The organism is Streptomyces flaveolus, assembly GCF_000716535.1.
Taxonomy (GTDB): Bacteria; Actinomycetota; Actinomycetes; order Streptomycetales; family Streptomycetaceae; genus Streptomyces; species Streptomyces flaveolus_A.
In genome coordinates this window covers 1-57294 of record NZ_JNWV01000017.1, presented here as the reverse complement: position 1 = coordinate 57294, position 57294 = coordinate 1, and the positions used below count along the sequence as shown (strand labels likewise).

The 57294-nt window shown below is 71.2% G+C and carries 54 protein-coding genes, 1 tRNA gene and 2 pseudogenes (1 of these 57 only partly in view); 27 read left to right on the top strand and 30 right to left on the bottom strand.

The window, feature by feature from the left end:
- The 6 genes from OO52_RS19400 to OO52_RS19380 all read left to right on the top strand — a co-directional run.
- Positions 1-1222 carry the 3' end of a glycosyl hydrolase gene (locus OO52_RS19400; protein ID WP_030647740.1) on the top strand. Its footprint begins 1787 nt before the window's first position, so the window shows 1222 of its 3009 coding nt (coding positions 1788-3009); the start codon falls outside the window, past its left edge; it ends in the stop codon at positions 1220-1222.
- A gap of 192 nt (positions 1223-1414) precedes the next feature.
- The gene (locus OO52_RS19395; RefSeq protein WP_030647737.1) at positions 1415-2797 is read left to right on the top strand and encodes an alpha-L-rhamnosidase C-terminal domain-containing protein; all 1383 of its coding nucleotides are present in this window, start codon (positions 1415-1417) and stop codon (positions 2795-2797) included.
- Between the two features lie 137 nt (positions 2798-2934).
- The gene (locus OO52_RS19390; protein ID WP_030647734.1) at positions 2935-3669 is read left to right on the top strand and encodes a DUF6193 family natural product biosynthesis protein; all 735 of its coding nucleotides are present in this window, start codon (positions 2935-2937) and stop codon (positions 3667-3669) included.
- A 355-nt stretch (positions 3670-4024) separates the two neighbouring features.
- Entirely contained in the window at positions 4025-4477 is a 453-nt protein-coding gene (locus OO52_RS19385) for a nuclear transport factor 2 family protein (RefSeq protein WP_030647731.1), read from the top strand.
- A gap of 96 nt (positions 4478-4573) precedes the next feature.
- A complete protein-coding gene (locus OO52_RS50870; protein WP_158712521.1) occupies positions 4574-4717 on the top strand; it encodes a hypothetical protein in 144 nt (47 codons plus the stop codon).
- Between the two features lie 406 nt (positions 4718-5123).
- Positions 5124-6395 carry an MFS transporter gene (locus tag OO52_RS19380; RefSeq protein ID WP_030647728.1) on the top strand — a complete coding sequence of 424 codons (1272 nt, stop codon included), beginning with the start codon at positions 5124-5126 and terminating at the stop codon, positions 6393-6395.
- Positions 6396-6425: 30 nt separating this feature from the next.
- Here OO52_RS19380 and OO52_RS19375 read toward each other — a convergent pair whose 3' ends face one another.
- Positions 6426-7235, bottom strand: coding sequence for an enoyl-CoA hydratase/isomerase family protein (locus OO52_RS19375; protein WP_234339792.1), 810 nt, complete (start codon positions 7233-7235; stop codon positions 6426-6428).
- Positions 7236-7854: 619 nt separating this feature from the next.
- On the opposite strand from OO52_RS19375, the gene OO52_RS19370 reads away from it, so the two are divergent.
- From OO52_RS19370 to OO52_RS19335, 8 genes are all read left to right on the top strand, one after another.
- The gene (locus OO52_RS19370) at positions 7855-8805 is read left to right on the top strand and encodes a bis(hydroxyethyl) terephthalate hydrolase (protein ID WP_030647724.1); all 951 of its coding nucleotides are present in this window, start codon (positions 7855-7857) and stop codon (positions 8803-8805) included.
- 239 nt (positions 8806-9044) lie between these two features.
- Complete coding sequence (locus tag OO52_RS19365; protein WP_078877025.1) at positions 9045-12530, top strand: LuxR C-terminal-related transcriptional regulator; 3486 nt, start codon at positions 9045-9047, stop codon at positions 12528-12530.
- Positions 12531-12596: 66 nt separating this feature from the next.
- The gene (locus OO52_RS19360; RefSeq protein WP_030647718.1) at positions 12597-13859 is read left to right on the top strand and encodes a PucR family transcriptional regulator; all 1263 of its coding nucleotides are present in this window, start codon (positions 12597-12599) and stop codon (positions 13857-13859) included.
- A gap of 644 nt (positions 13860-14503) precedes the next feature.
- Positions 14504-15274, top strand: coding sequence for an ABC transporter ATP-binding protein (locus OO52_RS19355; RefSeq protein WP_030656708.1), 771 nt, complete (start codon positions 14504-14506; stop codon positions 15272-15274).
- Positions 15271-16050 carry an ABC transporter ATP-binding protein gene (locus OO52_RS19350; protein ID WP_030656710.1) on the top strand — a complete coding sequence of 260 codons (780 nt, stop codon included), beginning with the start codon at positions 15271-15273 and terminating at the stop codon, positions 16048-16050. Before OO52_RS19355 ends, OO52_RS19350 begins: the two co-directional genes overlap by 4 nt.
- Positions 16047-16943, top strand: coding sequence for a branched-chain amino acid ABC transporter permease (locus OO52_RS19345; RefSeq protein WP_030656712.1), 897 nt, complete (start codon positions 16047-16049; stop codon positions 16941-16943). The genes OO52_RS19350 and OO52_RS19345 overlap by 4 nt, the downstream gene beginning before the upstream one ends.
- Entirely contained in the window at positions 16936-18105 is a 1170-nt protein-coding gene (locus tag OO52_RS19340; protein WP_031030151.1) for a branched-chain amino acid ABC transporter permease, read from the top strand. The genes OO52_RS19345 and OO52_RS19340 overlap by 8 nt, the downstream gene beginning before the upstream one ends.
- Entirely contained in the window at positions 18102-19397 is a 1296-nt protein-coding gene (locus OO52_RS19335; RefSeq protein WP_030656716.1) for an ABC transporter substrate-binding protein, read from the top strand. Before OO52_RS19340 ends, OO52_RS19335 begins: the two co-directional genes overlap by 4 nt.
- A 362-nt stretch (positions 19398-19759) precedes the next feature.
- On the opposite strand, the gene OO52_RS50865 is transcribed toward OO52_RS19335, so the two are convergent.
- Positions 19760-19924, bottom strand: a complete 165-nt coding sequence (locus tag OO52_RS50865; RefSeq protein WP_158712520.1) for a hypothetical protein — start codon at positions 19922-19924, stop codon at positions 19760-19762.
- Positions 19925-20298: 374 nt separating this feature from the next.
- On the opposite strand from OO52_RS50865, the gene OO52_RS19330 reads away from it, so the two are divergent.
- A complete protein-coding gene (locus OO52_RS19330; RefSeq protein WP_030656718.1) occupies positions 20299-21939 on the top strand; it encodes an alkaline phosphatase D family protein in 1641 nt (546 codons plus the stop codon).
- Positions 21940-22197: 258 nt separating this feature from the next.
- Here the strand turns inward: OO52_RS19330 and OO52_RS19325 are convergent, their stop codons facing one another.
- From OO52_RS19325 to OO52_RS19315, 3 genes are read right to left on the bottom strand one after another with little or no spacing between them, the layout of a single operon-like run.
- On the bottom strand, positions 22198-22524 hold the full coding sequence (locus tag OO52_RS19325; protein WP_030656720.1) for a DUF1048 domain-containing protein: 327 nt from the start codon (positions 22522-22524) through the stop codon (positions 22198-22200).
- Position 22525: 1 nt separating this feature from the next.
- A complete protein-coding gene (locus OO52_RS19320; protein ID WP_030656722.1) occupies positions 22526-22882 on the bottom strand; it encodes a DUF1048 domain-containing protein in 357 nt (118 codons plus the stop codon).
- Complete coding sequence (locus OO52_RS19315; protein WP_030656725.1) at positions 22879-23205, bottom strand: PadR family transcriptional regulator; 327 nt, start codon at positions 23203-23205, stop codon at positions 22879-22881. The genes OO52_RS19320 and OO52_RS19315 overlap by 4 nt, the downstream gene beginning before the upstream one ends.
- A 343-nt stretch (positions 23206-23548) precedes the next feature.
- Here OO52_RS19315 and OO52_RS50860 point away from each other — a divergent pair, with 343 nt between their 5' ends.
- On the top strand, positions 23549-23932 hold the full coding sequence (locus OO52_RS50860; RefSeq protein ID WP_158712519.1) for a hypothetical protein: 384 nt from the start codon (positions 23549-23551) through the stop codon (positions 23930-23932).
- A 132-nt stretch (positions 23933-24064) separates the two neighbouring features.
- Here the strand turns inward: OO52_RS50860 and OO52_RS19305 are convergent, their stop codons facing one another.
- The 8 genes from OO52_RS19305 to OO52_RS19270 form a co-directional block, all read right to left on the bottom strand.
- Entirely contained in the window at positions 24065-24328 is a 264-nt protein-coding gene (locus tag OO52_RS19305) for a hypothetical protein (RefSeq protein ID WP_030656728.1), read from the bottom strand.
- A 307-nt stretch (positions 24329-24635) separates the two neighbouring features.
- On the bottom strand, positions 24636-24881 hold the full coding sequence (locus OO52_RS19300; protein ID WP_030656730.1) for a DUF5133 domain-containing protein: 246 nt from the start codon (positions 24879-24881) through the stop codon (positions 24636-24638).
- Between the two features lie 215 nt (positions 24882-25096).
- Complete coding sequence (locus OO52_RS19295) at positions 25097-25387, bottom strand: hypothetical protein (protein WP_030656732.1); 291 nt, start codon at positions 25385-25387, stop codon at positions 25097-25099.
- 649 nt (positions 25388-26036) lie between these two features.
- Positions 26037-26110 (bottom strand) — tRNA-Met (locus tag OO52_RS19290).
- 45 nt (positions 26111-26155) lie between these two features.
- Positions 26156-26359 (bottom strand): cold-shock protein, encoded by a 204-nt coding sequence (locus tag OO52_RS19285; RefSeq protein ID WP_030656734.1) that lies wholly within the window; start codon positions 26357-26359, stop codon positions 26156-26158.
- Between the two features lie 576 nt (positions 26360-26935).
- Positions 26936-28270, bottom strand: coding sequence for an enolase C-terminal domain-like protein (locus OO52_RS19280; RefSeq protein WP_030656736.1), 1335 nt, complete (start codon positions 28268-28270; stop codon positions 26936-26938).
- Positions 28271-28325: 55 nt separating this feature from the next.
- The gene (locus OO52_RS19275; RefSeq protein WP_030656738.1) at positions 28326-29663 is read right to left on the bottom strand and encodes a gluconate:H+ symporter; all 1338 of its coding nucleotides are present in this window, start codon (positions 29661-29663) and stop codon (positions 28326-28328) included.
- Positions 29664-30146: 483 nt separating this feature from the next.
- Complete coding sequence (locus OO52_RS19270; RefSeq protein WP_030656741.1) at positions 30147-31022, bottom strand: LysR substrate-binding domain-containing protein; 876 nt, start codon at positions 31020-31022, stop codon at positions 30147-30149.
- 155 nt (positions 31023-31177) lie between these two features.
- Between OO52_RS19270 and OO52_RS19265 the strand changes: the two genes are divergently transcribed.
- Positions 31178-32365, top strand: coding sequence for an L-talarate/galactarate dehydratase (locus tag OO52_RS19265; protein ID WP_030656742.1), 1188 nt, complete (start codon positions 31178-31180; stop codon positions 32363-32365).
- A 140-nt stretch (positions 32366-32505) separates the two neighbouring features.
- A complete protein-coding gene (gene kdgD, locus OO52_RS19260) occupies positions 32506-33426 on the top strand; it encodes a 5-dehydro-4-deoxyglucarate dehydratase (RefSeq protein WP_030656746.1) in 921 nt (306 codons plus the stop codon).
- 207 nt (positions 33427-33633) lie between these two features.
- On the opposite strand, the gene OO52_RS19255 is transcribed toward kdgD, so the two are convergent.
- Positions 33634-34074: a glutaredoxin domain-containing protein gene (locus OO52_RS19255; protein ID WP_030656750.1), complete on the bottom strand. Its 441-nt coding sequence runs from the start codon at positions 34072-34074 to the stop codon at positions 33634-33636.
- A gap of 242 nt (positions 34075-34316) precedes the next feature.
- Here OO52_RS19255 and OO52_RS19250 point away from each other — a divergent pair, with 242 nt between their 5' ends.
- Both OO52_RS19250 and OO52_RS19245 read left to right on the top strand, forming a co-directional pair.
- The gene (locus OO52_RS19250) at positions 34317-35138 is read left to right on the top strand and encodes a GNAT family N-acetyltransferase (RefSeq protein ID WP_030656751.1); all 822 of its coding nucleotides are present in this window, start codon (positions 34317-34319) and stop codon (positions 35136-35138) included.
- Between the two features lie 74 nt (positions 35139-35212).
- On the top strand, positions 35213-35755 hold the full coding sequence (locus OO52_RS19245) for a hypothetical protein (RefSeq protein ID WP_030656755.1): 543 nt from the start codon (positions 35213-35215) through the stop codon (positions 35753-35755).
- Between the two features lie 83 nt (positions 35756-35838).
- On the opposite strand, the gene OO52_RS47440 is transcribed toward OO52_RS19245, so the two are convergent.
- The 5 genes and pseudogenes from OO52_RS47440 to OO52_RS54580 all read right to left on the bottom strand — a co-directional run.
- Complete coding sequence (locus tag OO52_RS47440; protein WP_030656758.1) at positions 35839-36372, bottom strand: GNAT family N-acetyltransferase; 534 nt, start codon at positions 36370-36372, stop codon at positions 35839-35841.
- 318 nt (positions 36373-36690) lie between these two features.
- A complete protein-coding gene (locus tag OO52_RS19235) occupies positions 36691-37290 on the bottom strand; it encodes a dihydrofolate reductase family protein (protein WP_030656760.1) in 600 nt (199 codons plus the stop codon).
- Positions 37287-38147, bottom strand: coding sequence for a metalloregulator ArsR/SmtB family transcription factor (locus tag OO52_RS19230; RefSeq protein WP_030656762.1), 861 nt, complete (start codon positions 38145-38147; stop codon positions 37287-37289). The genes OO52_RS19235 and OO52_RS19230 overlap by 4 nt, the downstream gene beginning before the upstream one ends.
- 547 nt (positions 38148-38694) lie before the next feature.
- Positions 38695-39003, bottom strand: coding sequence for a hypothetical protein (locus tag OO52_RS19225; RefSeq protein WP_234339937.1), 309 nt, complete (start codon positions 39001-39003; stop codon positions 38695-38697).
- Between the two features lie 206 nt (positions 39004-39209).
- Positions 39210-39325: pseudogene (locus OO52_RS54580) on the bottom strand (IS5/IS1182 family transposase); the annotation flags it as partial.
- Positions 39326-39432: 107 nt separating this feature from the next.
- Here OO52_RS54580 and OO52_RS19220 point away from each other — a divergent pair.
- The 3 genes from OO52_RS19220 to OO52_RS19210 are packed head-to-tail and all read left to right on the top strand — an operon-like array spanning position 39433 to position 41869.
- Positions 39433-40236 carry an alpha/beta fold hydrolase gene (locus OO52_RS19220; RefSeq protein WP_030656764.1) on the top strand — a complete coding sequence of 268 codons (804 nt, stop codon included), beginning with the start codon at positions 39433-39435 and terminating at the stop codon, positions 40234-40236.
- Positions 40236-41534 (top strand): PP2C family protein-serine/threonine phosphatase, encoded by a 1299-nt coding sequence (locus tag OO52_RS19215; RefSeq protein ID WP_037630842.1) that lies wholly within the window; start codon positions 40236-40238, stop codon positions 41532-41534. Before OO52_RS19220 ends, OO52_RS19215 begins: the two co-directional genes overlap by 1 nt.
- Entirely contained in the window at positions 41531-41869 is a 339-nt protein-coding gene (locus OO52_RS19210) for an STAS domain-containing protein (protein ID WP_030656768.1), read from the top strand. The genes OO52_RS19215 and OO52_RS19210 overlap by 4 nt, the downstream gene beginning before the upstream one ends.
- Positions 41870-42205: 336 nt before the next feature.
- Here the strand turns inward: OO52_RS19210 and OO52_RS46080 are convergent, their stop codons facing one another.
- Positions 42206-42523 carry a hypothetical protein gene (locus OO52_RS46080; RefSeq protein ID WP_158712518.1) on the bottom strand — a complete coding sequence of 106 codons (318 nt, stop codon included), beginning with the start codon at positions 42521-42523 and terminating at the stop codon, positions 42206-42208.
- Between the two features lie 566 nt (positions 42524-43089).
- Between OO52_RS46080 and OO52_RS19200 the strand changes: the two genes are divergently transcribed.
- Positions 43090-43905, top strand: a complete 816-nt coding sequence (locus OO52_RS19200; RefSeq protein ID WP_037630844.1) for a class I SAM-dependent methyltransferase — start codon at positions 43090-43092, stop codon at positions 43903-43905.
- A 240-nt stretch (positions 43906-44145) separates the two neighbouring features.
- Here the strand turns inward: OO52_RS19200 and OO52_RS19195 are convergent, their stop codons facing one another.
- The 8 genes from OO52_RS19195 to OO52_RS19160 form a co-directional block, all read right to left on the bottom strand.
- Positions 44146-45678 carry a long-chain-fatty-acid--CoA ligase gene (locus tag OO52_RS19195; protein ID WP_030656774.1) on the bottom strand — a complete coding sequence of 511 codons (1533 nt, stop codon included), beginning with the start codon at positions 45676-45678 and terminating at the stop codon, positions 44146-44148.
- Between the two features lie 473 nt (positions 45679-46151).
- Entirely contained in the window at positions 46152-47045 is an 894-nt protein-coding gene (locus OO52_RS19190; RefSeq protein ID WP_030656777.1) for an alpha/beta hydrolase family protein, read from the bottom strand.
- Positions 47042-47983 carry a beta-ketoacyl-ACP synthase 3 gene (locus OO52_RS19185; protein WP_030656779.1) on the bottom strand — a complete coding sequence of 314 codons (942 nt, stop codon included), beginning with the start codon at positions 47981-47983 and terminating at the stop codon, positions 47042-47044. The genes OO52_RS19190 and OO52_RS19185 overlap by 4 nt, the downstream gene beginning before the upstream one ends.
- Positions 47980-48789 (bottom strand): enoyl-ACP reductase FabI, encoded by an 810-nt coding sequence (gene fabI / locus OO52_RS19180; protein WP_030656781.1) that lies wholly within the window; start codon positions 48787-48789, stop codon positions 47980-47982. The genes OO52_RS19185 and fabI overlap by 4 nt, the downstream gene beginning before the upstream one ends.
- Positions 48790-48810: 21 nt before the next feature.
- The gene (locus OO52_RS19175) at positions 48811-50025 is read right to left on the bottom strand and encodes a beta-ketoacyl-[acyl-carrier-protein] synthase family protein (RefSeq protein ID WP_030656783.1); all 1215 of its coding nucleotides are present in this window, start codon (positions 50023-50025) and stop codon (positions 48811-48813) included.
- Positions 50018-50263, bottom strand: coding sequence for an acyl carrier protein (locus OO52_RS19170; RefSeq protein WP_030656786.1), 246 nt, complete (start codon positions 50261-50263; stop codon positions 50018-50020). Before OO52_RS19170 ends, OO52_RS19175 begins: the two co-directional genes overlap by 8 nt.
- Positions 50264-50321: 58 nt before the next feature.
- Positions 50322-51434 (bottom strand): radical SAM protein, encoded by a 1113-nt coding sequence (locus OO52_RS19165; RefSeq protein ID WP_030656788.1) that lies wholly within the window; start codon positions 51432-51434, stop codon positions 50322-50324.
- 82 nt (positions 51435-51516) lie between these two features.
- On the bottom strand, positions 51517-52236 hold the full coding sequence (locus OO52_RS19160; RefSeq protein ID WP_030656790.1) for a Phenylacetic acid catabolic protein: 720 nt from the start codon (positions 52234-52236) through the stop codon (positions 51517-51519).
- Positions 52237-52785: 549 nt separating this feature from the next.
- On the opposite strand from OO52_RS19160, the gene OO52_RS19155 reads away from it, so the two are divergent.
- From OO52_RS19155 to OO52_RS50855, 3 genes are all read left to right on the top strand, one after another.
- Positions 52786-53973 (top strand): PLP-dependent aminotransferase family protein, encoded by a 1188-nt coding sequence (locus OO52_RS19155; protein ID WP_030656793.1) that lies wholly within the window; start codon positions 52786-52788, stop codon positions 53971-53973.
- 25 nt (positions 53974-53998) lie between these two features.
- Positions 53999-54493 (top strand): PaaI family thioesterase, encoded by a 495-nt coding sequence (locus tag OO52_RS19150; protein ID WP_030656795.1) that lies wholly within the window; start codon positions 53999-54001, stop codon positions 54491-54493.
- A gap of 107 nt (positions 54494-54600) precedes the next feature.
- Positions 54601-55539: a hypothetical protein gene (locus OO52_RS50855; RefSeq protein WP_051818997.1), complete on the top strand. Its 939-nt coding sequence runs from the start codon at positions 54601-54603 to the stop codon at positions 55537-55539.
- Here OO52_RS50855 and OO52_RS19135 read toward each other — a convergent pair.
- Both OO52_RS19135 and OO52_RS52760 read right to left on the bottom strand, forming a co-directional pair.
- The gene (locus tag OO52_RS19135; RefSeq protein WP_030656800.1) at positions 55490-56701 is read right to left on the bottom strand and encodes an MFS transporter; all 1212 of its coding nucleotides are present in this window, start codon (positions 56699-56701) and stop codon (positions 55490-55492) included. The two genes, OO52_RS50855 and OO52_RS19135, sit on opposite strands and share 50 nt — an antisense overlap.
- 511 nt (positions 56702-57212) lie before the next feature.
- A pseudogene (locus OO52_RS52760) lies at positions 57213-57294 on the bottom strand (alpha/beta hydrolase); the annotation flags it as partial.

The window sequence follows — 57294 nt, the reverse complement described above, 5'->3', positions numbered from 1 at the left end:
CGCCTACAAGGCGCTGTTCGTCGAGGGGGACTTCTTCTACGGCTCCACCCCGACCCTCGCCCTGGCCGACGCCCGCAAGCTGCTCACGCTGGCGCGGGCCGGCCTGCCCATGGTGCTGCTCGGCGCCTTCGACCAGGCGCTCACCCCGGGCGTGCCGGGTGCCGGCGAGACCGATGAACTGCGCGCGGTGCTCACCCGGCTGCTCGCGCTGCCGAACGTCGTCCGCGTCACGGACAAGGCGGCGGTCGGCGACGCCCTCGCCGGCCTCGGCGTCACCGCCGACGTACGGCACGCGACCGCGTCCACCCTTCTCAACGCCCACCGGGTCACCCAGGACGCGGACTTCTACTACTTCTGCAACGGCAAGCACGCCGAGACCGTCAAGCCGCCCGTCGCGGCCATCGACCACGACGTCACCCTGCGCCGCACCGTGGGCGGCCACACGGTGCCGTACCTGCTGGATCCGTGGAGCGGCGAGGTGGTCCGCCTCGCCCGCTACACCGAGGACGGCGACGACGTCACCCTGCGCATCAGCCTCCAGCCGGGCCAGGCGGCGATCGTCGCGCTGGGCCGGCCGGGACTCTTCGGCGACCGGCTCGGCAGCCGCCCGCACGCCGTCGCCACCGATGCCGACCGGGTGTTGTTCACCGAGCGGGGGCTGGCCGTCCGCGCCGGCGCCGCGGGTTCGTACACCACCCGCCTGTCCCAGGGCCGGACGGTCACCACCACGCTCCCGCCGGTGCCCGCCTCCATCGTGCCGGGCCGCTGGGAGCTCGACGTCGAGGACTGGTACCCCGGGTCCTCCCCGGCCCGCACCGAAACCGTGCGGCGCGCGCTGACCCTCGACACCCTGCTGCCCTGGTCGCAGATCCCGGAGCTCGCGGACTCCGCCGGCATCGGCCGGTACCGCACCACGGTCACCCTCCCTGCCGACTGGAGCGACGCCCACGGCGCCGTACTGGAGCTGGGACAGGTCAGCGACACGGTCCGGGTCACGGTCAACGGCACCCGGACCGCGCCCGTCGACCGCGTGCACCCGGTCGTCGACCTCGGGGGGCTGCTGCGGGCGGGTGAGAACACAGTCGAGATCGAGGTGGCCACGCCGCTGATCAACCGTCTCCGGGTGACCCGGCCCGAGGTCTTCGGAACCACCGCCCGGCAGGCCTACGGGCTGACCGGTCCCGTGCGGCTGGTGCCCTACGCCCAGGCCGCCGTCGAGTGACCCCCTCGGGGCGCACCGGCCACCGGTGCGCCCCGCACGGCCCTCGCGGCACGGCCGCCGGAGGGTGCGTCGTCGATCCACCCGCCTTGAACGATTCAACCCGCTCCCGCTCCCCTTCGAGGGTCCTCGTCCCCGCCCAGGCCACCCCCCGTTCCGGAAGTCAGTGCCGCCTGCCCGAAGGGAACCCGTCCTGTGCCCGCACCGCACCACGGATCGAAGCCGTCCCGACGCCACGTCCTGTTCGCCGCCTCGGCCGCGGCGGCCCTCACCGCACTGCCGGTGACTCCGGCGGCCGCCGCCGAGTCGCCGGGCGCGGCGGAGTCCGTGCCGACTCCGCCCCTCACCCCCTCCGCGCCGACGCCGGCCCTCACCCCGTTCCCGCTCTCCGCCGTCCGGCTGCTGGAGAGCCCGTTCCTCGCCAACATGCGCCGCACGTGCGCTTACCTGCTCTTCGTCGACGTCGACCGGCTGCTGCACACCTTCCGGCTGAACGTGGGCCTGCCGTCCGCCGCGGAACCCTGCGGCGGCTGGGAGGCCCCCACCGTCCAGCTCCGCGGCCACACCACCGGGCACCTGCTCAGCGCCCTGGCCCAGGCGACCGGCAGACCCTCCAGACGTACTACCCCGCGGATGCGTGCGTACGCGGCCTTCCTCGAACGGCAGGTCAGCGGGGGCATCCTCGACTACGGGCTGGGCGACTGGTTCACCCCCGACCGCACCTTCCCGCGCGCCGTCGCCGGCACCTACGGCTACTGGCGGGTCGTCGACGCCCTGAGCCGCATCGCCGGTGTCCTCGGCGACGCGGAGGCCGCCGCCACCTACCGGGCCAAGGCCGACGCCGCCACCCGGGCACTGGCCGCCAAGTACTACGACGCCACCACCGGGACCTTCGGCGGGGGCGGTCAGGGTGCCGAGGCGCTCGCCCTCGACATGGGCGCCTACCCGGCGGGCGAACGCGACCGCCTGCTCGGCCACTTCACCTCGTCCGTGCAGAACGCCGGCTACCACCTGCTGCTGGGCGAGATCTCCCTGCCCGCAGCCTTCCGCGTGCTCAGCGCCGCCGGCCGGGACGACATCGTCCACGCCGTCGCCACGCGGACGACCAGCCCCAGCTACGGCTACCAGGTGAGGGCCGGCAACACCACTCTGGGCGAGTCCTGGGACGGCGGCCCCGGCCAGTCGCAGAACCACTTCATGCTCGGCGCGATCGACTCCTGGTTCACCACCCGGGTCGCCGGCCTCTCGCAGACCGCCGACTCCGTCGGCTACGCCGAACTGCTCGTCGACCCGGCCGTGGAGGGCGAGATGACGTCCGCGTCCGCCTCCCACCGCACCCCCTACGGCACCGCCCGCACCGCCTGGCAGCGGGACGCCGACACCTTCCGCCTGACACTCGACGTCCCGGCCGGCAGCACCGCGGAGGTCCACGTCCCCGCGACGGAGGGCTCCGCGCGGGCACCGCAGGGGGCGCGGCTGCTGCGCACGGACAACACGGAGGTGGTGTACCAGATCGGCTCGGGCCACTGGAAGTTCGACTCGACCCTGCCGACAACCGGTTCGACGGCTGTGAACTGACGATCCGTCAGCAACTAGCCCGGCGCGTCCCATCGGGACCGGCCCGGGGGCCCGGTCGCCGTCCGACCGGGCCCCCGGCGGGGCGGAGACTGCACGGGGGCCGTTGGCCGGCGGCAACTGCCGCACAATCATCCTTCATGGCCGTCTCCCGTGATCCAGTCGCCCTGTATCCCGACATCGCAGCCGAAGGCAGCCTCGCCGGGGCGCTCCAGGCAGCGGCGGACAAGGAGGGCCTCGGCGTTTCGTTCCAGGCCTCCGAATCCGATCCACTGCTCCACGCCTCGGTCACGAGCATGGTTCCGCATCGGACGATCCTGGGGATCGGCGCCTGGGCGGTCGAACGTCGTTGGTCGATCCGCGGGTGCGAGGCGTTCCAGGACCTCACACTCGTTCAAGGGAACACACAGGATCTCGCTCAAGTGGCTCGGGCCGCTCAGGCCTGGCACGACGGGGCAGAGCTGGGCGAGATCCACCGCGCCGCGCCGTTTGTGCGCCTCACCGGGCGCTTCGAGGTGCCCGACCACGATCCGGCTGGACTGACCGAGTCCGAGTGGCAGCACCTGCGCACAGAGGCCGGCGAAATGGACTGGCCGGAATACCGCTCGCTCATCGAGGCAGCCTACGCCGAGCCGACGCTGCGGGGGCTCTACCCGTTCACCAGCCACTGGACGCTGCGCTTCTCCACCAGCACGCGCCCGCACCTCACCGTTGTCCCGCTGTGCCTGGACGCCCATCGGGAGAAGCCCTACACCCTCAGCACCCGCAACATCGGCGAGGTCGTCGCCGAGGCCATGACGGCGGAGGAGGCGGTGTCGAAGGCCCTGCGTCATCTGCCCTCAGGTCTTGGCGCCGTCACACTCGGGACGCGTTGAACAGGCCGGGTTCGCGGTGTTCGAGGAGCGGGCCAGGCGGAATGCCGGCTGGATCATTCCGTGGGTCTTCAGCATCGGCGCGTCCTCGATCGCCGCCGACTTTCTACAACGCGCAGCGCGTGATCCTTCGGCCTGAATTCAGCCCTCGTACACCTTCCCGTTGTCTTCGGCACCGGATCGTCGCCTGATGCTCGCTACTACGACTCAGACCTGGTGGTGTGCTGCTGGGATTCGGTGGCGTCCGGGCGGAGTCGTGGACGTCGATGCACGGCGCCCGCGCCGCGGCACCGACCTGGATCCGCTCCCGCCCTTACGCCCGGGGGCAACACCACCCGCACCGAGGAGGACCGGCACCATGCCCGAGAGCAACAACCTGGAACAGCGCATACAGCGACTGGAAGACATCGAGGAGATCAAGAAGCTGACCGCCACTTACTCCGACTACATCAACAAGGGCTGGCTCGGCAAGGAAATGGCGTTCGACAAGCTGCCGCGCGTCTTCACCGCCGACGCCACCTGGGAGAGCGCCGCAATGGGCGTCAAGGTCCAGGGCGTCGACGACATCGTCAGCATGCTCCGTGAGAAGACCGCGGGCCCGAACTTCGCCATGCACAATTTCACCAACCCGATCATCGACGTCGACGGGGACACCGCGACCGCCAACTGGCTCCTGTGGGTCGCCGTCGCCATAGACGGCACGCCCAACGAGATCCACTACAGCGAGGACGTGCGCTACACCCGTACCCCGGAAGGTTGGCGCATCCAGGCCATCAACCTGCACTTCGCGCAGATGCTCCTGAAGCCTTGAAACCGCGCGCCATTTCCTGATGGGTGTGGGCGTTGGGGATGCCAGGGATCGTGAGGGCTCGGGGTGCGGGTGCCGGTGCTGGTCACGGCGTCGGCGATGGCGCAGGTCTTGGTGGAGCGGGACTCGCGCCGGCCGTGGGCGGCGGTGGACGCGGTGTACTGCACCGGGATCGCGTTTCGGGGCAGGGCGGCGAGCCGCCGGTGGGTCGTGGGCTGGTTCGTCCTGATCACGGCGATGTAATGGGCCTTCTTGGCCGTCACGAGCCAGGTGATGGTGGCCCTGGCCGAGTGCACTACGTCGAAGGTGACGATGGTGATCGCGACGGTCTGTCCCCGCGGACTCGGCGGCGCGGTGCTGACCGGCCCCGGTCGAGGGCGTCACCCTCCAGGGCAGCGAGGACGCGTCCGATGGTCTCCGCCGACGGCGAGCGGCGCCGGTCCAGCAGACGCCGGCGCGTCCCGAGGGCCGCCAGCACGCCCCGGCGGGCCCGCTGACCGGACTCGGCGGCCTCCTCGATGCTTACACTCTCGTGATCATCGGGCTTGGACGCCGGCCCTATATGCTGCGCGAAGTGTGGACTGGAGGTTCCGGTCGGCGGCGGAAGCCCAACACCAATGACACCGGAGTCACCGGGGGGACCCGCAGCATGACCGGCACCACGGAGGCCCTTGGCGGGTCGGCTGCAGTCGACGACGCAGCGCGAAGCGTCACGCGCCCGTTCTACGTATACGCCGTGCTCGCCAACTCGCTGTTCCAGCGGGGCGTATTCGTCCTCTTCCTTCAGCAGCGAGGCTTCTCCGCCGGGCAAGTGGCCCTCCTTCAGACACTGCTCTACCTGGTCAGCGGACTTGCGGAGTTGCCGACGGGAGTCATCGCCGACCGAATCGGCAGGCGTGCCGGCATCGTGATCGGCCAGGTGCTGACAGCTGGATGCCTGCTCGGTCAGGTGACGTCCTCCAACTACTGGGTGTTCCTGACGCTGTTCATCGGCCAGGGCGTGGGCATGGCGTGTGTGTCCGGTTCGGACACCGCCCTGCTGTACGACCTGCTCGTGCGTCGTGGTGCAACGGCCGGCTACGTCAGGATCAAGTCCCGGTTCACCATGCTCGGGACGGTCACCTCCGGAGTCGCCATCGTCCTCGGCGGCCAACTGCAGCAGTTTTCCTGGGGAGTCGTCTACGTCGGTTCGGCCTCGTGTCTCGTCCTGGCCGTGGTGGTGCTGATGTCACGGGTGCCCGAGATCCGCGGCGCGGACGCGGTGGACGAGCAGGACGGAGCCGAGAAGGAGCACGGCGACGCCACAGCATGGCGGGCGATGCTTCGGGTCGCCACGCCGGCGCTCGTGACGCTTGTCGTGGTGTCCGGATTGATGCATGCGACTTTGACGCCGTACATCATTTTCACGCAGAAGACCCTCTCCGATCAGGGAGCGGGCACCGCATTGGTCAGCGTGGTCATATCGGCGGGATTCTTCGTCGGTGGGCTGACTCCCTTGTTGTCGGACCGCGCGAACCGGCGCATCGGGTATCGGGTCATCGCCCCGGTGTCTCTCCTGACGCTCGCCGTGGCGCTCGGCCTGAGCGGCCTGGGCCTTGTCTGGGTCACCATCGCCGCGTTCCTGGTCCTGGTCGGGATTCCCGAGATCACCGCCGTGCTCGTGGACAACGTGTTCAACGAGGCGGTGCCGTCGCGCCACCGCGCCAGCCTGCTGTCGATGATCGCATTCGTGGAGTCGGCGCTCATCGGCACCGGCTATCTCGTCCTCGGCACGCTCATGGACGGGTTGGGCTCCAGTGTGGGCATGGCCACCTACGCCGCGGTCCCCCTGCTGGCATGTCTCCTGTGGCTCCCGGTGCTCTTCCGAGGGGCACGGCTGACCACCGAGATCGAGAAGCCCGCCGACCAGAAGGCATCCTGAAACGGACCGTCTCACGCAACACCCCAGCCATCACTGAGTGTTTCCTTCCGGCTGGCGTCCGAGGTGGTAGCCCAGGCGCATTTCGTAGTCGCCCGGCTGATTGCGTCCTGCGGCGAGCGCGGCCGGTAGCCTGCGCTTGGACCCCGGCCAGCCGAAGGAGTGCATGTAGATGTCGTAGGAGGACCGCAGGTCCTCTGCGGACGGCAGCGTGTACCGGTTGACCTGCTGTTTCACCGCGGCGATCGACTCCTTGTCAAAGGAGGCGATCCGGCGGGCGAGCGCGTCGACGAACGCGTCGAGTTCCCCGTCGGGGACCGTGCGGTTGACCCATCCGTACCGCTCGGCCAGCTCGCCCGGGTAGTCGTCGCTGGACAGGGCCACCTCCAACGCGCGGGCACGGCCGAGCAGCAGGGGCAGATGCTCAAGGCCGCCTCCGCCGGGCAGGTTGCCGTTGGCTGTCTCAGGCTGGCAGAACAGCGCGCGTTCACTGGCGAAGCGCATGTCCATCGCCTGGATCAGTTCGCTGCCCACGCCCCTGACCCGACCCCGGACCTTCGCCATGGAGACGACGGGCAGACGTGACAGGCGCGTGCCGGCATCGATCAGCAGCGGGTATCCGCTCGCGCCCAGTTCCTTGGGAGTCTCAGCTACCCGGGAGGTGTCGTAGTGGTTCAGGAAGTAATCCGCGTTCGCCGACTCGAACACGGCCACTCGCAGCTCCGGAGCGGCCTCCATCTGATCGACCAGCCTCGGAAGCTCGGCGAGCATCTCCGGGGACACGAGGTTGATCGGCGGGCTGTCGAACGTGATCCGCCACAGACGCTTGGTCTCGGCGGTCACGGAGAAATGGGTCCACTGTTGCATGATTCGTCTCCTTTGCTTTCAGTTGCGCCCCTTGAGAAGCAGCTCATACGAGAGTGGCGAGGTGTACTACGCCGAGCTCCGTGCGCAGTGCCTCGAAGCGGGTGTTGCCGGCGAACAGCTCACGGAGGCTCACCAGTGTCCGCGTCACCTCTGTCTTGACGGCCGGTAACCCGCAGCCTCCTGTTCCTCGTTGTCGACGGCCCGCCGTTGCCACGCGGGCACCGGTGGCTGTACCCGGGCTGGTCCGCGCGATTATCACGCCTGTCCCGCTGGTACCGGCTGGATCTGCGACGGCGCGGCGGTCAGGTCACGATCACCGATTCAGTCGGTCGGCGCAGTGCCAGTCCGAGCAGCCCGTCCGCGTCGAGGTACAGGGGTTCCCAGCCCGGCCGCAACGGATACCAGCGCCGCAGCGGCCCGGTTCGGGTGGGCGCGTGTGTTGGACGAGACCGGTGACATTGCCGGTCCCGTCATGCCCGCCCGGCGTCGACAGTGACACCGCCAGCCCCATGGCGGTGCCCTTCGGCCGTCGGACGCATGTGCGTGCCGGCGAGGCCGAACGGGCAGCTCGCCACGACAGAGAGGACAACTCGTCGTGCAGCACCCCCACAGCAGCACCACGTCACCGCTCCACCGTCCGCACCCGGGCCTCCCGGACCCGCGTACCAGCCGTCGTACCGGACGGCTCGCGGCCCTCGCCGCCGCCGTCGGCGCCGTCTTCGCCCTGACCACACTCGGCGGGCCGGCGGCGCACGGTGCGGACAACCCCTTCGAGCGCGGCCCCGCGCCGACCGAATCGAGCATCGAGGCGCTCCGCGGGCCGTACGCGGTGTCGGAGACGACCGTCTCCCGGCTCGCCGTCAGCGGATTCGGCGGAGGCACCATCTACTACCCGACCAGCACCGCCGACGGCACCTTCGGGGCCGTCGCCGTCTCGCCCGGCTACACCGGCACCCAGTCCTCCATCGCCTGGCTGGGCCCGCGTCTGGCGTCCCAGGGGTTCGTGGTCTTCACCATCGACACGCTCACCACGCTGGACCAGCCGGACTCCCGGGGGAACCAACTGCTCGCCGCGCTCGACTACCTGACGAAGAGCAGCTCGGTCCGCGGTCGTATCGACTCCACCCGTCTCGGCGTGATGGGCCACTCGATGGGCGGCGGCGGCAGTCTGGAGGCGGCGAAGACGCGCCCCTCGCTGCAGGCGGCGATCCCGCTCACCCCGTGGAACCTCGACAAGACCTGGCCCGAGATCAAGACACCCACTCTGATCTTCGGCGCCGACGGTGACACGATCGCCCCCGTCGCGACCCACGCCGAACCCTTCTACAACACTCTCCCCAGCTCGCTCGACCGCGCGTACCTGGAGCTGAACGGCGCCACCCACTTCACGCCCAACACCTCGAACACGACGATCGCGAAGTACAGCGTCTCGTGGCTGAAGCGGTTCATCGACAACGACACCCGCTACGAGCAGTTCCTGTGCCCGCTGCCGCGGCCGAGCCTGACGATCGAGGAGTACCGGGGCAACTGCCCGCACACCGGCTGACCGGGTGGGCGTAGCCATCGATTGATCGTCCGTCCGTGACCCGGCGGCGGTCGCCCGTGACGGCGGCCGCCGCCGGCGTTGTGCCGGAGCACCGTCCGCAACCGCGCGCGGTGTGCGTCGGCACAGACCGCTCGCCGCCAACTCGCCCGGAAAGCGCAGGTGGTCGTCCCTGAAGCCCGGGACAGCAGGTCCGGACGCATGACTTCCACGCTTCTTTACGCGTCAGTAAGGTCGGGGGAATGACCGGACAGACGCCCCTGGGTCTCGTCTCACCGCGGTACCGGCCGGGTCCACAACGGCACGTACTGGCGGCGTTGTCGGACCGGCTGCGTGGCGGTGGTGCCTGCGTCGTGACCGGCGAGCCGGGGGGCGGTCGCTCGGCCTTCCTCGCCCACGCCGCCCGCACCTTCACCGCCGGGCCCGTGGTGACCGTGCGCGCCCGCGCCGGGGAGTTCCGGGAACCGCTGACCGGGCTCCGCTCGTTGTGCCAAGCGGCGGGGACGACCGTCGTCGGCGCCGCCGACCCGGTGCGGGAACTCGTCGGTGCGCTGGAGTCCACGGCAGCGCACCGCACCGTCCTGCTCTGCGTCGACGACGCCGACCTGTGGGACGCCGCCTCCCGGTCCGCACTCGGCCGGCTCGCCGCTCAGTTACTTGCAGGGGGCCGTGTCGCCCTCTTGTTCACCGTCGCCGGACACCGTCCCGTGGATCCGGAGTTCGCCGGTCTGCCGCTGCTGCGCCTGGCTCCCCTGTCCCCGCCGGACGCCGCCGCCCTGCTGGACGACATCGCACAGGACGGGCTGGACCCGGGGGTACGCGACGAGATCTCGGCCGCGGCGGAGGGCAATCCGGCCCTCCTGTTGCGTGTGTTCCAGCGCCTGACCCCGGCCCAGCTACGCGGGCTCGCGCCCCTGCCGCGGCCCGTGGTCGATACCGAGACGCTGACCGCGCTGGTCGGCGGCCACCTCACCGGGGCGCTACCCGGGCAACACGATCTACTGCTGGTGACCGCCGCCGCCTTACAGGTGACGGGAGAGACCACCGTCGACGCCGGTCTCGCGAGGCGCGCGACCACGCGGCTTACCGCGGGCATGTCCCACCTCGGGCCACCGCCGCGGCCACTCACCGACAAGAACCGTTCCGCGCGGAGCTCCAGCCCGCCGTCCCGGCGGTTCGACAACTCCGAGGGACGGTTTGGTCAGAGGCGCGTCCCGCTGTGCGGGCCGCATGCCGCCGACAGCGGTCGACCGGTGCCGCACCGCGACCCCGCTCCGTACGGCGGCGGCGGCAGCGGCGGCAGCGATGACAGCCGGTTCTCACCGTACGCAGCCCCGCTGCCCGAGTTGCTCCAGGCTCGCGACGGCCGGATCGGTTTCCGCAGCACGTTGCTGTGCCGCACGGTCTACGCCGACGCGTCGGCCGAGCGGCGCCGTGCCGCCCACGACGCGCTGGCCGGTGCGCTGCCCGACGGGCGCGGCCTCACTGCGCTGCTGCACCGCTCGTGGGCCGTCGCTGCTCCGGCTCCGTCGCTCGCGGCCGAACTCGCCGCCGCCCCGGCCCAGGCGGATCCGGAGGCGTCGCCCGTACTGCGCTGCACGGCCCTCACCCGCGCCGCCGACCTCACCGCGGACAGCGCCCAGCAGGTCCGGTGGTACACGGCCGCCGCCGAACTGGCGCTGCTCGCCGGGCAGTCCGAGCGGGCCCTACGGCTGCTCGACACAGCCCGCGGTCGCCGGGCGCCCGCCACGGTACGCGCGCGTGCCGAGCTGCTGCGCGGCACGGTACTGCGGTGGGACGGACCCGTCGACGACGCCCGCGAGACCTTGCTGCTCGCCGCGGAGTTGTTCGCTCCGCACGACCCTGAGCGGTGCGCCGAGGCCGCCTTGGCCGCCGCGGACGCCGCCTGGGCGGCGGGTGACCTGGCGGCGTGCCTGCGCGCGCTGGCGGTGGAGGGCCCGGTCCGGGAGCGCTCGTGGTCCGACGCTCACAGCGTGGGAGGCGCGGGGGGCCAGGGTGACGGGGCGCAGTCACCCGGGGGCCTTCTCCCGTCCGCCGGTCCCCGTCTCGCGAACGGGCCGGCCCGGTCCGTCGTACCGTCCGGGGCCCTGCGCGACCACCGGGCGGGCATGCGGGCCGTCCTGCAAGGCCGCTTCGACCTGGCCGCCGCTCCCTTGCGGCGGGTGGTGGACCGCACGTGGACGGCGGCCGAAGGCGTGCGGCTCGCGCCCACCGCCGACGACCACCACGACCGGCTCACGCCCACCACCGACAACCACCACAACCAGCTCCCGCACACCACCGACAACCACCACAACCAGCTCCCGCACACCACCGACAACCACCACAACCAGCTCCCGCACACCACCGACGCACGACACGAACAGCCGCACACGATCGGCGACGGCCCCGGGCAGGCGCCTACCGCAGCCGGCGCCGAACGGCTTCCGCCCCCGACGGCCGACCACCCTCGACAAGAAGACCTCACACACGCCTCCGACCAGCGCCCCCACATGGCCGACGCCTCCCGGCAGTCCCCGCCCCCGCCGAACACCCCCGACACACTGCTGCGAGCGGCCGCCGCGGCCCTGCTGCTCGGCGACACCACCGCCGCCCGGCGGGCCGGTGCGCGGGCGCTCGCCGTGGCTCGAGCGGACGGGTCCGCCGTGCACGAGGCGCGGGCTCTGGAGTTGCTGGCGTACGGCGAACTCCGGGCGGGACGGCATGCGTCGGCCCGGGCTCATGCCGAGGCGGGCCTGGGCAGCGCGTACCGCACCGGGCAGCGGAACACGGCCGCCCATCACCACGCCGTGCTGGCCCTGGCGGCGTCGATCGAGGGCGAGGCGCACACCGTCGCGGAGCACGTCACCGCCGCGCTGGCCACCGCCCGACGGCACGGACTGGCACAGGCCGCCGCGCTGGCCCAGTGGGCCGCTGCCCGCGCCGATCTGGGCCACGGCCGTCCGCGTGAGGCCGCGGAACGGCTCGGCCCGCTGGTGCGGCCCGGCCCGGGACGCGGGCACTTCGCCGTGTGGATGCTGGCCGTGCCGTGTTACGTGGAGGCGTGCGCGCTGGCCGGGCAACCGGACGAGGCCCGGGATGCGGTCGAGGACTTCGCGCGCTGGGCGGCGTGTGACGCCGACCGGCAAGCTCCGGCCCAGTTGCTGCGCTGTCGCGCCCTGCTGGCTCCGCCCGAGCCGGCCGACGCGCTGTACCGGGAAGCCCTGCGGCGGCACGGGGAGGCCGCCGGGGACTTCGAGCGGGCCCGCACCGAATTGCTGTACGGCAAGTGGCTGCGCAGACGCCGTCGGCTGCGCGAGGCGCGCGGCCACCTGCGGGCCGCCCTGCTCGACTTCGAACGCTGCGGTGCTCGCCCGTGGGCGCAGCAGGCGGCGGCCGAACTGCGGGCGAACGGGGTGTCCGGGACGACAGGGCTGGCCGGGACGGCGGGAACGGCCACAGCGGGCGCGGCGGTGGGAGGGGGCGGCTCCTCGGCCCGGGGCGGGGTCCTGCCGGACGGGCTGGACCGGCTCACCCCGCAGCAGCTGCGCATCGCCCGCCGCGTCGCCCAGGGCCTCACCAACCGGGAAGTGGCCCTGGGCCTGTCCGTGAGCACCCGCACCATCGACTATCACCTGCGCAACGTCTTCGCCGCACTCGGTGTCCGCTCCCGGGTGGAGCTGGCACGGCTGGTGGAGCAGGCGGAAAAGAACAGTGCACAACTCTAGGGACCGACCGGACGGTATGTCATTCTTCGGAGCACGACGCGTCAGCCGACCCTGGGGGAGACTTCCATGCGCCCTGCCGTACGGCCACGACCCGCGTTCCGCCCGGGGCCCCAGCCGGCGCCCCGGCCCCGCGCACCACGCCCCCGGTCGCTGATCGACGCCGAGGCCCTGGGGGTGCTGCACCGCGCCGCCCGGGCGTTGCTGGACGACCTGCCCGGTCTCACCGACCGGCTGGTCTGCGCCTTGCGGGAGCGGGAACCGGCTTACCGGGCCGCGCTGGAGGACGACCACCCGGGTGTCTGGCAGGAGGTGCACCGCTCGTTGCGGCACAGCGTCTCCTCGCTGCTCGACCCGCGCGGCACCCGCGACGCCGCACACCGCTGCTCCTGGCGCATCGGGGTCGGTCGTGCCGAACAGGGGTTGCCGTTGGACGCGCTGCTGCACGCCTTCCGGCTGGGCGGCTCGCTGGTGTGGCAGGAACTCGTCGACGTCACCTCCCGCACCGCTCCGGAGGACGTACGGCTGCTGGTGCACGTGGCCGGCGACGTCTGGGACTTCGTCGACGAACACTGCACGCTCGTCGCGGACGCCTACCGGCAGACCGAACGACGGCTCGCGTGGCGGCGCGAGAACCGGGTACGGCTGCTGGCCGCCGCGCTGCTGGACGGTACCGGCCGCATCGCCGACCTGCCGGAGACCGCGCAGGCCCTCGGTCTGCCCGAGCAGGGCCGGTACGTCGTCGTCGCGGTCGCGGGCGTGCGGTCCGCCGATGCCGTACGGGCCCTGTTGCCCCCGAGTGCGCGGGTGCACTGGCACACCGGTCCGGAGACGGAGCATGGCATCGTCCTGGCCGAGGACGGCGTCGTGCCGGTGCCGGACCAGCCGCCGCCCGGGATGCACGTCGGGATCGGCCTGCCCTTCGACGGACTGGCCGGTGTGGGCGAGGCGCGCCGACTGGCCGACACCGCACTGCGGCTCTGTGGCGACGCGGGTGGCACGGTGCGACTCGACGAGCATCTCCCCGAGGCACTCGTCGTGTCCTGCCCGGAACTCGCCGGCCTGCTCGTCGAGCGCGCGTTCGGCCCGCTCGCAGGGCTGGAGCCGGCCGACGCGGACGTGCTGCTCGACACGCTGGCCGCCTGGCTGGCCTGCGACGGCTCAGCCCAGCGGGCGAGCAGACGGCTGTACTGCCACCGCAACACCGTTCTGAACCGCCTGCGCCGCTACGAGCAGCTCACGGGCAGTTCCCTGTCCCGCCCCGCCGACCTGGTCGAGGTCGCCCTGGCCCTGACCGCCCGCCGACTCAGCCCCCGGCGGCCAACCTCCTGACCACCCAGCGACTCCGCCGTCAACAGCCGCCCCGGCTCCCCTGAAGCTCTGCCCGGACCAGCCGACCCCCTGCCCCCCGGGCACTCGGCTCGGACCAGTCACCCCACCGTCCGCCGGACCAATGCCCACCGCGATGCAGCCCTGGCTCCCTCCACCGCCCCAGCACGCGACTGACACGCCACCGCCACCAACCCCGCGCCCACAAAGCTCTGCCCGGACCAGCCGACCCCCTGCCCCCAGGCATTCGGCTCGGACCACTCACCCCCACCGTTCGCCGGACCAGTGCCCACCGCGATGCAGCCGTGGCGCCCGTCCACCGCCCCCGCACGCGACTGACACGCCCCCACCAACCCCGCCCCCCACCCGGACGGCCAACCCCCGCCCCCACCCGCCGACTTCGCCCGGGCCGGCGCCCCAACCACTCGCCGGCTCAGCACCATCCGTCGGCCCCACACGGGCTCGCCACCGCCCCGGCCGCTGGGCACCCGCACAGCTCCCCCGCGTGCTCCTTGGGCCGCCGCACCGACCGTGTCCGCGTGCCTGTCCCCGCTTAGGCCACCCGTGGTCTCGTGAGGTTCCTCCCCAGCCCCGAGCGCCAAGGACCAAGCCCGGGCCGTGCGCCGGTCCGGGACAGAGGAGCCGCGATGCCCGAAGCACCACCGGACGATCTGCCCGCCCTGCACGTCGAGCATGTGGACGTGACGTACGGGCGTGCCGTCTCCGCTCTGCGCGACGTGTCCCTGACCGTGCCGCACGACAGTGTGGTCGCGTTGCTCGGCGCCAACGGTGCCGGGAAGACCACGCTGCTGCGCGCCCTGTCGGGCACGCTCCGACTGTACCGGGGCGCGATCAGCGCCGGCCGCGTCCGCTACGGCGGCACCGTCCTCGACGGCCGCGACCCCGTCGCCGCCGTACGGGCCGGCGTCGTGCAGGTGCCCGAGGGGCGGCGGGTCTTCACCGGCCTCACCGTCGACGAGAACCTGCGCAGCGGCGGCCTCGGCCTGAGCCGCCGCGGCTCCGCGCAGGTGGCCGAGGCCCGTGACCGCGTCTTCACGCTGTTCCCGCGGCTGGCCGAACGCCGCCGGCAGGCCGCCGGACTGCTGTCCGGCGGTGAGCAGCAGATGCTGGCCATGGGCCGCGCCCTCATGGCCGCCCCGCGTCTGCTGCTGCTGGACGAGCCCTCGCTCGGCCTCGCCCCCCTCATGGTGGACCGGATCGCCGAGGTGATCCGCGAGATCCACGCCCAGGGCACCGCCGTACTGCTCGTGGAGCAGAACGCCGGGATGGCCCTGTCCCTCGCCGACCACGCCCATGTCCTGGAGACCGGGGAGGTGCGGCTGTCCGGCCCCGCCTCCGCTCTCGCCGGCACGGACGCGGTGCGCCGTCTCTACCTGGGCGAGGAGGGGGCCGCATGACCGTTCCCGTTCTGAGCGTGCGGGACGTCACGGTCCGGTTCGCCGGTCTCACCGCCCTGGACGGTGTCTCCTTCACCGTCAGGCCGCACACGGTGCACGCCCTCATCGGGCCCAACGGCGCCGGCAAGTCCACCTGTTTCAACGTGCTGTCCGGTCTCGCCCGCCCCGCGAGCGGCACGGTCCGGCTCGGCGGCACGGACCTGACCCGGCTCGCCCCGCACCGCATCGCCGCGCTCGGTGTGGCCCGCACGTTCCAGAACATCGTCACCACCGCGGGCACGGTGGCCGACAATCTGCTGCTCGGCCGGCACCTGCACGCGCGGGCCGGTTTCCTCGCGAGCGCCCTGCGGCTGCCGTGGGCGGTGCGCGAAGAGCGCGAACACCTCTCCCACGCCCGGCGGATCGCCGAACTGACCGGCCTGGGAGCGTACTTCGACAGCCCGGTGGGCCTGCTCCCGTACGGCGACCGCAAACGTGTCGAGCTGGCCCGCGCCCTGTGTCTGGAGCCGCGCGTGCTGCTCCTGGACGAGCCGGTGGCCGGCATGAACGCCGCCGAACGGACCCGCACCGCCGAGGTGATCCGGCGGATCGGCGCCGAACTCGACGTCTCCGTCCTGCTGGTGGAGCACGACATGGGCCTGGTGATGCGCCTCGCCGACGAGGTGACGGTCCTCGACTTCGGCCGTCGTATCGCCCACGGCACACCGGACGAGGTCCGCCGCGATCCCGAGGTGCTGCGCGCCTACCTCGGCACACCCCGGGAGGGAGCCGCGTGACCGGTCTGCTCGACGACCTGCTGGGCGGGCTCGCCCTCGGCGCGGTCTACGCCCTGGTCGCACTCGGTTTCGTCGTCATCTTCAAGGCGTCGGGCGTCCTGAACTTCGCCCACGGCTCCCTGCTCCTGCTCGGCGGCTACCTCACCGCCGTCCTGCACGACGACCTCGGCTTCGCCGGAGCCCTCGCGGTGGGTGTCCTCGCCACCGCCGTCCTCGCCGGCGCCATCGACCGGCTGCTGCTGCGACGCGGAGACCCGGACCCGCACACCGCGCACGTCCAGACCATCGTCACGATCGGTGTCGACATCGTGCTGCTCACCGATCTGTCCCGGCGCATCGGTGGCGACCTGCTGGTGCTGGGCGATCCCTGGGGTGACGCGGTGACCAGGGTCGGACCGGTGACGGTCGCCGACAGCAGGCTCGCCGCGATCGCGGTGTCCGCGGTGGCCATCGCCGTCGTCTTCGCCCTGTTCCGGTACACCCGCTGGGGGTTGTCCCTGCGGGCCGCCGGGGAGGACCTGGAGGCGGCCGCGCTCATGGGCGTACGTCTGTCCCGGGTGCGTACGCTCGCCTGGTGTCTGGCGGGCGCGCTGGCCGCGCTGGCGGCGGTGTTCCTCGCCGCGTTCCCCGCGCCGGGCCTGGAGCGGACCACCGGTCAGATCGCGCTGAAGGCGTTCCCGGCCGCCATCCTCGGCGGCATGGCCTCGCCGGCCGGCGCGCTCGCCGGCAGCCTGCTCATCGGGCTGACGGAGGCGCTGGTCGCCGGCCACCAGTCGGAACTGCGCGTGCTGGGCGAGGGGTTCGGCGATGTCGCCCCGTACGCCGTCATGGTCCTGGTCCTGCTGGTCAGGCCCACCGGACTGTTCGGCACGAGGGGAGCGGCCCGTGTCTGACCGCCGTCTGCCGAAGCCGGCCCGGACGCTCCTGGTCGCCCTCGTCCTGTGCGTTCCTCCCTTCTACCTGGACGCCTTCTGGCTGCGCATCGGTCTGTTCTCGGTGGCCGCGGCCATCGGCGCCGTCGGGCTGTCGCTGCTCAGCGGCACGGCCGGTCAGCTCTCCCTCGGCCACGCCTTCTTCCTCGCGGTCGGCGCCTACGGCTACACCTGGCTGGCCGGCGAGCCGGGACCGGGGTTGCCGACGGCCGTCGCCGCCGTCCTCGCGGTGCTGCTGGCCGGGGCCGCGGGCGGCCTGTTCAGCCCCGTCGCCGGCCGGGTGCGCGGCGTCTACCTGGGCGTGGCCACGCTCGCCCTGGTTTTCCTCGGTCACCATCTGCTGCTCACCGCGGACTCCGTCACCGGCGGCTTCAACGGCCGCTCCGTGCCGCCGCTCCGTCTGGGCGGTTTCGGCTTCACGGCGGGCGAGCCCGAACTGACCGTGCTGGGCGTGCCGTTCGGTGCCGAGGAACGCCTGTGGTTCCTGGCCGTGGCCCTGCTGGGGCTGACCTGGTTCACCGGCCGGGGTCTGGTGCGCTCCCGCCCCGGCCGGGCCCTCGCGGCGCTGCGGGACAGTGAGGTCGCGGCCTCCGTGATGGGCGTGGACGTGGCCCGCCACCGTGCCGCCGCCTTCGTCGTGTCGTCGATGTACGCGGGGACGGCCGGCGTCCTGCTGGCCCTGGCGTTCCGGCGCGTCGTCCCCGACTACTTCTCCCTCGCCCTCTCGGTCGACTACCTCGCCATGATCGTGCTCGGCGGCCTGGGCTCGGTCGCCGGGGCCACGGCGGGCGCGGTCTTCGTCACCGCGCTGCCCCTGCTGCTGACCCGATATGCCGACTGGTTGCCCCTGGTGGCCGCCCCGGGCTCCGCCGACGGCGCGGTCGGCCCGACGGAAGCGTCCCGCTACCTGTACGGCGCCGCCATCGTCGTCGTCCTGCTCTACGCCCCCGACGGCCTGCACGGCCTCACCCGCCGCCTGCGCGCCCGCGTCCGGTCCGGCCGACGGCCCGGCCCGCGTGCCCGCCCGTCCGCCCGTCCGTCCACGCCTCCGTCCACGTCTCCGTCCGGGCATCCGTCCGGCCACCCCATCGCATCTGTACGACCCGAGGAGCAGACCCCGTGAACACCCCGCACCCCAGACACCGTGTCACCACGGCCGTCGTGGCCGGAGCCCTGGCCCTGCTGGTCGCCGCCACCGGATGCAGCGCCAAGGCGGGCGGCGAGAGCGACGCCGAGGGCGCCGACGGCGTCCGCACCGGTCCCGGAGTCTCCGCGAAGACCATCCGCCTGGGCGCCCTCACCGACCTGACCGGCCCCTACGCCACCCTCGGCAAGAGCATCGTCCAGGCCCAGCAGATGTGGGCCGACGAGACCAACGCGGCCGGCGGCATCTGCGGCCGCAAGGTCGAGATCATCGTCAAGGACCACGGTTACGACGTCCAGAAGGCGGTCACCGCATACGCGGACATCTCTCCCGACGTCGTCGCCCTGCCGCAGGTCATCGGCTCCCCCGTGGTCGCCGCCCTGCTCGACGACGTCCAGCGCGACCACCTGCTCACCTTTCCGCAGGCCTGGGCCGCGTCCCTGCTCGGAAAGGAATCCGTCCAGGTCCTCGGCACGACCTACGACCTCGACATGATCGCCGCCGTCGACTTCCTCACCCGCACGAAGAAACTGCGGAAGGGCGACACCATCGGCCACGTCTACTTCGAGGGCGACTACGGCTCCAACGCCCTGGAGGGGTCCACCTGGGCCGCGGGGAAGGCGGGCGTGAAGGTCGTCGGACAGAAGATCAAGGCGACCGACACCGATCTGTCCGCCCAGGTTTCGGCACTGCGCAAGGAAGGGGTGAAGGCGATCCTGATCAGCGCCGGGCCCGCGCAGACCGCGTCCCTCGTCGGTGTCGCCGCCTCCCGTGGTCTGCGCGTCCCCGTCGTCAGCAGCGCGCCGGGCTTCTCCCCGCAACTGATGAAAACTCCGGCCGCGCCGGCCCTGACCGCGATGCTCCACGTGGTCAGCTCCGCCCCCGCGGTCAGCTCCGACCTTCCGGGCGTACGACGGATGGTGACGGCCTACCAGGACAAGTATCCCGGCTCCCCCGTCGACTCGGGTGTGCTGTCCGGCTACAACGCCGCCAAGCTGCTCGGCGCGGACCTGAAGAAGGCCTGCGCCGCGGGGAGCCTCGCCCGCGAGGACGTCGTGAAGGCGCACCGCTCGCAGCGTGACGCGGACACCGGTCTCGGCGTCCCGCTGGACTTCTCCGACGTGCACCGACCCGCGAGCGTCGCCACGTACACGCTCAAGCCGGACGCGGACGCGCCGGGCGGCCTCGTGGGCGCGGAGGACGCGCACCGGATACCGGGCGCGGAGGACTACCTGGCCGATCACGGATCCGCGGCGTCGTCGGCGGGGTGATGCCGGACCCCGGGTGAGCGAAGGCACTGTGGAGCAACCCTGGTGGCCGTCTTCGCCCGGGGCAACTGCCCAGGATCGGTTGAGGCCGCTGCCACCACCGGTGCGTGGCCTGACGCACCGGCATGCGCATGGTGGGTTCTTGCCCCGTCCCAAGGGCACAGGCTCGGCGAGTCGACGAAGCGGGAGCAGATGCACACCGTGCCGGCTTCGAGGCGAGTCGCCACGGCTGGGCATGCTCGACGTCAGCACCGAAGCCCCGTCGGTCCCCCGAAGGCGGCCACGCATACCGCCCGCGTCGGCAGACGAGGGTCGGCCCCCTTACGCGCCGGCCGGTTCCGCCTGGCCCCGGACCGGCCGAGTGCTCAGTCGTCTGTGGGGGCGCGCTGGCAGGCGTAGCTGATCCACTGCGGGGCCTGCCTCTCGGCACGGACGGCGTCGGCCGCAGGAGGGGTGACGCGGGCGTCGATGAGCCCGTAGCGGTGTTTCTTCTTCTCCGGCCGCAACTGGTCGTGGACCAGAGTGAACACGCGCTGCTGGCAGGGCAGAGCGACGGGAGGCTCATCGGGTCAGGGTAGCGACCGCGGCCGGTGTCTGAACGGGACCTCGCGCGCCCTGCCGTGACCGCCGGCCCGGCAGGGCCGTGGTGCGGGTGGTGGCCCGCCCGCCGCCGCGTCCGTCGTCCGCCCGCCGGTGGAGCCGACGTCGGACCGAGCCGGGCCCGAGAGCGGGCACCGGGGGCCGGGGCAACCGGACGGCGCGGGAGGGCGCGGAGGATCGCCCGGTACCGGAACTCAACCTTCCGCCATGTGAACGTCATGAGCCTGCCAAGCTCCTGCCCCGTCACGGTAGTCACGGCCCGGTCAACTGCCCCTTGCATTCACCGCGACAGGGGAGAGACCGGATGACACCCGCAGCCCGCCCGTCCCAGCACGCCCCCGAACTGCGCGCCGCCGCCAGGCAACTCGGCCGGCGCCGCTTCCTCACCGTCACCGGCGCCGCCGCGGCGCTCGCCTTCGCCGTGAACCTGCCCGCCGCCGGCACGGCCGCCGCCGCCGAGTTCGACGCCCGGAGAATCACCGACGACCCCTTCACGCTGGGCGTGGCCTCCGGCGACCCGCTGCCCGGCTCGGTCCTGCTGTGGACCCGGCTGGCCCCGCAGCCGTACCAGCCCGACGGCGGACTGCCCGCGCAGCGCGTCACCGTGCACTGGGAGCTGGCCCACGACGCGAACTTCCGCCGGATCGTCAGGCGCGGCACCGCGCCCGCCCACCCCGAGTTCAGCCACACCGTCCACGTCGAGGTGCCCCACCTGCCGGCGGACCGCGTCTTCTTCTACCGCTTCCGGGCCGGCACCTGGCTGAGCCCCACCGGCCGCACCCGCACCGCTCCGCTGCCCGGCGCCCGCCCCGCCGCGCTCACCCTGGGCGCCGTCTCCTGCCAGGCCTACGCCGACGGCTACTACACCGCCTACCGCCACCTTGCCGAGGACGACGTGGACGTCGTCTTCCACCTGGGCGACTACCTGTACGAGTACGCCGTCAACGCCACCGGCAACGACCGCCACTACACCGACCGCACCCTCCCGGCCCACTACAACCACGAGACGGTGACGCTGGAGGACTACCGGCTGCGCTACGCCCTGTTCAAGTCCGACCCGGACCTGATGGTCGCGCACGCCGCGCACCCCTTCGTCGTCACCTGGGACGACCACGAGACGGAGAACAACTACGCCGACGACACCCCGGAGGACGGCGGCTCCTCCGAGGAGTTCCTGCTGCGCCGCGCCTCCGCCTACCGCGCCTACTGGGAGAACCAGCCGCTGCGCCGGCCCCAGCTCCCCACCGGCTCCGACATGCGCCTCTACCGTCGCCTGCACTGGGGCCGGCTCGCGCAGTTCGACGTCCTGGACACCCGCCAGTACCGCTCGGACCAGGCCTACGGCGACGGCTGGCAGTACCCCGGCCCCGAGTCCGAGGACCCGGCGCGCACGCTCACCGGCGCCACGCAGGAGCGGTGGCTGATCGACGGCTGGCGCACCTCGCGGGCGCTGTGGAACGTCGTACCGCAGCAGGTCACCTTCTCCCAGCGGTACAACACCACCGCTACGCCGTCCAAGGTCTCCATGGATTCCTGGGACGGCTACCCGGCCTCCCGCGAGCGGATCCTGGCGGGGGCCGAGGCCGTCGGCGTGGAGAACCTCATGGTCCTCACCGGCGACGTGCACGTGCACTACGCGTTCGACATCAAGCGTGACTTCGGCGACGCCGGTTCCCGGACCGTGGGCACGGAGATCGTCACGACGTCGATCACCAGCGGGCGCGACGGGGCGGACCGGCCCAGCAACTGGGCCACCTACCTCGCGGCCAACCCGCACATGAAGTTCTACAACGGGCGGCGCGGCTACGTGACCGTCACGCTCGGGGAGGAAGCGGCTCGCGCCGACTTCAAGACCGTCCCGTACGTCACCAGGCCGGGCGCCCCCGTCACGACCGCGGCCTCCTTCGTCACGGAAGCCGGCAACCCAGGACTCGAGCCGGCCTGAGGCCCGGTGCGGCAGGGCTCATAGGCCGGCTCGAACCCCTGTGCAGCGGCAGGACTCACGGGCCGGCCCGAGCCCCGGTGCGGCAGGCGTCCCAGCACATGGCCCCAGGGCGGGGTGGACCCGGTTCCGGCCACCTCGCCCGGGTAGCGAACGCCGACGCGGGCACATCAGGCGGGTGACAAGTAGTCGCCGTTGGTGCCGCTGGAGGGCACGCTCGCCGCGGGCGGGGCCACGGCCGCTGGTACGGGGCGGCGAGTGTTACTTCCCGGCCGTGCCGGGTTCCCCGCCAGCGGATTCCTGGTAGACGTCCGCATAGGTGGGAGAGTCCTTGACCAGGTCGTCGCAGAACGCGGCGACGTCGTCGCCGATGAGTTCCAAGACCCCCTTGCCCGTGGCGGCGCCCTCCTCGAAGAAGTCGACGATCCCGGGGAGCAGGGGTCCGTCGGGCAGGTTGATCGGTCCGACCTTGAACAGGTACCTCTGCATCTCCTTGTAGACGATCTGGTAGTCCGGTGGGAGCGCCTTGACCCGAGCCATGTGTGCCCGCCACTGCTTCTTGCCCTCGATGATGTCCTGGATGCTCACGTCAGCCTCCCAGCCGGCCCAATTTCCTGGCGACGTTCCTGTTCAACTGCTCGCGCCACCGGTCGCGATAGGTTCGAGCCCCTTCTCCACCGGCCAGCGCCGTGCAGAAGCCCCGGATGTCGTCGCCGAGCACCTCGTGGACGCTCTGCCCGTCCGCCGCTGCTTCTTCGAGCAGGCCCAGGGCGGCGTCGACGATCGGCGTCAGGTTGCGGCCGGTGAAGCCCGCACGGGGGAAGAGGTGCGTCTTTATCTGTTCCCACGCCGCCCGGTAGTCGTCCGGCAGGGTCTCGGCCCGGGCTTCGAACGCCTTCCATTCCCTGGTGAGATCGCTGCCTGTGACGGTCTCCCAGAAGTTCATCTCCCGCCCTCCCTGAGCCTGTCGATGCGTGATGAGACGTACTGCCATTTCGCCCAGAACTTCGCGAGTTCCTCGCGTCCGGCGTCGTTGAGCGCGTAGAACTTGCGCGGCGGACCGACCTCGGACGGCCGTTTCGTCACCTGGACGAGTCCGTTCCTTTCCAGCCGCAGCAAGATGGTGTACACCGTCCCCTCGATGACGTCGGTGAAGCCGAGCTCGTTCAACTGACGGGTGATGGCGTACCCGTAGGTTTCCTCGCTGCCGATGATCTCGAGCACGCACCCTTCGAGCGTGCCCTTCAGCATCTCCGTCAGGTCGTCCATCGCGGGCGCTCCTCAGTCCTCCCGGTACTTGGTGGTACCGAGTACCGCTATACCGTATCACCGAGTACCGGGCGGCGGCAGGATCTGCGTGGGCGCGGCCGGCAAGGGACGGGCCGCTCGGGTTCAACCCCGTTCTCATCGCGCAGTCGGCGCCCGGCATGCCCTGCTCCGGTGGACGGCCGGCTTCGTCGTCGCAGCCGTCGGCATCACAGGCTGCCTGCCGGGCGGTGGCAAGACGGACGCCAGACCGAAGGGACCGTTCGCCGGACTGTCCGGCGGACAGATCCTCGACCGGGCCGCCACAGCCACGACCGACGCCCCGTCGGTCCGGATGTCGGGGCAGATGCCCGACGAGGCCACCGGCGGGACGGCTCGCTTCGACATGGTCCTGAGCGGGAAGGGCGAGTGCTCCGGCACCATCAGTTACGCCCAAGGCAGACGTGATCCAGACCGCGGCACGCTCTACGTGCGCTACGACGAGCAGTTCTTCCTCTCCGCAGGCGGGACCGCACAGGAGACCGACGCAGCCGTGGAACTGCTCGCCGGGAAGTGGGTCAAGACGCTCGACGAGGATCCGGACGTCCAGGAAGTCGCGCACTTCTGCGAGCTGGAGAAGCTGCTCGGTGACAGGCATGTGCGCTCGACACGCAGGTTCTCCGCGATGAGCTCGTCGATGCGGTCGACCAAGTCGCAGTGGCCGAGCTGTTCGACCTGTCGGCCGAGGTGAACGCGGGCCTGTCGCCGTGGCCGGCCGTTCTCGAACGCAGCGACGAGGCACGGGCCCGCCGCCCTCCGACAGACGAGGGGAAGAGCCCGGTTGGCCCCCAGGGCGTCACCCTGGGGACTTTCTCGCTTCCCGCTACAGGCCAATCATGTCTCCTTCAAGCGGGCCGTCGACCAGGTCGGTATATGTGGTTCGCCAGGCGACGTAGTCCACCGCCCACGACTCGCCGTCCACCCAGGCAGAGTGCAGCGCATCATCGAACTCCTGGCTGATGACCTCCTCATCGCCGGGATGCTCTTCGCCGAGATGCTGAAGCAACGCATTGATCTTCGAACTGGTGCGCGGCAGGCACTGGGCGGCCCACGCGCTGTGGTCGTTGGGGTTCGCGTGAATGCTCATGCCGGTTCAACGACGCCGCATGCGGCACGGAAGGGTGAACGTGGGCGCGGGCCGGCAGGGCGGGGAGACGGGTCAGTCCGGCCCGCGCGTGCACCAGACGCACCGGCACGCCTTCTGGCTGAACGAGTGCGAGCGTTGCTCTTCCGCCGCTGGCGCGGAAACGCGCTGAACAGCGATGAGTTTCGTCGTGGCGCCCCGTCTGAATCCACGTACCCGCTCAACCACACCCAAGGAGAGCGTCTTGACCGCCACCTACGCCTTTGATTTGCGTGCCAGCGGGGCGCCGAGACTGCGCGGAGTCTTGACGTCAGGCGGCCAGAGGCTGCGTCGTCGTGGTGGCCGCGGCGCGGTCCGCTCGCAGCCGTTCCAGAAGGGTGTCCGCGGCGACGAGGGCCTGGTCCACCGACTGGGTGCCGGTCATGGCGCACAGCGCGTACGAGACGTCCTCCAGCTCTCGGCTGGAGCGACCGGTGGGCTGCAGGTCATGGTGAAAGCGGGCGTCGGCGAAGCGGGCCAGTACCGCGCGTAGTTCCTTCTCCGCAGGCAGCAACACAGCGACAACCTTCTTGAAAGGCGGGCCGTTTCGCAGGGCCCGCGGCGTCCGAGAGCCTGCCGCCCGGGGACCGCACGGCAGGGATCGGTGGATGCGTACTCCAAGGAGTCGCCTGCCCCCATCTGATCACCGTATGCACTATTCCTGCCGCATTTTGCTGAGCGGCACGCCGGTCACGGGGGCCCGGATCCGGGATCTGTCCGTGCTGCACTGTGTCACTCGTCCGGGTTGAGCTCGTCGTACACCAGTTCCACCAGCCTCTCGGCCTCAGGGGTACGGGGGTCGGAGGGGACCTCGTAGTACCCGCCCAGGGTGGTGATCACGTCCTTGTGCGAGCCGTCGTGCTCGGGCTGACCGTCTTGCCGTTCCTTGGAAGACCTGGGGTCGGCAGCCTGCCACCACCAGATGCTGCTCCGGATCTCGTCCTTCGTCAGGGGGCCGTCCAATGTGATGTCCCTGCCTCGGACCTTCGCCGTGATCCTCGCCGAGTCCGCACCGGTAGCCATGCGCCCTCTCTCCTTTCCCGCGAAACGGACACCGCCGGCGCCGTGCGCCGATCACAGCAGCGGCTACCCCGCCGAAGGCCGTGTCCCACCGATCCGGTCACTCCGACATCGACACGACGATCGGCTACAACGCCATCCACCCGGCGGACGCCATCGAAGCCCACCGCGCGTTCATCACACGTCGTCGATCGCTTCGTCCCAGCGAGGAATACCGCACCCCGACGAACGCGGGATGGGACGCCAACACTCGTAGCCGCCTCGAAGACGGACCGTTCCCCGTGCCTCTTCTCTGACTGGGAGCCCGACGACGTGACGGTCCTCGACGGGGCCGTCGGATTCCACCCCACCTGGGCAGTGCGGATCGATATCTCCGGTCGGATCGACGGCACCGCAGAAGTTCACCAGCTGATCGCGCTGCTACTCGAACATGGAGGCGTGGCGATCGACGACTACTCAGCCCACCCCTGGACCGAGCAGGAAATCCAGTCCGGAGCAGTGATCGACGGTCTGCGCTTCTTTCGACTTCCGCGCCTGTCACGCACTCGACCGCGAGCCGGGCTCCGCAGCGGCCGAGCAACTTCGTGCCATGTTCGCCCAGGGGCCGGAAGAACGCGTCAGGGGCCCGGCTGATGCCGGGCCCCCTGCGTCGTAGCGGCGACAGGATGTGAACCTGCGACCTCTGGGTTATGAGCCCGGCGAGCTACCGAGCTGCTCCACCCCGCGTCGGTGGTGCCGCTCCACACTGGGCTCCGCAGGCCAGCGGGGACGTCAGCCGCGGACGATGTTCTCGGCCTGGGGGCCCTTCTGGCCCTGGGTGACGTCGAACGTGACCGTCTCGCCCTCGACCAGCTCTCGGTAGCCGTTGCCGGCGATGTTGGAGTAGTGGGCGAAGACGTCCGGTCCGCCGCCGTCCTGGGCGATGAAACCGAAGCCCTTCTCGGAGTTGAACCACTTCACGGTGCCGCTGGCCATACTGCGTCCTTCGATCTCGCCGGGGATGCCGGCTGGGGTGAGTAGCGGCGTCTTCCCCTGCGGGAAGACGCCCTCGTCCGTTCTACCCCGACCAGGGCCGCGTCATTCGATCATCCGTCCACGAGTGGGACGCGGTCTGATCCGTACACCACGTCGGCCCAGGCAGCGGCCCACTCCGGCGGCCGGCCCGGACGAGCGGTCCCGGATCTGGTGAACGCGGTCGACCAGACGGGAGCCGGTACGCAGCGCGGGCCTCCGACGGGGACGTGCGTGACATCTGCGGACCACGGGGCGGCACCCCCTACGGCGTTGCAGGCGCGCTCGAGAACTCGTCTGGCGCACGAAATCATCGGCCAGACGTGTGAGCGCCCGGCGAACCGGCGCCGGGCCGGGCAGCCGGCTGTCCGGCGGGGGTCCGTGTACGGCGTGGTCGATGCCACCACCCCGCGCGGTGCTCGACGAGGCGGATCCGGGTCGCGCACCAGGCGGAGAGCGCGTACGACGGCGCGCCCAGCCAGAACGCGGCTTCCAGCCCCGTGCCGGCCCAGGCAGCCCTCGTCCGCCAGGCTGGGCACGCTACCGGACCAGGCAGGGCCGCTTGGCGTCGAACTTCCAGCCGGGAACCAGGTACTGCATCCCGAGCGAGTCGTCCCGGGCGCCCAGCGCCTTCTCCTCGTACAGCTCGTGCGCGGCGAGGAGGCGGTCCATGTCGAGCTGGACGCCGAGGCCGGGTGCATCGGGCACCGCGATCTCGCCGTCGACTATGCGGGGCGGGTTCACGGTGAGCCGCTCCAGGCCCTCCTGCCATATCCAGTGCGTGTCCAGGGCGTTGTACGCGCCGGGCGCGGCGGCTCCGCAGTGCGTGACCATCGCCAGGGAGATGTCGAAGTGGTTGTTGGAGTGGCAGCCCCAGGTCAGGCCCATCGCGTTGCAGAGCTGGGCGACCCGTACCGAGCCCTGCATGGTCCAGAAGTGCGGATCGGCCAGCGGGATGGAGACCGACTGGAGGGAGATGGCGTGGGTGAGCTGTCGCCAGTCCGTGGCGATCATGTTGGTCGCGGTGGGCAGCCCGGTCGCGCGGCGGAATTCGGCGAGAACCTCACGGCCGGAATAGCCGCCTTCCGCTCCGCAGGGGTCCTCGGCGTAGGCGAGGGTCCCGACCAGAGGCTCGCAGAGCTCGATGGCCTCGCGCAGCGACCACGCGCCATTGGGGTCGAGGGTGATCCGCGCCTGCGGGAAACGCTCCTTGAGCGCGCGTACCGCCTTGACCTCCTCCGCGCCGTCGAGGACGCCGCCCTTCAGTTTGAAGTCACGGAAGCCGTACAGGTCGTAGGTGGCCTCGGCCTGGCGGACGATCGCCTCGGGGGTCAGTGCCTCCTCGTGGCGGATGCGGTACCAGTCGACCGTCGCGTCGGGGGCGCGGACGTAGTCCAGGTCGGTGCGGTCGGGGTCGCCGACGTAGAAGAGGTAGCCCAGGACTCGTACGGCGTCGCGCTGCTGGCCGTCTCCGAGGAGGGCCGCGACGGGCACGTCGAGGTGCTGGCCAAGGAGGTCCAGGAGCGCCGACTCGACCGCGGTGACGGCGTGCACGGTGGTGCGCAGGTCGAAGGTCTGGGCGCCGCGTCCGCCGGCGTCGCGGTCGGCGAAGCGATGCTGGATCTCGCGCAGGACGCGCTTGTAGTCGCCGACCCTCGCCCCCGTCACGAGGGACTCGGCGTCCCGCAGGGTCTGGGTGATCTTCTCGCCGCCGGGCACCTCTCCCAGCCCCGTACGGCCCTCGGAGTCGGTCAGGACGACGATGTTGCGGGTGAAGTAGGGGCCGTGGGCGCCGGAAAGGTTCAGCTCCATGCAGTCGCGGCCCGCCACGGGGTAGACGGCGAACGCGGTGATGGTCGGCTGCTGCGTGCTCATGCTCTCTTGATTTCCTTGTGCGGGGGTCGGGGCAGGTGGCGGTGGGGTCCTGGTGTCACAGGCCGAGGGTGGTGATGGCCCATTGGACGGCCAGGACTCCGCCGAGACCGAGGACGGCCAGCACCGTGGTGTACGTCGTACGGACCTTGATGGCCTGGACGACCGAGAGGTTGAAGTACTCCTTGAACAGCCAGAAGCCGGGGTCGTTGACGTGGGAGAAGGCGATCGACCCGCAGGAGACGGCGAGCACCATCATCTCGGGGCTGGCGCCGCTTCCGGCGAGGAGCGGCAGGACCACCCCGGAGGCGGTGACGACGGCGACGGTCGCCGAGCCGAGCGCCACCCGCAGGATGACGGCGATCAGCCAGGCGAGGACGAGGGGGGATATGGACCAGGAGTGGGTGACGTCCTTGATGTAGTCGGAGATGCCGCCTTCGACGAGGACGTTCTTGAAGGCGCCGCCCGCGCCGATCACCAGCAGGATCATGGCCATCGCCTGGGCCGCCGAGGTGCACGAGCCGCTGACATCGGACATGCTGCGGCCGATCCTCGGTCCGAACGCCCAGATGGCCAGGACCAGGGTGAGGAGCAGCGCGATCGGCGCCGAGCCGATGAACGCGACGGTGTGCAGGAGGGGGCTCTCGCCGGAGACGGCCATGTCGGTCACCGCGGCACCGGCGATGAGGACGACGGGGAAGAGAGCCACGGACAGCGACCAGCCGAGGCCCGGCATCTCCTCGTCGGTGAACTCGCGTTCGCTCACCAGGCCCGTGGGGATGGCGGGGTCCATCGCCTTGATGAACGGCAGGCGGGGCCAGAGCAGCGCGATGAACGCGCCGACCGGGACCGCGATGAACAGGCCGTAGAAGAGGGTCAGTCCGACCGAGGCGTGGAAGGTCGCGGCGACGGCGGTGGGCCCGGGGTGGGGCGGCAGGAAGCTGTGCATCGTGGACAGGGCGATCGACATCGGCAGCCCGACCCACAGCAGCTTCGCGCCGGTCACCCTGACCAGGGTGAACGCGATGGGCACGATGATGATGAAGGCCACCTCGTAGAACATGGTCACGCCGATGAGCATGGAGGTGACCACCATGGCGACCTGCACCCAGCGTGGCCCGAACGCGTCGAGGAGCTTGCCGGCGATGCGCTGGGCGGCGCCGGAGTCTCCCATGACGCGGCCGACCATGGCACCGAGCCCGATGGTGAGCATCGTGTCACCGATCTGCCCCCCGATGCCGTCCGAGAGGACATCCGGGATGTCCTTCACCGGGATCCCCTGCACCAGGGCGACGCCGACCGCCACCAGCAACAAGGCCGCGAAGCCGTTCAGTTTCCATCTGGTCATGAGCAGCAGCAGAACCAGAACACTGATGGCGACGACGACGAGTGGCATGTCAGCTCCCCTTTGAACTGTGGAGTGGAGCAGCCGGGCCGCACGGGCACGGGGCGTGGGCACGGCTGTGATGCGGACTGGAGCCAGCCGGCCGGGGGCACGGGGGTTTTGGCTGGGGTGGCATCCGGGAGTACTGGGTGGGGGTGGGCGACGAGGCGGACGCCGACAGCACTCCGGGTTCGGCGACGTGGGAGACGGCCGGTGGCTACCGGCTCACGGTTCGGCGGCCGACGACACCATCGGGTTGCCTGATCGGCGCGGCTCGTCCTGCCGGACGGGAGCAGGCATGGTCGATCTCCTAGACCTGGGGAACGCGGCAGCGGTGCCGCATGCGGTCCGAGCCACGGAACGGGTGGCTGAGTTGACCGTAGAGACGGTTTCGATTCGCGTCTAAGTCGAATTTTGTTGGCTGCCATACCTTCTCTGTATGGCGGCCTCCCGGCATCGGTCCGCCCAGCGATCGTCGCCGGGGTCGGGCAGGCGTCACAGGTGCCGCAGAAGTGCCTTGAGCGCCGGGTTGTCGTTGCTTTCCCGCCACACGTAGTTCAGTTCGACCGGTTGTGGGTCCGGCAGGTCCACCGGTCGGAAGACGATGCCGCCGTAGCGCATGCGGACCGCGCCCTCGGGGACGAGGGCAATGCCCCAGCCGCCGTTCACCAGGGCCAGCATGCTGTGCACCTGAGTGAGGTACTGGGTGAACACCGGCCGTACGCCCGCGGAGCGGAAGACGCTGACCAGCAGCTCGTGGAAGTAGCGCGCCTCGATGGGCGAGTACATCAGGAAGTCCTCACCGGTGAAGTCCTCGATGCGCATCGGTCCCGTGTCGGCGGCCAGTGGGTGCCCGGCGGGCAGCGCCGCCACCAGGCCCTCCCGCACCGCTGGGCGGGAGACGAGATCCGGTCCCGTGGCCGACGGACGGGCCAGCCCCAGGTCGAGCGAGCCTTCGCCGAGAGCCTTGAGCTGGTCGCGGGTGACGAGCTCCCGCAGGAGGATCTCGACCCCCGGCAGTGCCACCTGCGAGGTCTGCAGGAGGCTGCCGAGTGCGGAGTAGGCGCTGGCCGCGGTGAAGCCGACGGCGATCGCCCCCGCCTCCCCGGTGGAGACACGGCGTACGGCGAGTGCGGCGTGCTCCGACTGGTGCAGGATGCGGCGCGCCTCGGTCAGGAAGGCCCGGCCGGCCGGGGTGAGTCGCACGGTGCGGTTGGTCCGGTCGAGCAACTGGACGCCCAGGTCGGTCTCGAGCAACTGGATCTGCCGGCTCAGCGGCGGCTGCGTCATGTTCAGGCGTTCCGCGGCACGGGTGAAATGCAGTTCTTCTGCGACGGCCACGAAGCTCGTCAGCTGGGCCAGCGTGAACATTGATGCTCTCCGGGTATTGCAGGATCCAAAAACTATGTTGGACGTGAATCATTGGTAACCGTAGCGTCACCTCCAGGCGGACGCGGGGGGCGCCCCTGCCGACCGGCCTCGGGGTGTAAGAGCCGACCGCTCCCCCGCGAACTCCAGGATGTGAAGTGGTGAGCACGATGGACACGACGCCGCATGGTGTGCCCGGGCACAGCGCGGGAGAGGCGACGCTCGACCGGATCGCGTGGCTGCGCCTGTCCTCGGTGGCCCTCCCGCTGGCCGCGCCGATCAGTGACGCGAAGGTGTTCACCGGCCGGCAGAAGCCGATGACGGAGGTGGCGGTCCTCTTCGTGGAGATCGCCACCGAACAGGGCCATGAGGGAATCGGGTTCAGCTACTCGAAGCGGGCCGGCGGGCCGGGCCAGTTCGCCCACGCCAGGGAGATCGCCGAGCAGGTGATCGGTGAGGACCCCAGTGACATCGCCCGGATCTGGACCAAGCTGGTCTGGGCCGGCGCCTCGGTGGGACGCAGTGGCCTCGCCACCCAGGCGATCGCCGCGTTCGACGTGGCCCTGTGGGACCTGAAGGCCAAGCGGGCCGGACTGCCACTGGCGAAGCTCCTTGGCGCGCACCGCGATTCGGTCCGCTGTTACAACACCTCGGGAGGCTTCCTGCACGTCCCGACCGAGCAGGTCCTGGACAACGCGGCCGCTTCCCTCGGCAACGGCATCGGCGGCATCAAGATCAAGGTCGGGCACCCCGACAGCCGGTACGACCTCGCCCGCCTGACCGCCGTACGCGAGCGGATCGGTGACGACACCGCTCTCATGGTCGACGCCAACCAGCAGTGGGACCGGGCCACCGCCCAGCGCATGGGCCGCGCCCTGGAGGAGTTCGGCCTGGTCTGGATCGAGGAACCCCTCGACGCCTACGACGTCCAGGGCCACGCTGCGCTGGCCGCCTCCCTGGACACCCCCGTCGCCACCGGCGAGATGCTGTCCAGCGTCGCCGAACACGCCGAGCTGATTCGCCAACGGGCCGCCGACGTCATCCAGCCGGACGCCCCTCGCATCGGTGGCATCACCCAGTTCCTCAAGCTCGCCGCGCTGGCCGAACAGCACCACGTCCAGCTCGCACCGCACTTCGCCATGGAGATCCACCTCCACCTGGCTGCCGCCTACCCGATCGAGCCCTGGGTGGAGCACTTCGACTGGCTGGAGCCCCTCTTCAACGAGCGGACCACCATCCGGGACGGCCGTATGCACCTCTCCGCCCGTCCCGGACTCGGCGTCACGCTGACGGACCAGGCCCGCGCCTGGACCACCGCCACCCACGAAGCGGGCGCCCGCCCCTGAACCCGGGCGCCGGGAGCCGGCGCGGGCGACGCCGGGACGGACAGCCGCGCCGCCCGCGCCGCACTCCCTTCCCGCTCGTCGACGGCCGGCCGGCACAACACCGCGCCGCCCCCTCGCACACGACTTTCAGGAGCACTCCCATGTCGTCCTTCACGCCCGCAGAGCTTGGCCGCCGTATCGGCTCCGGGCTGCTGTCCTTCCCCGTGACCCACTTCCGTGCCGACCTCTCCTTCGACGAGACGGCCTACCGCGACCATGTCGTGCGACTGTCCAAGTACGACGTCGGCGGGCTCTTCGCCGCCGGCGGCACGGGCGAGTTCTTCTCCCTCACCCCCACCGAGGTGGAACGCGTCGTGACCGCCGCGGCCGACAGCGCGCCGGACGGCACCCCGATCCTGGCCCCCGCCGGGTACGGCACCGCCACGGCCGTCGAGTTCGCCGCCGCGGCCGAACGGGCCGGCGCCGACGGCATCCTGCTCTTCCCGCCCTACCTCACCGAAGCCGGGCAGGAGGGCCTGGCCCGGCACGTCGAGGCGGTCTGCCGTGCCACGTCCCTCGGCGTCGTCATCTACAGTCGCGCCAACGCCGTCTACAGCGCCGACACCGTCGCCCGCCTCGCGGACACCTGCCCCAACCTGATCGGGTACAAGGACGGTGTCGGCGACATCGACACCGTCACGCGCATCCACGCGCGACTGGGCGACCGTCTCACGTACATCGGCGGCCTGCCCACCGCGGAGACCTTCGCCCTGCCCTACCTCCAACTGGGCGTGACGACCTACTCCTCGGCCATCTTCAACTTCCTTCCGGACTTCGCCCTCGCCTTCTACACCGCCGTCCGAGAGCAGCGGCAGGCCGACGTCACGAGGATGCTCTCGGACTTCGTCCTGCCGTACACCGAGATCCGTAACCTCCAGGCCGGGTACGCGGTCAGCATCGTCAAGGCCGGCATGACGGCGACCGGTCAGAGTGCCGGCCCGGTCCGGCCGCCGCTGACCGACCTGACCCCTCAGGAACACGACGCTCTGTCGGCCCTGATCGCACGACTTCCCACCGCCTGATCCACGCCCGCACACATCGCCGGTGGACGGGTCACCGGTGCGGGTGCCGAGGTCCGCTCCCTCGATGCCCGCGCCGGCCGGACGCCCGACCCGCCTTGTCGCTACGTCCTGCTGATGGAACCCGAGTTGGTGGTGGGAGGCGCGATGTCCCCCGCCTGACGTCGCCGTCACACTGAACGTGTCTCCTTGGCCTCGGCCGCGTCCCGATCATGTGGAACGGGAGAGTTGCTCGCGCACCCACGCAGGATCGGGGTTGGTGTGCGGCCGGCCCGCCACGATGACGGTCGGCACGGTCTCGTTGCCGTCGTTGGCGGCCCTCACCGCTGCGGCTCCAGCCGGGTGGTCGCGCCAGATGTCGACCCAGTGCATCCGGCGGGCGTTGCGGCCCAGCCGTATGCGCAGTCGCATGCAGTACGTGCAGCCGGGGCGCCAGAAGACGACCGGCCGGCCGTCGACCGCGCTGCGGCGCTGTGCCTCCAGCGCGCCGGTCGACCTCGGGAAGATCAGAGGCGAGTTCACGCCTGCGAGCAGCACAAAGACCAGCAGGACGACTGCGGCTGCGCCGGGGTTCCCACTGACGATCAGCCTGGCCGTGAGGACTGAGCCGCAGAGCAGCAGAAGCATCGGCAAGGCCCAGGCGCGCATCATGAAGACGAAGGCTATCGATGAGTGGTCCCACTCCGCTGCCGGTCAAGCCCAAAGTCGGCAACATCGTGCAAGCCAGTGACACGATCGTTCTCCCCTCCCCCTTCGACCGCGTGATGGAATCGGACCGCGAAGGCCAGCCGGGCAAGGCGCCCGCAAGCGCTCGCTGACCTCAACGGTCGCTACAGGGATCGGCCGGGTGGCCAGGCAAACGCTCCACCTCGCCACAGAGAAGGAGCGCACGCGTGTTTGCGGAACTGGTTTCCGATGCACCTGTTCAAGTGGCGCCGGACGGCGCGCGGTCGTGCCGCTACTCGATCGTGTGCGGTGATCGCGTCATGGGTGGCCTGGAACTGAAGGTTGAACCATCGGCGCCTCAAACCGGGCACGTGCACTTCCCTGCCCATGGCCGGTCGGACCAGGGCGCGAACCACAGCGCTTCCGTCGTGACGGCGGCGGAAAGGTTGTTGCGCGACTGGGGGTGTACGACCGTGCGGGTCCGCGCGCCACGGCGTGAGGCGGAGGAACTCCTCGCCAAGCTGGGTTACCGCTCGGTCAGCCGCATCATGGTCAAAGAACTCGGCACACGGCCGGACTTGCCGCCCTCAGTCGGAGCCCGGACCCTGACCCAGGAGGAGTTCGAGGCATTCGTCAGGGCCGCGCAGGCTCAGTACGCCCTCTCCTTCGTCGGTCGGGGTTTCCCCCTGGCCGAGGCCGAGAAGATCGCCCGCTCGGCCACGACGAGTCTGTTGCCCAACGGCCTGGCCACTCAGGGCGTCGCTCTGCGCTGCCTGGTCGAGCAAGAAGAGATCGTCGGCAGGCTCTGGGTGGCCGACTCGGGTCCGGCCCCGGAGCCGGGTGCGTACGTGTATGACGTGGAGGTCGCAGAGGGACGCCGCGGCCGAGGGTTCGGCCGGGCTCTCATGCTCCACGCGGAGCAGATCGCCTGGGACTGGGGTTGCCGGCGCATGGGCTTGAACGTCGTCGAGGGGAACACAGTTGCCGAGCGACTGTACGCGTCATTGGGTTACCGGACGACGCTGCACTCGATCGCCCGGGACCTGTAGGAACGACTGACGCGTCCTGTTCCACCGTCGATATCGGATCGCGTGAGGTGGTCGGCCGCTGGCACGCTGCCTCCATGGATCACGCGGAAGTACTGCTCATCGGAGGACGAGCCGGTGTCGGCAAGACGACGGTGGGATGGGAGGTCTCCGCGCTCCTGCGCTCCAAGGCGGTCGCCCACACGATCATCGATGGTGACTTCATGGGGCAGGTGCATCCGGCACCGGAGGGAGACCCTCACCGTGCGGAGATCACCGAGAGGAATCTGACTGCCGTGTGGGCGAACTTCGCCCAGTGCGGCTACCGACGCCTCATCTATACGAACACCATGAGTGTTCTGCCGGAGGCGACGGGCATGTTCGAGCGCGCCATGGGGGCCGGAGTGGGCATCGTACGAGTCCTGCTCACCGCCTCCGACGCCACCGCCCGCGAGCGGCTGGTGGGGCGAGAACTCGGCTCGGAGCTGGAGCACGAGTATGAAGGAAGTGTCCGCAAGGCACGGCTCCTTGACCGGCGGGCCCACGCGGAGACCGTGCGAGTGGCGACGGACGGACGGCTCGTCGTCGACATCGCGCGGGAGGTGGTGGCCGCCACCGGTTGGGCCGCCGTCGCCGGGTGAAACGTGGCGGAACAAGCACGCCGCCGACAAGCGACTCCGCGCCATCGTGGCCAGAGCGAATGCAGCGTGACGCGTTGGAACCGTCAGGCCGTTGTCGTGGACGGCGCGTCGTCGACGAATCCGAGCCGCCGGTTCATGCCGATGGCTGAGGCGTTGCCGGGGTGGTGGAGGGTCCGGAGCCAGCGCACCCCGGCAGAGCGGGCGTATCCGACGGTCAGGAGTTTCATGGCCAGCGAGATCCCCCTGCCGCGATAGCCTGCCAGCACCCCTGTCATCTCGCTGAAAGCGTGTCCCTCGGGACGGATCGTCGTCGCCGCCATACCAATCCACGTGGCGCCGTCCAGGGCGAGGACGACGCCCTGTGGGTCGTAGGTCGGAGTGTCGACGCGCTGACGGAGGTACTCGTCGAACGTGTAGAACGCCCCCCGCCCGGGGATGTCGGCGGAGCACGTCTTGTTCAATTCATAGAGTGCGCGCCGGTGCTGAGCCGTGTCGCCGACAGCAGCCATCGTCGTGAACTCGACGCCGGCTTGCCGGCAGCGGCGGAGATACGGCTCGAACCGGGCGTCCTCGAACGTCTCCAGATCAAGCTTGAGCCGAACCCATTCAACGCTCATGAACTCCCCCAGACCTGGAACGTCCCGAGCCTACCCGCTCGCCGGAAAGACGCGGGGGGCGGGCTTCAAAACAAGGGTTGGCTGATGCGGCACCAGGTACGCGCCGGGCTGGGGCGGATCGGTGCGACGGAGTACGGCGTGCGCGGCAGCGCGACCGCGATCGAGCCCTACGGCCGCGGACTGACGGGGACGGCCTGCCTGGCACCGCCCACCCGCCGGCCGACGGTGCGATGGTGCGATGGTGGCCATCGGGTGGGATCGGCCGAGTGGCCGGAAGGGCCATGACCGGCCCGACGGCCCACAGAGAGTACGAGCTTCTCAGCGGACCCGGTCGTAGACGAGGGCCAGCGTGCCGTGCTCGCCGGCGGCCTGGCTCACGAGCCTCCACTGCCCTGCGGGCAGACCGTCCTCGAACAGGCGGGGACCGCCGCCGAGGAAGACCGGGAAGACCGTGAGGGCCAGCCTGTCGACCTTGTCGGCCGCCAGCAGGGCCTGGATGACACTTGCGCTGGACAGCACGAGAATGTCGCCGCCCTCGGTCGCCTTGAGCTCCGCCACCGCCTGGGCGGTCGGCTTGTCGACGAGCGTCGTGCGCTCCCACGGCGCTTCACGAAGGGTGGAGGACAGGACCACCTTGTCCGTCTCGACGAGCCACTTCGCGAAGGCCTCGTCGCGCGGGTCGGCGCCTTCCATGCCGATGACGGTGGGCCAGAAGCCGAGGAAGCCTTCCGCGTTGACCCGCCCGAGCAGGGCCGTCGTCGCCGACTCCCAGAGGCTGGTCAGGTGGTCGCGGGCCACGTCGGTGACGGCGTACGGCATGACCCAGCTCATGTCCTGAGGGTCGGAGCCGGCGTAACGGCCGTCGAGGGAGAGGGCCATGTTGGTGACGACTCGACGGCCGGTGGTCTGCTCGGTCATTTCATGCTCCTGGTGTCTGGGGTGGTGCGATGGGTGGTGCCACTGTCGTGCGAGCCAGCGGCGATGATCGCCGCGAGCTTGTCCAGGCTTTGGCCGAAGCCGATCTCGATGCCTGCGATGAAGTCCGCCGAGTCGACGGTGCTGTCGGTGATCCGCCAGTGAACGTCGAGGTCCGTGCCGGCTTCCGTGGCCCGCAGACCGAGGTCGACGTGGCCGGTGAAGGCACGTCCACCGTCGGGAAGCAGAGGGGAGATCCGGTAGGCCAGGCGCTCGTGGGGGCGCACGTCGTCGACCACTCCCTCCGCGCGCCCGACGACTGCGTCGGTGTCCTCGGCATCGCGGTACTCCTGGAGGATCCGCCCGCCCGATCGCGCCTCGAAGACGAGTTCGCAGACGTGCAGGTCGTCGGGGGTCCACCATCGGGCGAGCAGCGCCGTCTCGGTCAGGTGCCGCCAGACCAACTCCGGGTCCGCCGCGAGCCGCCGCAGGAACGTGAACGAGCGGCCGTCGGCCCACCCGGGCTCTTTCGCGGCGAGCCGCTCCGCGTCACGGCTGAGCCCGTAGCGGTCGTAGGCGGCTCCTGGGCCACCGGCCTGGTCCGCGGTGTCCGCGAGCCTGCCGAGCGTGGCCGCCAACTCCCGTAGGGCGCCGGGCCGCAGGGCGTAGACACGGCGCTGACCGATGCGCTCGGAGATGACGACGCCGGCACGCTCCAGGGTCTGCAGGTGCTTGGTGGTCTGAGGCTGGCGTGCCCCGGCGAGCTGCGCGAGGACACCGACTGAGCGAGGTCGCTCGGCCAGCAGGCCCACGAGCCGCCAGCGGGCCGGATCGGCCAGCGCGGTGAGGATTTCGTCCACACCAAGAGTATTCTCGACAAAGAATATTCGTGTCAAGGAATATTCTGCCCCGGTCTGCCACCCGAACGGGGCGGCCGGGGTCGAAGGCATCGGACAGGGCGTGGACACTGGCAGGGGGCACGACGGATCGGCATCCGTCGGGGCGATCCGAGTTCGTGCGCGCGGGTGCGTATCGCCCCGGCTCCCGTGCGTGCTCGACCGGTCAGTCCTGCACGACATGCTGTCGCCGAACCGCGCTCCTCGTCGCGGCCGACGCTGCGCCGGTGCTGCCGCGGCGGCTACGGCGGTTGCGGTCGCCCGCAGTTGCCCGAAGCGGTCCGCGATGGCGGGCCGCGACGCCGGCCCTTCAGCACCTCAGCCGCCGGACGGTCACTCGCCAATGGGTGCCGCGGGCTGACCTAGAGAGATCCCGGCTCGCCGTCGGCGACGAACCGCGTCAGGGATTGCTCCAGGAGTTCCAGGAACTGCCGCAGGTCATCGGCTACCTTGTCGAGCTCCGGTTCGTCCAGCGACGCCGTCCGTGTCCGATGAACCGACCCGTCAGGGCTCACGACGTAGGACAGGCCGCCGCCGTTCGAGCCGATGACCAACCAGGGCTCTTCTGGTTCGCGCCGACGTCGACAGCGCCGTACTCCTGGAGTCGCAGAAGCACGTCACTTGCCGGATCGAGGAAGTAGCCGTTGCCTACGTCCGCCCACGTGACGTCACCGACGCTGTCGTAGAAGGCGACCAGGTCAGCCGGTATGAGAGCCGCTTGGGCAAGCGCGCGAGCCGCGGCTTGGTCGTCGCGGTCGGCAGGCCGGACCTCGTTGCTGCCAGGGGGAAAGCCGTGCCGACGCTCGAACTCGTCTGTCATCGCCGTGAGGGTCGCGGAGACTCTGCCTGTCCACGAGGCCAGCCAGGCGGATGAAAGCGAACGGTCACTCATGAGACCGGATCATGGCACGAGCCCCACCACATCCAGGGCGTGACCAGCGGCCTTGCTTCGGCACCGGGCTGGTCGCCTACCACTGGGTCTGCTGCCTCATCACCCGCCGACAGCTCATGGCAATGCGTCGGCGTTGGACGACCCACCCGGCCGCGACCGGTGGGATCGGCGTCGAGAAGGGGCAGCAGCTGGGTGACGTCGTCGGGTTGCCGCCGGTCAGCAGGACGGCGAGCGGGGTGCCGCGCCCGTCAGCGTGCCTTCCCGTGTCCATGACGCGATCTGTGGAGGTGGCGCGTGGGGCCTGGAGCGGTTCGGTGCAGTGACGGAGCACTGGCCAGAGCTTGAGAGACTGACGGGATGGATATCGTCCGCAGGAACAACGTCACCGTCACCGGCAACCCGGAAGGACCGGCGGTGGTGCTGGCCCATGGGTTCGGCTGTGACCAGAACATGTGGCGGTTGACGGTGCCTGCCCTGGCCCGGGACCACAGGGTGGTGCTGTTCGACTACGTCGGCTCCGGGCGCTCGGACCCGTCCGCGTTCTCGGAGGACCGGTACGCCTCCCTGAACGGGTACGCCCAGGACGTGGTCGAGGTGTGCGCCGCGCTCGACCTGCGCGACGCGGTGTTCGTGGGGCATTCGGTCAGCGCGATGATCGGCGTGCTGGCCGCCGGCACGGCTCCGGAACGGATCGGCGCGCTGGTCATGGTGGCGCCGTCCCCGCGTTACGTCGACGACGACGGCTACCGGGGCGGATTCAGCGCCGAGGACATCGACGAGCTGCTCGCGTCGCTGGAGTCGAACTATCTCGGCTGGTCGGCGGCGATGGCCCCGGTCATCATGGGCAACGCCGAACGCCCGGAACTCGGTGAGGAGTTGAAGAACAGCTTCTGTGCCACGGACCCGGACATGGCGCGCGTCTTCGCCCGCACCACCTTCCTGTCCGACTCCCGGGACGATCTGAAGAGTGTGCGGGTGCCGACGCTGGTGCTGGAATGCACCCAGGACGTCATCGCTCCCCGGGAGGTCGGAGCCTTCGTCCACCAGTCGATTCCGGGCTCGAAGCTGGTCACCCTCGACGCCACCGGGCACTGCCCCCACCTGTCGGCGCCCGAAGCCACCAACCAGGCGATCACCGAGTTCCTGACGGCCCTGCGATGATGTGCCGCGCCGGGCAGCAGCCCGACCCGTACGATGCCGACGACGACAAGACCGCGGACGCGACTTTCGCCGCGCTGCTGGAGGACAGCGCCGAGGAACTGTACGAGTCCGCGCCGTGCGGATACCTGTCCACGCTGATGGACGGCACCATCGCCAAGATCAACGCCACGCTGCTGGGCTGGCTCGGCCTGGACCGGGAGGCGGTGGTCGGCCGTATGCGGTTCACCGACCTGCTGACCGTCGGCGGCAAGCTGTACCACGAGACACACTTCGCGCCGCTGCTGCGGATGCAGGGTGAGATCAGCGGCATAGCCCTCGACATCAAGCGGGCCGACGGCGGCCGGATACCGGTGCTGGTCTCCTCCGTGGTCAAGCACGGCAGCACGGGCGAGGCCCTGCTGATCCGCACCACCGTCTTCGACGCCCGCGACCGCCGGGCCTACGAGGAAGAACTCCTGCGCGGCCGGAAGGCGGCCGAGGAAGCACGCAGGCAGGCGGAGGCGGACCGCGCCCGCCTGCAGGACGCCCTCGCCGTGCTCCAGCAGTCACTGCTGCCCGACAGCCTGCCGCCCATCCCCGGGGTGGAGACGGCCGCCCACTACCACACCGCCTCCCCCGACCGGCTCGGCGGCGACTTCTACGACGTCTTCCCCGTCGACGGCAAACGCTTCGCCTTCTTCCTCGGCGACGTGTGCGGCAAGGGCCCCCAGGCCGCCGCCCTCACCTCACTGACCCGCTACACCCTGCGCGCCGCCGCCCTGCACGACCCCGACCCCGTGTCCGCCCTCACCACGCTCAACCGCGTGCTGCACGAGCGCTACGCCGCCGGCGGTGATCCGCGCTACTGCACCGCCATCTTCGGCACTCTCCAAGCCGACCAGGCAACCGGACGGATAGCCGTCCACCTCGCCTCGGGCGGCCACCCGCCCATGCTCGTCCTGCGCGGCGACGGCACGGCCCACTACCTGCCCACTCCCGGCGGTCTCCTCGTGGGCGTCCTGCCCGAGGCACGCTTCACCACCGCCACCACCACCCTCGGTCCGGGCGACACCCTCCTGCTCTACACCGACGGCCTCACCGAGGCCCGTACCGGACCCGACCGCACCACTCTCTACGGGGACGACGGCCTGCTCGCCTTCGCCACCGACCACGCCGGCGAACCACCGCACGCCGTCATCCAGGCACTGACCGGACTGCTGGACGACTTCGGCGACGGCCTCGACGACGACACCGCCCTGCTCGCCCTCGGCGCCCCCGTCCGCCCCACCGTCCGCCCAACGACAAGAAACCCCGCATGAGCCCGCTGAAGATCACCACCCGAGACGCCACGACCGGTCCCGTACTGCAGATCACCGGCGAACTCGACTACACCAACGCCCAGGAACTGCGCGAGAAACTCACCACCCTCACGCTCCGGCCGGGTCAACGTCTCGTCCTGGACCTGGCCGGCATGGAATTCTGCGATTCCAGCGGGATCACCGCCCTGATCGCCGCCCGCAACCACGCCCACGCCGTACAGGCCGACATCACGCTGGCCGCCGTCCCCGCGCACACCCTGCGCGTGCTGCGCATCGTCGGCCTCGACCAGATCTTCACCTTCCACCCTGACAGCGACACCGCCACCCGTCCCTGATCCACGGCGATCGGCACTGTCGCCGTCAGGTCGATCAGGGCGGTGTTCGCCGCTCCGGGCCCGGAACGGTGCCGGGGCGGGGCCGGGCCGGCGTGCCTGCTTTCTGCCGCAGCCTGTGCGTCACCTGGCGCATGCAGCAGGCCAGTGGCCTGGTGGTCCTCCGGCCAGGCGTCCAGCCAGTCGAGCGAGACGCGCACCACCTTCTCGACCGGTGTCCCGCCGTCGGCATCGGCCGTCGAGCGGTACGTCCGCACCGCGCTCGCCGCAGGCACGTGGCCCCGTCCCTCTGCGACCGGGAACGGCCATGTGCGCGTGTCCGAGGACGGTGTTCCGGGGTCAGGCGGCCCAGGAGCCGTTGGACAGCGCGGTCGAGCGGAATTCGAAGTAGAACTTGGTGCCGTCCACCACGTCGGTTGCGATCGTGTTCCACTGCCCCGCGTGCGCGAGGGTGTAGGACGACTGACAGTAGTCCGAGCCGGAACTGGGGCTGAAGCACACGGCGACGTAACGGTCCGTTTTAGGCTTGATGTTGATGTCCGAGCAGGCGCTCGTGGTCGTCAGGTGGTTGCCCGGGGTGGGGTAGTACTGGTTCCCATCGGGCTTGGAGTAGGAGTGCGCGGTGTCGTAGCACGCCGCCACCGAGGACGATGACACGACCGAGGCGTGAGCCGCGGGCGCGAAGGCCACGAAGCCGCCGATGAGCGCCGCCGCTAATGCGCTTGCGCCGGCACGTCCCTGTAAGACCATCTTTTTTCCCTTCGTCGAACGAAGCTCTGACGGCCCCGGCCTCTTCGCCGGGACCGTCGGTGGGCCCTTCGTTGGCCAGTCAGGCTAGGCATCGGCCCTGGGCCGGCAGTAGCTTGCTTACGGCCAACATGCGCATGCCATGCCCTGGGGTGCGTATTTGAGTCACGGGAGGATTGCCAGCAGAAGAAGGCCGCGGCAAGCAAGCAGTGGAAGGCGCTGTTCGCGCGTCTGGATGAGGTGAAACGCCGGGACCAGGAGCGGCAGCAGCGCCGCCAGGCGTGAGTGTGTCCGAGCGCCCGGGCCTTCGTTCCCGTGGATGCTCTGCTGGTTGCCGCACGACGCGGTTGATCCGGCCTGCCTCGCCCGGGCAGGCGGAACCGGAGCTTCGGCACACCCCTGCCGAACGGGGCCTGGTGTGGCGGATCTAGGCTGGCGCGGTGACTGATGAGCGGGAGCGGGTGCAGCCGTCGGGAGTGTGGGCCACGGCGGTGGGAGTGGCCAGGGTCCGGGCGCTGGAGACCGAGCGGGAGAACGCGCTGTTCCGCGACCCGCTGGCCAAGGCCTTCGCCGCCGCCGGGGGCCTGTGGCCCTCCTCGTCGCCGCTGCCCGATGACGAGGCCGCGCGACGCCGGCGGCTGGCCGTGTCGTTCTCCATCGTCATCAGGACGAAGTTCCTCGACGACCTGCTGCGGCAGGCCTCCGCGTCCGGGATCCGGCAGGTCGTGCTGCTCGGTGCCGGCATGGACAGCCGGGCCTTCCGGATGGACTGGCCCGAGGGCACCCGGCTGTTCGAGGTCGACACCGCCGCGCCACTGGACTTCAAGGCTTCGGTGCTGCGCCAGGAGCGGGCCGTGGCACGCTGCGAGCGGATCACCGTCGCGGCGGATCTGCGGGAGGACTGGCCGGGCGCGCTGGCCGCCGCAGGGCACGACCCGGCCGTGCCGACCGTGTGGATCGCCGAAGGACTGCTGATCTATCTGCCCGAGGACGCGGTGGAGCTGCTGCTGGCCCGGATCAGCGCGCAGTCGGCGGCAGGCAGTCGGATGGGGCTGACGTTGGGCTCGCGCGGCGTGATCGAGCGCTTCGGCGCGGACGCCGCACCGGGATCGGCGGCGTCCATGTGGGTCTCGGAGATGCCCGACGACCCCGTGGGCTGGCTGGCCGGGCACGGCTGGGAGGCCGACAGCCACACCCTGCGCGAGCGCGCTGCCGCCTACGGCCGCCCGATCAGCACCCCGCCGCAGCGCGAGGAGCGGCCCGGCGGCCTGATCTCGGCGGTCCGCCGGTAGAGCGCCTCCCGGTGAACTCGTCGGCTACGCCGGGGTGGGTCTCGGCGCCCTCGGCAGCGGCGGGCTCGTACGGATGGCTTGCTGTGCGCCTACTGGTCGTCCTGGCGGTGCGAAGATGGGCGGTGTAGAGGCGGTAGCCGCGCGTACTTCAGGTTGCCGTCGTCGGGGCTGGGTGGCGTACGCCCCTTGCCGGCGTCGAACGCCGCGCGGGCACCGATTCGCGTCCGCTGTTCGAGCGTCTCAGTCGACGTCCGGACCGGGCCGGGCGATCTCGCGCTTGAGGATCTTGCCGGTGGGGCCCTTCGGCAGGCTGTCGGTGATCCACACGATGCGCGGGTACTTGAAGGGCGCGACCCGCTCACGGGCGTAGCCGAGCAGCTCGTCCGGCGTGGCGGACATCCCGGCGCGCAACACCACGGCGGCGGCGACCTCCTGGCCGTGGACTTCGTGCGGCACCCCGATGACGGCTGCCTCCGCGACCGCCGGATGGGTGTAGAGGACTTCCTCCACCTCACGCGGATAGACGTTGTACCCGCCGCGGATGACGAGGTCCTTGATACGGTCCACGATCCGGAAGTCCCCCCGGGCGTCCCGGGTGCCGAGGTCACCGGTGTGCAGCCAGCCGTTCCGTATCGCCTCGGCGGTCGCCTGCGGACGGCGCCAGTAGCCCCGCATGACGTTGTGCCCCCGGATGACGATCTCGCCCACCTCCCCGTCGGGGAGTTCCCTGCCCTCGCGGTCGACGACGCGCATCTCCACGCCGTCGATGGGAATGCCGATCGTGCCCGCGACGCGCTCGCGGTCGATGCGGTTCACGCAGGCGAGTGGCGACGACTCCGAGAGCCCGTACCCCTCCAGTACAGCGCAGGCGAACGTCTTCTCGAACGCGTGCAGCACCTCCACGGGCAGCGGGGAGCCGCCGCACAGGCCGACACGCAAGGTGGAGAGGTCGTACGGCTTCGACTCGGGGCTCTGTGCCAGCCTCAGCATCAGCGTGTACATCGTCGGGACGCCCAGGAAGACGGTCACCCGGTCCCGTTCGATCACGGAGAAGGCGTCCGCCGGTGTGAAGCGCGGCAGCAGGGTGAGGCAGGCGCCCACCGACACCGCGCAGTTCAGCCCCATGACCTGTCCGAACGAGTGGAAGAGCGGTAGTCCGCCGAAGATGACGTCGGCGGGGCCCAGGCGGAGTACGCGCGCACCCTCGTCGATGTTGCGGCGCAGGTTGTGGTGGGTGAGTTCCGCGCCCTTGGGGCTGCCGGTGGTTCCGGAGGTGTAGAGGACGACGGCGGAGTCGGCGGGCGAGCGCGGCTCGTCGCGCACCGGCGGGCGATGGGTCCGCAACTCGTCGAGGAATGCATCCGGTTCGACCACGAGGTGGGGTGTGCCGGTCCGGCGGGCGCCTTCCACCGCCTCCTCGGCGCCCTGGTGCCAGGCGAAGAGGAGGGCGGCTTCGGCATCGTTCAGGCAGTGCTCTATCTCCCCGGCTCTCAGCAAGGGGTTGAGGGGCACGACGATCGCCCCGGCGCGCAGGATGCCGTAGTACAGCACCGCGAAGACGAGGCTGTTCGGGAGAAGGACGGCGACGCGGTCCCCCGGTGCCGTGCCCAGGGCGCGGAGCCGGGCGGCGGCACGTGAGCTGAGGTCCTCCAACTCGGCGAACGTCAACTCGCCGGCGTCCAGCCGCAGGGCCGGACGATCGGGGTACGCGGCGGCGCTGCGGGCCAGGAGGGCGGGTACGGTGCCAGGGTCGTGCGAGGGCTCGGGACGCATCGGGGATCCTCCGGTACGGCGGGTCGACTGGGACGAACGTCAGCGGCTCAGGCCGGTCGCGGTTACCGACAGGCCGTCACTGGCAGGGGGGCCGTGCGGCACACGGGGCGGGGGCACCGGGAGGCCGCGCAGCAGACGGGGCGGGGACACCGGGAGGCCGGGGCGCGCACCCGGCAGCGGACCTCGGAGACGCCGACACCGACGCACCCCGCGTCCGGGCCCCGCCCACATGCCGGCCTCCTCGCCGGCCGCTTCCGCCCCCTCCGCCTCGGGGCGACGACCACCTTTGGAACGACCGCCTCCCGGACGGGGATCGCCGCCCGGCAACCGTCGCGGTGGGCGCTGCTGCCGCCGCTGCCGGGCATGTCGCGCCACTCGCAGGACCGCAGCCCGTCCTCGCCCGCTCCCCCAGCACCAAGCCCCCCGAGCCCACACCTCCCCCAGCACCGAGCCACCCGCCGGAGGCAACCGCATCAAGTTCGCCGCCCGGCGGCCGCGGTGACCCGGGACGACCACGCCCCGATGCGCTCGACGAGGCCGCCGTGGTGTCGTATCCAGCGGAAGTGGTCCAGCGGACGGCCGTCCGCGTCGGTGCGCGCGTAGTGGAGGCGTTCGATGCGGGCGGCGGGCATCTTGGCACACAGGTGGTCCACGGCCGTCGGCGGCGCCATGGTGTCGTTCTCGACGTCGACGGCGAGGACGGGCAGCGTCACCGCAAGCAGTGCGCGCTCGTAGTCCGCCCGTGCCCCGGGCACGGTGTAGCGGCCGGTGCGCATCTGGCGGGCCCAGTCCCGCATGAGGCGCGCCGTCTGCCGGCCGCCGAACCCGAACCGGTCCCCGGGCCAGTATCCGAACATCCCGGCCCCGACGGCGCTGAGCTGGCTGCGCGCCAGCCACCGCGCCCCGTTCCGTCCCAGTGCCCGGTACCAGGCGGAGCCGCTGGCGACGAGCACGACGCCGTCGAGACGCGGTGGCTGGAACAGCCCGCAGTGCACCAGTCCCAACTGCCCGCCCAGACTGTGCCCGAGCAGCAGCCGCGGGGCCGTGGGGTAGGCGGCGTCGACGACGTCGAGCACGGCACCGATGTCGTGCTCGACGATCTCGCGGTAGCCGAACCGGACGCCCCGCGCGGGCGCGGGGACGCTCTCGCCCTGCCCGCGCAGGTCCGTCGTCACCACCGTCATGCCCTGCCGGTGCAGCGCCCGTACGAGCGGGAGGTAGTTGCGCGCGGGTGTCCCCATGGCGGGCAGCAGGACGACGACGGGGGCGCCCTCGTCGTCCCGCGCCTGCACCCGTACGGTGAGCCGCGCGCCGTCGGGGGCGGTGATGTCGCCCAGCAGCGGCAGGCGGGGTTGCCTGGCGCTCATCCCAGCCGCCAGCCGAGCACGCCGGCGCCCCAGGTGACACCCGCGCCGAAGGCTGCCACGCCCAGCACCCCGGTCGGCCCGAGCCGGCCGTCCTCCTGGGCGTGGGTCAGGGCGATGGGGATGGACGCCGACGAGGTGTTGGCCACCCGGTCGACGTTGAGGAAGAGACGCTCGGGCGGCACCCCGATCTCCTTGCCGACGGCCTTCACGATGCGGGCGTTGGCCTGGTGGGCGACGAAGAGGTCGACGTCGTCGCAGGTCAGCGCGCTCCGCTCCAGCACCCGTCGGGTGGCGTCGCTCATCTTGTCCACGGCGTGGACGAAGATCTCCGGGCCGTCCATGCGGAGCTTGCGGTCGTGGCGGTCGGCGTAGAGCAGGCCGATGTGTTCGCCGTCGGAGGCCAGGTGGAAGGCGGGTGCGACGGGGGCGTCCGGGAGGTCGGTGAGGACGACGGCCCCGGCGCCGTCCCCGAGCAGGACGGCCGTCGACCGGTCCGCGGCGTCGGTGATGCGGGTCAGCGCCTCCGCCCCGCAGACGAGGACGGCCTCCGCCCGCCCGGACTCGATGAGCGCCGTGCCGTGGTCCAGGGCGTAGACGAATCCGGCGCAGGCCGCGTGCAGGTCGAAGGCGGCGGCCTGTGGCGTGCCGAGTCGTGCGGCCACCTCCACCGCCAGTCCCGGCGTCGTCCGGTCCGGGGTGGTCGTCGCGACGACGACGTGACTCAGCTCGGCGGCGTCCCGGCCGGCCTGCCGCAGCGCCGTTCGGGCGGCGGTGACGGCGAGGTCGGCGAGCCGGCCGTCCTCGGCGAGGAAGCGGCGCTCCTTGATCCCGGTCCGTTTGACGATCCACTCGTCGGACGACCCGATCGCCTCGAAGTAGCTGTTCGGCACGGTGCGTTCGGGCAGTGCGGCCCCGATGCCGGTGATCGCCGCTGTCACCGTACGGCCTTCTTCCGGAAGGTCTGGCCGTCCACGCCCATGCGGACGGCGTGCATACCGCCGTCGGCGTGCACGATCTCGCCGGTGACGGTGGCGGCGAGGTCGGAGAGCAGGAAGAGGACGGGCCCGGTGAGGCGCCGCACGTCCGCGCGGTCCCAGCCGAGCGGCGCCTCCCGCTCCCAGCGGTCGGCGATGGTGTCGAAGGTGCTGATGGCCGACCCCGCGACCGTCTCGACGGGTCCGGCGGCGACGAGGTTCACGCGGATGCCGCTGTCGCCGAGGTAGAGGGCGAGGTAGCGGCAGACGGCTCCGAGCGCGGCCTTGCCGACGCCCATCCAGTCGTAGCCGGGCCAGGCGCCGGAGGAGTCGAAGTCCAGCCCGACGACGCTGCCCCGGTTCCTGGCCAGCAGCGGGGCGAGGGCGACGGTGAGTCCGTGCAGGGAGACGGCCGCCGTGTGCAGGGCGTGGGTGGCGCTGTCCACGGGAGTGGTGAGGAAGTTGCCGCTCAGCGCGGACTGCGGGGCGGCGGCGATCGCGTGCAGGACGCCGTCGACCGCGTCCCACCGGCCCTCCAGCGCCTTGGCCAGCCGGGTGAGGTCGTCCGGCCGGGTGACGTCGAGTTCGAGGACGTCGGTGGGGTGCGGCAACCCGGCCGCCGCGGCCTCGGTGATCCGTCGTGTCCGGCCGAACCCGGTCAGCAGCACCTCGGCGCCCGCCTCCTGGAGGGCCTTGGCGGTGTGCCAGGCGATGGAGTCGTCGTTGAGGACCCCCGTCACGAGATAGCGGCGTCCTTCGAAACCGAGCATCACGCTGTGGCCTTTCGTGGGTCAGGGGGTGGAGAGCACGAGCGCCGCGTTGTGGCCGCCGAAACCGAACGACGTCGACAGGCCCACCCGCGGCCGGTCGCCGCCGGGCAGTTCGCGTGCCGTGCGGATCAGGTCCAGCTCGCCGAGCCGTTCGTCCGGCTGCCGCAGACCGGCGGTCGGGGGTGCGACACCGTGGCGCAGCGCCTGCAACGTGGCGATGGCCTCCACCGCGCCGGCCGCCCCGAAGAGGTGTCCGAGGCTGCCCTTGCTGGACGACATCGGGATGCGGGCCAGGGTGTCGCCGCCGAGGGCGAGGCGCAGGGCGTCGCACTCCAGGCGGTCGTTGAGGAGGGTGCCGGTGCCGTGGGCGTTGAGGTAGTCCAGCTCTCCGGGGGCCGTCCCGGCCCGGCGCAGGGCCTGGGTGACGGCCTCGGCGGCCGGGCCGCCGCCGGGGTCGGGGGCGGTGAGGTGGTGGGCGTCGGAGGTGGCGCCGTAGCCGCGTACGACGCCGAGGGCCTCGGCCCCTCGCCGGGCGGCGCCGCGGGCCGTCTCCAGGACGAGGACGCCCGCGCCCTCCCCGATGACGAAGCCGTCCCGGTCCGTGTCGAACGGCAGGCAGCGGCCGGTGGGGGAGAGCGCCCCGGCGTTGCGGAAGGCGGCGCTGACGAGTTCCGACGTCGACGCCTCCGCACCGCCCACCACGACGGCGTCCGCCGCTCCCGCCGCCAGCAGCCGCAGCCCCGCGCCGATGGCCTGCGCACCGCTGCTGCAGGCGGAGGCCACGCAGAGCGACTCGCCCTTGAAGCCGTACCGCATCGACAGGTGCGACGCGGCGGCGTTGGCCATCATCTGCGGCACCATCAGCGCCGACACGTACTCGGCACCCTGCTGCGCGAAGACCGGGCCCTGCGCCTCGAAGCTGGCCGTGCCGCCGAGCCCGCAGCCGATGACACAGGCGACGCGCGCGGCGTCGTACGGGGTCTTCCCGGGGGTCCAGCCGGCCCGGGTCAGCGCCTCGTCCGCCGCCACCAGCGTGAACTGTGTGAAGCGGTCGGAGCGGCGCACGAGGTGGCGGGAGAGGTGGTCGGAGGCGCGGAAGCCGTCGCAGGAGCCGAGCCCGTCGTGCAGTGCGCTCTCCCCGGCGACGGCCCGCTCGTGCAGCGCGTCGGCGCCGACACCGAGGGGGGTGACCGCGCCGAAGCCCGTCACCACCGCCCCGGTCGCGGCGTCACTCAAGTCCGGCCTTCTCGTAGCAGAGCTTGAGGATCTGACCGACGGTGTCGAGGCCGTCGAAGTCCTTCGGTTTCACCGGGACGTTCAGGTCCTTCTTGATCGTCTGCGCGAGTTCGACCATGTCGAGGGAGTCGATCTCCAGGTCGTCGAGTGCGGCGTCCGGGAAGATGTCCGCCTCGTCGACGCCGAGTTCCACCAGGGCGTCGTGGACGAACTTCTCGATCGCGGCGTGGTCAAGCATGGGTGATGTGCCCTTCTCGTGCGGGAGGTCGTGGGGTTGTGAGCCGTCGCTCCGCGGGTCACGCCGCCGTCTTGGCGGCGTGGTACGGCGACCAGTGCCACTGCCGCCAGTAGCTCTCCGTGATGTCCAGCCACTCCTCCAGCCGCTCCGCGCTGTCCAGGAACCGGTTGGCGCTGACCACCAGCCAGCTGTAGACGGCCTGGCTGTCCCGGCAGCCGCCGCAGTCGCCGGAGGTGCAGCAGAACTGCAGCGACTCGTAGTCGGCGCCCCAGGCCGCGAAGCCGGGGATCACCGGATTGCCGTTGGCGACGCGCTCCTCGTGGTCCGGGTGGTCCACGCTCAGGCTCGGACAGACGTCGTAGCCGAAACGGGCGCCCCAGTGGGAGGTGCCGGTGATGAGGGTGCGGATGAAGTACGGGTGGCTCACCACCGTCTGCGGGTACAACTCCTTGACCCGCAACGCCTCTTCCAGGACCCGGCGCTCGTTGTCGATCTGGATCGGATGGTCGGAGCCGTGCTCGCTGTAGAAGTTGAACGTGACGATGTTGCCGTTGTCCGCGATCTTCCGGACCGTCGGCTCCAGGTGGGGCAGGCCGGCCTCGGAGAGCGCGAAGATGAACAGCACCCGGGGGTCGTCGCGGTAGTGGGACAGCGCGGTGTCGAACAGGCCGGTGAACTTCGACCCGTTGACGCGGATGGCGCGCAGGTCGTCGTCCAGCGGCCCGCCGCCGAAGATGCTGACGGCGACCGCGATGTGCTCGAAGCCCTGCATGGGCATCGGCCGCAGCCCGTTGGTGGAGATGGTGATGTAGGGAAGCTCCTCGACGAACGCTTCCACCCGGCGCAGGACCAGCGTGGGTTCACCGCCGATCAGCGTCGCCTGGTTGACGCCGTCGTCACGCAGCTTCCGGGCGAACGCCTTGATCTTGTCGACGTCGGACAGTTCCTTGACCGCCGTGTCGAAGCCGCCCTCGAAGTACCAGCAGCCCTTGCAGCGGATGTTGCACGTGTTGGTCAGGTGGACCTCGCACGAGCGGACGGTACGGCCGAGCCGGCGCAGGCCGTGCAGCCGGTCGGCCAGGTCCGGCCGCTCCGCCAGCAGGGCGGCCGTGCGCTCCTTGGCCTCCCTGCGGGTGAGGGGGCGCTTGCCGATCGTGACAGGTGTTGCCATGGGGAGGTGCTCCTCGTCCTCGGGATCGTCGGAACGCGCTGTGGTGTTCGCCCGGTACGCGGCACTCCGGGCGCGTCCCGCCCTACTCGGGAACCTTCAGCCCCAGGTTCTTGATGCGGGGTGTCACCTTTTCCCGCCAGGCGTCCCGCGCCTGCCCGTTCGTCGTCTGCCGCAGCCCGTAGCGGACGGCCATGCGGGAGCGCTCGGACCGCGAGCTGCCGAAGATGCGCTCGAAGCCGGGCCACAGCCGGTCCAGCGCCCGCTGCAACTCCTCGCGGCCCTCGTCCGTCGCCGCGAGATTGCGGCAGACCCGGGCCCCGTGCGCGATGTGGACCTTCTCGTCGAGGATGATGGTGCGGACGGCCTCGGCCCACGGCTTGTAACTGCTCTGCGCGAACTCGGAGATCATCACCATCGCCGTCTCCTCACCGATGTAGGAGAAGATGCCGCGCTCGGCCCAGGTGGTGCACTCGTGGAACTCGTGGCCCGCGAAGAGTTTCCGCTCGGCGAGCGTCTGCTTCTCCATGTAGGCGGTGTCGATGCCGATGTCGGCGAGGATGCGCTTGCCGATCTTGTAGTGGTCGTACTCCTCGACCGCTCGTTCCGCGCAGACCTGCCGCTCCTCGGCGTTCGGTGCCAGCGGCAGGAAGACCTGTATGTAGTCGTCGCCGCCCGAGAGCTCCCCCTCGGTGTTGACGATCATTCCCCGGATCGCGATCTCCCGGTAGTCCTCGGGCATCGCGAGGAATTCGTCAGGAGTTCGAACTACGACGACCTCGTCGCTCGGAATGGTGAATGACATGCGTGTTTCTGCCCCTCACTCGTCTCACCGGGTCCGGGGCATGCCAGAGGCGCCCAACTCGGTGGAGATAAATACGGACGGGGATTGTGCACGGCCCTAACGGAACCCCCGTTTCCGTTTTCGACTGTCCGTGCCGCCGATCAATACCGTGGTTTCGGCAGGTTGGGCCGACGATAGACACATCCGAGTCGGCCAATCAATGGAAAGCTCTCGGCCAACGTGGCCGACGTGCCGTCGAAAGGTGTCGGGATCGCACCTTCTCCCATTCCCCCGGCACAAAGGACGACCCCTCCCCGCCCGCACGGAACGGATCCGTCCACCATCGTCCACCTGCGGCGACTGTCCACCGCCCGCGACCGACGCGTGTGTTCGGACTCCATCGCCGAAATCAAGTCAAACGCTCCCGCGCACAATCCCCCGACACGGCATCGAAGTCTCGAATAGTGAGCCGGAGAACGACCGGAGCGGGCGGAGCCGGCTGTTCTCGCACAATGACTGCCGCCTCATCCATGGCCTGGACAGCCACCTGGATCTCTATATGCTTGCCGCATGAAGCCTCCCGTCCCCCCGCCCGCAGTCGCATCCCGCCTGGCCAACGTCGTTTCCTCGCCGGTGCGGGACATCTTGTCGCTCACTGCACGCCCCGAAGTGATCTCCTTCGCGGGGGGACTTCCGGCTCCCGAACTGTTCGACGTCGACGGCCTCCGGGCCGCCTTCGACCGCGTACTGGCCGACGATCCGCGCCGAGCCCTCCAGTACTCCACCACCGAGGGCGACGCCGACCTGCGGGAAGCCATCGCGCAGCGCCTCACGGCACGCGCACTGCCGACCGACGCCGACGACCTGATCATCACGACCGGCTCGCAGCAGGCCCTCACCCTCATCACCACGGCCGTCCTGGAACCGGGCGACGTCGTGCTCGTCGAGGACCCCTGCTACCTGGCCGCACTCCAGACCTTCGGCTTCGCCGGCGCCCGCGTCGTCCCCGTCCCCACCGACGACGACGGCATCATCCCCGAGGCGCTGGACGAGATCGCCGCGCGCGAACCGGCCAAGCTGCTCTACCTGGTCCCCACCTTCCAGAACCCCACCGGCCGCACACTCCCGGCCGCGCGGCGCGCCGCCGTCGCCGAGGCCGCCGCCCGGCACGGCTTCTGGATCGTCGAGGACGACCCGTACGGCGAACTCCGCTACGACGGCGAGCAGGTGCCCTGGATCGCCGCGTCCCCCGCCGCGTCCGACCGCACCATCCTGCTCGGTTCCTTCTCCAAGATCATGGCCCCGGGCCTGCGCCTCGGCTACCTCCGCGCTCCCGCGGCCATCCGCCGGTCCTGCGTCATCGCCAAGCAGGCCGCCGACCTCCACACCTCCACCGTCGACCAGGCCGTGGCCGCCCGCTACCTGCGCGACAGCGACCTGGACGCCCACGTCCGGACCATCCGCGACGCCTACCGGGAACGCCGCGACGCCCTCCTGGGCGGCCTGCCCACCGCGCTGCCCTTCGGCAGCCGCTGGAACCGCCCGGCCGGTGGCATGTTCGTCTGGGTCAGCCTGCCCGAGGGGCACGACGCCACCCAGCTCCTCCGCGTCGCCATCAGCCACGAGGTGGCCTACGTCCCCGGGGCCCCGTTCTTCGCCGGCACCCCCGACCCGGCCGCCCTGCGCCTGTCCTTCACCACCCACTCCCCCGAGGAGATCACCGAGGGCCTGCGCCGTCTGGCCAAGACCTTCGCGTAACCCACGCGTCCCAGAAGGGATCCCCATGCCCACCGAGTCGGCCACCCTGGTTGACGACGCCCCGATGACCCCGGCCGCGCTCAACGAGATGGTCGCGCGGGACTTCAAGGACTACGCCGCCTGCCACGTCACCGAGGCCACTACGACCCACCTCACCATGGAGGCCGACGGCACCCGCCTGCGCACCCGCCCCGGCGGCACCATCTCCGGCCCCGAACAGGCCGCCCTCGTGGACCTGGCGGCCTTCCTCCTCGTCAACGCCCGCCTGGGCCGCCCCACCCCCATGGCCCTGACCAGCTCCCTCCAGATCAGCTACCTCAGCCGTCCCCGCCCCGGCCTGCTCCGCACGCACGCGAAGATGGCCAAGTTCGGCAGGAGCCTCTGTGTCGTCCTCGCCGAACTCCGCGACAGCGCCGACACCCTGGCCGCCACGGCGACGGTCACCTACTCCGTGCCCCCGGCAGCCCACGGGTCCGACCCGCGGGGGAAGAACGACGCGGTCGGCGGGATCGCCGAGTAGACGCCGGGAGCGCCACACCACCGACCCCGCCGGACGACGACCCGGTTCCGTTGACCGGGGGCCGGAGGTCGGGGACACGGTGTGGCGGCCGCTCGGACCTCACTCACGTGCACCGGCTGCTCAGACACCTGGAGGACGTTGGCTCGGACGTCGCGCCGAGGCTCCTCGGAATCGATGTCAAGGGCCGCGAGATCCTCAGCTTCCAGCATGGTGAAGTCTTCACCGCCTTCCGGCCCCGTGACTGGTCGGCCGCCCAGATCACCGCTGCCGCACGGCTGTTGCGCCGGCTGCACGACGCGACCGCCGGCATGCCGGTCGAGGGTGGCGAGGAGACGGTGTGCCACAACGACTTCTCCGACCAGGCCGCCCCCGGCCCCCGCGCACGTGTCCTCGCCTACGCCCCCTGGTTGTGGCTGCTCGACGCCGACACCGTCCGCCCCCTCGACCATCAGCCGGTCCTCCTGCGTACCTTCCTCGGCGTCTACGGGTTCGAGGACGAGGACCGCCGGGGCTTCGGCGGGCGCATCGTCGCCCGGGTCGAGGCCGAGCGCGACATGCACGACCGCGCCGGACGCGTCACCAGGTGTCTCCGCCGCCCAGGCCGACGACTCCGGGCACGCGGGCCGGCCCGCCTCGGCCTCGTAGCCAGGGCAGCGAGGAGCCGGGGGGGAGCAGGACGTCGGCGGTGGCGATCACCTCCTCGTCACCGGCTCCGGGCGATGGCCGCCCAGCACTCGCGCAACGAGGCGTCGGCGGCGGGGAGTTCCCAGGCCCGCCCGGTCACCGACACGCCGGTCGCTGCACCCAGGTCCGTCGGCTGGCGTCCGTCACCGAGCCCCGACGCGGTCGGACGGGGCCGCTCGGCCGTCGCCGTGCAGCAAGCCGCCGTTCCTCAGGGCCCGTTCGGTCGCGGCCCGCAGCGCGACCCGGGCCAGGCCGACGCCGGGCACGTCCCCGCTCGGCCCCTGCCCCCACGGGCAAGGGGACAGGCCGACCTCATTTCCGATGCCTGGCGTGGCGCGCCCGGGGACGGGTGCCGCGGGTGAAGGCGCAGGCCAGACCGAGGCATTGGAGGACAGCGCAGACGGTGATCGTCGTGTGCAGGGCGGCGGGGCTGATGATCGCCATGAGGAGGCCCGCGACGGGGTAGGGCATGAGCAGGATCAGCACCGTGACGGACAACGTGCTGCCGAACACCTCGGCGGGGATGAGATGGGACCGCAGGGTGCGCAGTACGACGGTCAGCACGCTGTCGCCTGCCATGAAGACGGCGACAAGGCCCAGGTACGCCAGGTAGGAACCCGTGTGCGCGATGAGGAAGCACGGCGCGACGGTCACGAGAGCGGCGCAGCGGCCCACCCCCGGCAGTCCCCAGCGGTCGATCGCGACGCGGCTGGCGGCGACCGCCAGCAGCGAGGCCGCGGCGGCGCAGGACCACACCACGCCGACCGAGGCGCTGGGCCGGCCGAGCTGCTGCACCACGATCACCGGGGTCGCCGCCTCCAACAACGCGAGCGCCAGGTTGGACAACGCCAGTCCCGCGACCAGCCAGGCGAGCGCGGGCAGCGCGCGCAGGGTCGACCAGCCGGTGCGCCATCCTCGGACGGCCGGCCCCGTCGCTTCCGGTACCGGCGCGGCCGGCTGGTGCATGCGCGGGGTGACAACGGCCGACATCACCGACAAGCCACCGATCGCCGTGAGCATGCCGCCGGAGCCGCCCCACTGGAGGAGGACGCTGCCTGCCGCGGGGCCGGCCAGGGCCGCCGCCTGGTCGATGCCCAGCAGGACGGACTGGACGCGGTGCGCTCCGTCGCCGGCGTCCCGGCCGACGACCGCGCCGACGCTCTCGGCCGCGACGTAGCTGAACTGGGTCAGGCATCCCGCGCACGCCGCCAGGAGCATCACCAGGCCCGGGGCGGTTCCGGCGTCCGCCGCCGCCAGGGCGGGCACGGCGAGCGTGACGACGAGAGCCCGCGCCGTGGCGGACAGCCGGAAGACCCGTGCGGGCCCGAAACGGTCGACGGCCAGGCCGGCCAGGGCGAACGTGCACAGCCTCGGCGCCCACGCCATGAGGAAGGCGATCCCGGTGAGCGACGACGAGTTGGTCGTGCCCAGCACCAGCAAGGGAATGCCGTAGACGGCCATGGACGAGGCGAGGGCATCCGTGAGGCGCGGCAGATAGACACCGCGGACCCGACCGTAGGTCACCGTACGGGCATGCCGGGGTCCGGCGGACCGGACTTTCGTGGGGATCAATAGGACGTGTGGTTTCTGTGAATCGTGGCGGCAGTCATACGAACGACCCGGGTGGGAGGAGGCGCCCGTATGCCGGACGACGGACCGCTCCCACCAACGTGATCATCACACCGAACGTTACTCCGGGTAAACCCAAGGTCGCCCCTGTCGGCTCGAGCGCCAAACGTCTACGACGCCCGCTGTGCCGGCCTGCTCACCGCTGCCTCCCCGGCCACCGTGCAACGCCCGCCTTGCTGAAGAGACTTGCATGGTCCGGGCTGATGGCGGCGCTGTGGCCGAGCGCCGCCCCGACCGGCCGGTACCGCCGATGGCCGGTGCCGCCGCGATCGGGGCGGTCGTACCTCTGCCGGCCGCCGCCACCGCCACCGTCGCCGCCACCGAGGAGGGACGGGACCCGTCCTCGATGACGGCATCCTGGCCGGCGGCACCGCCTACCGTCTGCCGATCGCCGGACGGCCCGGCCTCACTTCAGGTGGCGGTCGAAGAACCGGCACCCGTCCTCCAGCTCGAACCACGGGGTGCCGGTGTGCCCGCCGAGGTTGGCG

Coding starts and splice junctions, on each gene's coding strand:
- OO52_RS19390 (WP_030647734.1), top strand. CDS start 2,935: ATGGCCGTCTCCCGTGATCCAGTCGCCCTGTATCCCGACATCGCAGCC.
- OO52_RS19385 (WP_030647731.1), top strand. CDS start 4,025: ATGCCCGAGAGCAACAACCTGGAACAGCGCATACAGCGACTGGAAGAC.
- OO52_RS50870 (WP_158712521.1), top strand. CDS start 4,574: ATGGCGCAGGTCTTGGTGGAGCGGGACTCGCGCCGGCCGTGGGCGGCG.
- OO52_RS19380 (WP_030647728.1), top strand. CDS start 5,124: ATGACCGGCACCACGGAGGCCCTTGGCGGGTCGGCTGCAGTCGACGAC.
- OO52_RS19365 (WP_078877025.1), top strand. CDS start 9,045: ATGACCGGACAGACGCCCCTGGGTCTCGTCTCACCGCGGTACCGGCCG.
- OO52_RS19360 (WP_030647718.1), top strand. CDS start 12,597: ATGCGCCCTGCCGTACGGCCACGACCCGCGTTCCGCCCGGGGCCCCAG.
- OO52_RS19355 (WP_030656708.1), top strand. CDS start 14,504: ATGCCCGAAGCACCACCGGACGATCTGCCCGCCCTGCACGTCGAGCAT.
- OO52_RS19350 (WP_030656710.1), top strand. CDS start 15,271: ATGACCGTTCCCGTTCTGAGCGTGCGGGACGTCACGGTCCGGTTCGCC.
- OO52_RS19330 (WP_030656718.1), top strand. CDS start 20,299: ATGACACCCGCAGCCCGCCCGTCCCAGCACGCCCCCGAACTGCGCGCC.
- OO52_RS19320 (WP_030656722.1), bottom strand. CDS start 22,882: ATGAACTTCTGGGAGACCGTCACAGGCAGCGATCTCACCAGGGAATGG.
- OO52_RS19315 (WP_030656725.1), bottom strand. CDS start 23,205: ATGGACGACCTGACGGAGATGCTGAAGGGCACGCTCGAAGGGTGCGTG.
- OO52_RS50860 (WP_158712519.1), top strand. CDS start 23,549: ATGCCCGACGAGGCCACCGGCGGGACGGCTCGCTTCGACATGGTCCTG.
- OO52_RS19305 (WP_030656728.1), bottom strand. CDS start 24,328: ATGAGCATTCACGCGAACCCCAACGACCACAGCGCGTGGGCCGCCCAG.
- OO52_RS19295 (WP_030656732.1), bottom strand. CDS start 25,387: ATGGCTACCGGTGCGGACTCGGCGAGGATCACGGCGAAGGTCCGAGGC.
- OO52_RS19285 (WP_030656734.1), bottom strand. CDS start 26,359: ATGGCCAGCGGCACCGTGAAGTGGTTCAACTCCGAGAAGGGCTTCGGT.
- OO52_RS19280 (WP_030656736.1), bottom strand. CDS start 28,270: ATGAGCACGCAGCAGCCGACCATCACCGCGTTCGCCGTCTACCCCGTG.
- OO52_RS19275 (WP_030656738.1), bottom strand. CDS start 29,663: ATGCCACTCGTCGTCGTCGCCATCAGTGTTCTGGTTCTGCTGCTGCTC.
- OO52_RS19270 (WP_030656741.1), bottom strand. CDS start 31,022: ATGTTCACGCTGGCCCAGCTGACGAGCTTCGTGGCCGTCGCAGAAGAA.
- kdgD (WP_030656746.1), top strand. CDS start 32,506: ATGTCGTCCTTCACGCCCGCAGAGCTTGGCCGCCGTATCGGCTCCGGG.
- OO52_RS19255 (WP_030656750.1), bottom strand. CDS start 34,074: ATGATGCGCGCCTGGGCCTTGCCGATGCTTCTGCTGCTCTGCGGCTCA.
- OO52_RS19245 (WP_030656755.1), top strand. CDS start 35,213: ATGGATCACGCGGAAGTACTGCTCATCGGAGGACGAGCCGGTGTCGGC.
- OO52_RS47440 (WP_030656758.1), bottom strand. CDS start 36,372: ATGAGCGTTGAATGGGTTCGGCTCAAGCTTGATCTGGAGACGTTCGAG.
- OO52_RS19235 (WP_030656760.1), bottom strand. CDS start 37,290: ATGACCGAGCAGACCACCGGCCGTCGAGTCGTCACCAACATGGCCCTC.
- OO52_RS19225 (WP_234339937.1), bottom strand. CDS start 39,003: ATGACAGACGAGTTCGAGCGTCGGCACGGCTTTCCCCCTGGCAGCAAC.
- OO52_RS19220 (WP_030656764.1), top strand. CDS start 39,433: ATGGATATCGTCCGCAGGAACAACGTCACCGTCACCGGCAACCCGGAA.
- OO52_RS19215 (WP_037630842.1), top strand. CDS start 40,236: ATGTGCCGCGCCGGGCAGCAGCCCGACCCGTACGATGCCGACGACGAC.
- OO52_RS19210 (WP_030656768.1), top strand. CDS start 41,531: ATGAGCCCGCTGAAGATCACCACCCGAGACGCCACGACCGGTCCCGTA.
- OO52_RS19195 (WP_030656774.1), bottom strand. CDS start 45,678: ATGCGTCCCGAGCCCTCGCACGACCCTGGCACCGTACCCGCCCTCCTG.
- OO52_RS19190 (WP_030656777.1), bottom strand. CDS start 47,045: ATGAGCGCCAGGCAACCCCGCCTGCCGCTGCTGGGCGACATCACCGCC.
- fabI (WP_030656781.1), bottom strand. CDS start 48,789: ATGCTCGGTTTCGAAGGACGCCGCTATCTCGTGACGGGGGTCCTCAAC.
- OO52_RS19170 (WP_030656786.1), bottom strand. CDS start 50,263: ATGCTTGACCACGCCGCGATCGAGAAGTTCGTCCACGACGCCCTGGTG.
- OO52_RS19165 (WP_030656788.1), bottom strand. CDS start 51,434: ATGGCAACACCTGTCACGATCGGCAAGCGCCCCCTCACCCGCAGGGAG.
- OO52_RS19160 (WP_030656790.1), bottom strand. CDS start 52,236: ATGTCATTCACCATTCCGAGCGACGAGGTCGTCGTAGTTCGAACTCCT.
- OO52_RS19155 (WP_030656793.1), top strand. CDS start 52,786: ATGAAGCCTCCCGTCCCCCCGCCCGCAGTCGCATCCCGCCTGGCCAAC.
- OO52_RS19150 (WP_030656795.1), top strand. CDS start 53,999: ATGCCCACCGAGTCGGCCACCCTGGTTGACGACGCCCCGATGACCCCG.